General features: G+C 61.3%; 42 protein-coding genes and 1 tRNA gene. 17 read left to right on the top strand and 26 right to left on the bottom strand.

Features of this window, described 5'->3' with window-relative positions; translation table 11 throughout:
• The coding region (locus BP869_RS06645; protein WP_342678071.1) for an AIR synthase-related protein at positions 1-939 on the top strand (939 nt) is incomplete at its 5' end.
• A gap of 213 nt (positions 940-1,152) precedes the next feature.
• On the opposite strand, the gene BP869_RS06640 is transcribed toward BP869_RS06645, so the two are convergent.
• Both BP869_RS06640 and BP869_RS06635 read right to left on the bottom strand, forming a co-directional pair.
• Positions 1,153-2,544 (bottom strand): phthiocerol/phthiodiolone dimycocerosyl transferase family protein, encoded by a 1,392-nt coding sequence (locus BP869_RS06640; RefSeq protein WP_342678069.1) that lies wholly within the window; start codon positions 2,542-2,544, stop codon positions 1,153-1,155.
• A gap of 592 nt (positions 2,545-3,136) precedes the next feature.
• The gene (locus tag BP869_RS06635; protein WP_342678067.1) at positions 3,137-3,265 is read right to left on the bottom strand and encodes a hypothetical protein; all 129 of its coding nucleotides are present in this window, start codon (positions 3,263-3,265) and stop codon (positions 3,137-3,139) included.
• Positions 3,266-4,388: 1,123 nt separating this feature from the next.
• On the opposite strand from BP869_RS06635, the gene BP869_RS06630 reads away from it, so the two are divergent.
• Entirely contained in the window at positions 4,389-4,571 is a 183-nt protein-coding gene (locus BP869_RS06630) for a hypothetical protein (protein ID WP_342678066.1), read from the top strand.
• Between the two features lie 21 nt (positions 4,572-4,592).
• Here the strand turns inward: BP869_RS06630 and BP869_RS06625 are convergent, their stop codons facing one another.
• From BP869_RS06625 to groES, 13 genes are all read right to left on the bottom strand, one after another.
• Positions 4,593-5,300, bottom strand: a complete 708-nt coding sequence (locus BP869_RS06625; protein ID WP_342679107.1) for a class I SAM-dependent methyltransferase — start codon at positions 5,298-5,300, stop codon at positions 4,593-4,595.
• A gap of 17 nt (positions 5,301-5,317) precedes the next feature.
• Positions 5,318-6,319, bottom strand: coding sequence for a replication protein C (locus BP869_RS06620; protein WP_342678064.1), 1,002 nt, complete (start codon positions 6,317-6,319; stop codon positions 5,318-5,320).
• A complete protein-coding gene (locus BP869_RS06615) occupies positions 6,303-7,049 on the bottom strand; it encodes a 4-phosphopantoate--beta-alanine ligase (RefSeq protein ID WP_342678062.1) in 747 nt (248 codons plus the stop codon). The genes BP869_RS06620 and BP869_RS06615 overlap by 17 nt, the downstream gene beginning before the upstream one ends.
• Positions 7,046-7,906, bottom strand: a complete 861-nt coding sequence (locus tag BP869_RS06610) for a pantoate kinase (protein WP_342678060.1) — start codon at positions 7,904-7,906, stop codon at positions 7,046-7,048. The genes BP869_RS06615 and BP869_RS06610 overlap by 4 nt, the downstream gene beginning before the upstream one ends.
• Entirely contained in the window at positions 7,888-9,024 is a 1,137-nt protein-coding gene (coaBC, locus tag BP869_RS06605; protein WP_342678058.1) for a bifunctional phosphopantothenoylcysteine decarboxylase/phosphopantothenate--cysteine ligase CoaBC, read from the bottom strand. Before coaBC ends, BP869_RS06610 begins: the two co-directional genes overlap by 19 nt.
• Entirely contained in the window at positions 9,002-9,889 is an 888-nt protein-coding gene (locus BP869_RS06600) for a class I SAM-dependent methyltransferase (protein ID WP_342678056.1), read from the bottom strand. The genes coaBC and BP869_RS06600 overlap by 23 nt, the downstream gene beginning before the upstream one ends.
• Positions 9,890-9,891: 2 nt before the next feature.
• Positions 9,892-10,935 carry a 60S ribosomal export protein NMD3 gene (locus BP869_RS06595; protein ID WP_342678054.1) on the bottom strand — a complete coding sequence of 348 codons (1,044 nt, stop codon included), beginning with the start codon at positions 10,933-10,935 and terminating at the stop codon, positions 9,892-9,894.
• Between the two features lie 4 nt (positions 10,936-10,939).
• Positions 10,940-11,230, bottom strand: coding sequence for a DUF424 domain-containing protein (locus BP869_RS06590; RefSeq protein ID WP_342678052.1), 291 nt, complete (start codon positions 11,228-11,230; stop codon positions 10,940-10,942).
• Positions 11,231-11,274: 44 nt separating this feature from the next.
• Positions 11,275-12,105: a TatD family hydrolase gene (locus BP869_RS06585; protein ID WP_342678050.1), complete on the bottom strand. Its 831-nt coding sequence runs from the start codon at positions 12,103-12,105 to the stop codon at positions 11,275-11,277.
• Positions 12,092-12,430 carry a dihydroneopterin aldolase family protein gene (locus BP869_RS06580; protein WP_342678049.1) on the bottom strand — a complete coding sequence of 113 codons (339 nt, stop codon included), beginning with the start codon at positions 12,428-12,430 and terminating at the stop codon, positions 12,092-12,094. The genes BP869_RS06585 and BP869_RS06580 overlap by 14 nt, the downstream gene beginning before the upstream one ends.
• 242 nt (positions 12,431-12,672) lie before the next feature.
• Positions 12,673-13,653: a hypothetical protein gene (locus BP869_RS06575; protein ID WP_342678047.1), complete on the bottom strand. Its 981-nt coding sequence runs from the start codon at positions 13,651-13,653 to the stop codon at positions 12,673-12,675.
• A gap of 453 nt (positions 13,654-14,106) precedes the next feature.
• On the bottom strand, positions 14,107-15,723 hold the full coding sequence (groL, locus tag BP869_RS06570) for a chaperonin GroEL (protein ID WP_342678045.1): 1,617 nt from the start codon (positions 15,721-15,723) through the stop codon (positions 14,107-14,109).
• A 7-nt stretch (positions 15,724-15,730) separates the two neighbouring features.
• Entirely contained in the window at positions 15,731-16,006 is a 276-nt protein-coding gene (gene groES / locus BP869_RS06565; RefSeq protein WP_342678043.1) for a co-chaperone GroES, read from the bottom strand.
• Between the two features lie 151 nt (positions 16,007-16,157).
• On the opposite strand from groES, the gene BP869_RS06560 reads away from it, so the two are divergent.
• Complete coding sequence (locus BP869_RS06560) at positions 16,158-16,562, top strand: winged helix-turn-helix transcriptional regulator (protein ID WP_342678041.1); 405 nt, start codon at positions 16,158-16,160, stop codon at positions 16,560-16,562.
• Between the two features lie 7 nt (positions 16,563-16,569).
• Here the strand turns inward: BP869_RS06560 and BP869_RS06555 are convergent, their stop codons facing one another.
• The 6 genes from BP869_RS06555 to BP869_RS06530 form a co-directional block, all read right to left on the bottom strand.
• Positions 16,570-16,722, bottom strand: coding sequence for a DUF4367 domain-containing protein (locus tag BP869_RS06555; RefSeq protein WP_342678040.1), 153 nt, complete (start codon positions 16,720-16,722; stop codon positions 16,570-16,572).
• Between the two features lie 4 nt (positions 16,723-16,726).
• Complete coding sequence (locus BP869_RS06550) at positions 16,727-17,269, bottom strand: hypothetical protein (RefSeq protein WP_342678039.1); 543 nt, start codon at positions 17,267-17,269, stop codon at positions 16,727-16,729.
• Between the two features lie 21 nt (positions 17,270-17,290).
• The gene (locus BP869_RS06545) at positions 17,291-17,605 is read right to left on the bottom strand and encodes a hypothetical protein (RefSeq protein WP_342678038.1); all 315 of its coding nucleotides are present in this window, start codon (positions 17,603-17,605) and stop codon (positions 17,291-17,293) included.
• Entirely contained in the window at positions 17,595-18,242 is a 648-nt protein-coding gene (locus tag BP869_RS06540; RefSeq protein WP_342678036.1) for a hypothetical protein, read from the bottom strand. Before BP869_RS06540 ends, BP869_RS06545 begins: the two co-directional genes overlap by 11 nt.
• Positions 18,239-19,054 carry a hypothetical protein gene (locus BP869_RS06535; protein WP_342678034.1) on the bottom strand — a complete coding sequence of 272 codons (816 nt, stop codon included), beginning with the start codon at positions 19,052-19,054 and terminating at the stop codon, positions 18,239-18,241. Before BP869_RS06535 ends, BP869_RS06540 begins: the two co-directional genes overlap by 4 nt.
• Before the next feature lie 164 nt (positions 19,055-19,218).
• The gene (locus BP869_RS06530; RefSeq protein WP_342678032.1) at positions 19,219-19,419 is read right to left on the bottom strand and encodes a hypothetical protein; all 201 of its coding nucleotides are present in this window, start codon (positions 19,417-19,419) and stop codon (positions 19,219-19,221) included.
• Between the two features lie 111 nt (positions 19,420-19,530).
• Here BP869_RS06530 and BP869_RS06525 point away from each other — a divergent pair, with 111 nt between their 5' ends.
• From BP869_RS06525 to BP869_RS06505, 5 genes are read left to right on the top strand one after another with little or no spacing between them, the layout of a single operon-like run.
• On the top strand, positions 19,531-21,321 hold the full coding sequence (locus tag BP869_RS06525; RefSeq protein WP_342678029.1) for an SLC13 family permease: 1,791 nt from the start codon (positions 19,531-19,533) through the stop codon (positions 21,319-21,321).
• A gap of 34 nt (positions 21,322-21,355) precedes the next feature.
• Positions 21,356-22,720, top strand: coding sequence for an MBL fold metallo-hydrolase (locus BP869_RS06520; RefSeq protein WP_342678027.1), 1,365 nt, complete (start codon positions 21,356-21,358; stop codon positions 22,718-22,720).
• Positions 22,721-22,730: 10 nt separating this feature from the next.
• A complete protein-coding gene (locus BP869_RS06515; protein WP_342678025.1) occupies positions 22,731-23,231 on the top strand; it encodes a YeeE/YedE thiosulfate transporter family protein in 501 nt (166 codons plus the stop codon).
• A complete protein-coding gene (locus tag BP869_RS06510; RefSeq protein WP_342678023.1) occupies positions 23,228-23,794 on the top strand; it encodes a YeeE/YedE thiosulfate transporter family protein in 567 nt (188 codons plus the stop codon). The genes BP869_RS06515 and BP869_RS06510 overlap by 4 nt, the downstream gene beginning before the upstream one ends.
• Positions 23,795-23,799: 5 nt before the next feature.
• Positions 23,800-24,615, top strand: a complete 816-nt coding sequence (locus BP869_RS06505; RefSeq protein ID WP_342678021.1) for an ABC transporter ATP-binding protein — start codon at positions 23,800-23,802, stop codon at positions 24,613-24,615.
• 320 nt (positions 24,616-24,935) lie between these two features.
• On the opposite strand, the gene BP869_RS06500 is transcribed toward BP869_RS06505, so the two are convergent.
• The 4 genes from BP869_RS06500 to BP869_RS06485 form a co-directional block, all read right to left on the bottom strand.
• Positions 24,936-26,663 (bottom strand): M28 family metallopeptidase, encoded by a 1,728-nt coding sequence (locus tag BP869_RS06500; RefSeq protein WP_342678020.1) that lies wholly within the window; start codon positions 26,661-26,663, stop codon positions 24,936-24,938.
• Between the two features lie 199 nt (positions 26,664-26,862).
• Positions 26,863-30,030, bottom strand: coding sequence for an LAGLIDADG family homing endonuclease (locus BP869_RS06495; RefSeq protein WP_342678018.1), 3,168 nt, complete (start codon positions 30,028-30,030; stop codon positions 26,863-26,865).
• A gap of 2 nt (positions 30,031-30,032) precedes the next feature.
• Positions 30,033-33,224, bottom strand: coding sequence for an MCM family protein (locus BP869_RS06490; RefSeq protein WP_342679104.1), 3,192 nt, complete (start codon positions 33,222-33,224; stop codon positions 30,033-30,035).
• Positions 33,225-33,283: 59 nt separating this feature from the next.
• Positions 33,284-34,252: a replication factor C small subunit gene (locus BP869_RS06485; RefSeq protein ID WP_342678016.1), complete on the bottom strand. Its 969-nt coding sequence runs from the start codon at positions 34,250-34,252 to the stop codon at positions 33,284-33,286.
• Positions 34,253-34,329: 77 nt separating this feature from the next.
• On the opposite strand from BP869_RS06485, the gene BP869_RS06480 reads away from it, so the two are divergent.
• From BP869_RS06480 to BP869_RS06470, 3 genes are read left to right on the top strand one after another with little or no spacing between them, the layout of a single operon-like run.
• On the top strand, positions 34,330-35,037 hold the full coding sequence (locus BP869_RS06480; RefSeq protein WP_342678014.1) for a hypothetical protein: 708 nt from the start codon (positions 34,330-34,332) through the stop codon (positions 35,035-35,037).
• Positions 35,037-35,774: a metallophosphoesterase gene (locus BP869_RS06475; protein ID WP_342678012.1), complete on the top strand. Its 738-nt coding sequence runs from the start codon at positions 35,037-35,039 to the stop codon at positions 35,772-35,774. Before BP869_RS06480 ends, BP869_RS06475 begins: the two co-directional genes overlap by 1 nt.
• Entirely contained in the window at positions 35,701-38,463 is a 2,763-nt protein-coding gene (locus tag BP869_RS06470; protein ID WP_342678010.1) for a DEAD/DEAH box helicase, read from the top strand. The genes BP869_RS06475 and BP869_RS06470 overlap by 74 nt, the downstream gene beginning before the upstream one ends.
• A gap of 736 nt (positions 38,464-39,199) precedes the next feature.
• Here BP869_RS06470 and BP869_RS06465 read toward each other — a convergent pair.
• Positions 39,200-39,754 carry a TATA-box-binding protein gene (locus tag BP869_RS06465; RefSeq protein ID WP_067050052.1) on the bottom strand — a complete coding sequence of 185 codons (555 nt, stop codon included), beginning with the start codon at positions 39,752-39,754 and terminating at the stop codon, positions 39,200-39,202.
• Positions 39,755-39,995: 241 nt separating this feature from the next.
• Here BP869_RS06465 and BP869_RS06460 point away from each other — a divergent pair.
• From BP869_RS06460 to BP869_RS06435, 6 genes are all read left to right on the top strand, one after another.
• Positions 39,996-40,080, top strand: a tRNA-Leu gene (locus BP869_RS06460).
• Between the two features lie 139 nt (positions 40,081-40,219).
• Entirely contained in the window at positions 40,220-41,431 is a 1,212-nt protein-coding gene (locus BP869_RS06455; RefSeq protein WP_342678007.1) for a glucosyl-3-phosphoglycerate synthase, read from the top strand.
• 17 nt (positions 41,432-41,448) lie between these two features.
• The gene (mpgP, locus tag BP869_RS06450) at positions 41,449-42,246 is read left to right on the top strand and encodes a mannosyl-3-phosphoglycerate phosphatase (RefSeq protein WP_342679102.1); all 798 of its coding nucleotides are present in this window, start codon (positions 41,449-41,451) and stop codon (positions 42,244-42,246) included.
• A 42-nt stretch (positions 42,247-42,288) separates the two neighbouring features.
• Positions 42,289-42,771 (top strand): hypothetical protein, encoded by a 483-nt coding sequence (locus BP869_RS06445; RefSeq protein ID WP_067050061.1) that lies wholly within the window; start codon positions 42,289-42,291, stop codon positions 42,769-42,771.
• 9 nt (positions 42,772-42,780) lie between these two features.
• Positions 42,781-43,998, top strand: a complete 1,218-nt coding sequence (locus BP869_RS06440) for a hypothetical protein (RefSeq protein ID WP_342678004.1) — start codon at positions 42,781-42,783, stop codon at positions 43,996-43,998.
• A gap of 439 nt (positions 43,999-44,437) precedes the next feature.
• A partial coding sequence (locus tag BP869_RS06435; RefSeq protein WP_342678002.1) for a hydrophobe/amphiphile efflux-3 (HAE3) family transporter occupies positions 44,438-46,393 on the top strand: 1,956 nt, incomplete at its 3' end.

Here is a 46,393-nt window from a genome sequence, read left to right as displayed (position 1 = left end):
TCCGACTTCCCCTTCCTCGCCGGTTTCCATGTTACCAGGGCGACCCTGCGTGACGCTTATGTGATGGGGGCAAAACCCGTCGCCCTCCTCTCCGACATCCATGTCGCGGACGACGGCGACGTCGCCAAGATCTTCGACTACACCGCCGGGATCGCCGCCGTCGCCGAGGCGATGGACGTCCCGCTGGTCACCGGGTCGACCCTCCGCATCGGCGGGGACATGGTCCTCGGCGACAGGATGACCGGGTGCGTCGGGGCTGTCGGCGTCGCCGACCACCTCACCGCCCGGAAGGAGACGCGGCCGGGCGACGTCCTCCTCATGACCGCGGGTGCGGGCGGCGGCACCATCGCAACGACGGCGCTCTACTTCGGCTACCACGAGGTCGTCGAGGAGACGATCAACCTTCACTTCCTCAAGGCCTGCGAGGCCCTCCTGAAGAGCCCGGTCCTCAACCACATCCACACCATGACCGACGTCACCAACGGGGGACTGCGCGGCGATGTCTACGAGATGGCCGAAACCGCGGACTGTCGGATCGTCGTCGACGAGGAAAACCTCAGGAAACTTGTCGAGCCGAAGGTGCTCGCCATGCTCGACACTCTCCAGATCGACTACCTCGGCGTCTCCCTTGACGCCCTCCTCATCGTCGTGCCCCCCGAGCACGCGGAGGAGGTCATGGCCGTCGTCCGCTCGGCCGGCGTCCCGATCGAGCAGATGGGCCATGTCGAGGAGGGGCCTGCTGCCTCGGTCCTTGTCTCCGGCGGCGAAGAGCACGACTTCCAGCCGCGCTTCCGCGAGTCGGCCTACACCCCTGTGAAGAAGGTCGTGGACACCGAACCGCGCGACTTCGACGAGATGAAGGAAAAGGTCAGGGCCGCCGCAGATGCGGCGATAGAAAAGAAGATGCGGATCCTCGCGCGGCTCAGGAAGAGCGAGTGAGATTGGGCAGGAATACGCCAGGACCTATGAACGGCGGCAGAGAAAGGGGGCCCAGTTGGTCCGCACCGCTTATCATAGAATCGAGAGGGGTATCGACCCAAAAATGAGATTTTCTCCAGATTCCTGCATGCAGGGAGAGGAGAAATGAACGAGAGTTTTGGGATAAACTCAATGATTGCGTCCCATCTGGGAAAAATTGTGTGGGGATAAACCTCACTCCATCTCCCTGTCGCTCATTTTTTCCGGGAAGCCAAGGTACTCCAGCGCCCGGTTCCGGATCCGGATCAGTTCCGGTCCCGGTGAGGACCCAAGCATTGCCATGCAGTCCACAAACGGCATGGAAAATACCGTGCGACCCCCAGCTCCCGCCCCGCCTATTGACAGCGGACCGGATTCACAAAATCCCGGCAGGAAGATGAGCCGGTCCAGCCGGATGCCGTCCGGGGATTCGGGCACATCGATCCTTCCGACATTTGATGGAATAAAACCGGGAAAGTCCTTCTCGGAATTACGGTTGAACGATATGACAACATTTCCGGTATCCCTGATGAAACGTTGCATGATATCTGTGTGGGTATATGCTTCCGGGATTTTGTTGACATACGGGGCAAATGCGGTGAGGGCATCGATAAAGGATGGTTCAAACACCGGTATGTCAAGACAGGAGGGATCCAGGACTTCCACTCTTGAGTGGATCTCCCTGTGCAGGTCCTTCGCGTTGTCCCAGAATGGCCTTCCTGGCGAATACACAAAGGGGAACCTTGCCCCGCTATCGCAGAAACAGAATACATTCCCGATAGGGGGATCCAGTCGTCTCCTCAGGTCAAAGGGAACCATGATGGTCTGCTGTTTTTTTGAAAAACCACCGGTGATATCCGTGTGGGCTGCCAGACATGCCGCCGAGACTGCTGATCCCACAGTAATCCCATGGCTCCTGCAGATTGCGAGGAGGCGTGCTGATTCATCCTGATCGAACTCCAGGAGGACAAGCCCGGGCTTTCGTTTTGCCCAGAAACCACGGTACAGGGCAGCATACTCTTCCGCCCCGAAATAGTATGGATTCCTTCTCCACTTCCGGTTTCCAAGGCCGACAAAGAACCGGGCAATGAGTCCCTGCAGGGATACTCCGGGTTTCACGATGTCCAGAATATCCAGGGGGTCCAGCACGCGGACTTCCTTTGCGGGATTTTCATACAGAGTAAAGAGGTCGCGAATAAGGTTGGCAAGTGCCATACCATCGCAGATACTGTGGTTGCATAATATGAGTAAGTCAGATACTTCCGGTGACTGCAGCAGCACAAACCTGATGAGCGGCTCCCTGCCGATATCGAACGGTACCCGTGCCTCTTCTTTCATTTCATCTAGCCACTGGGTTTCAGACTTCCGGGGAATAATCCGGAGGGGAACCGGCGGGACACCGTCGGAAGAGAACCAGGCCTCGTGCCGCTCATCGAACACGACTTTTGCACGGAGCAGCGGGTGCATAAGAGAGGCAGCATCGATTGCCTGCCGGAATCGTATCGTATCAACAGCGCCGGTTATCCGGGCCGCCATGATGATCGTGTATACCGGCCTCATAAAGAACAACCGTTCTAACCGGGACATTTTCCGGATAGCACCCGGGATAGCCGGGTAATTATTCGTTCGTTTAGCATTGCGCGCTCTATCCCCGGATTTACAGGGGTTCACTGACGATTGCATGGTAATTCTCATGTGTTTTTTGCATTGCTCATCGGTCGATGCATGGATGTTCATGATCCGATCCTGAGATGCACCATGCCAGAAAGCGGGCATTCATCAACCCTGCCCGACAAACCAGTCCCGGAAACAAGAATGTTCCCGTTTTAATCATGGGGGGAGGTTACGGATGATTCAAAGGAAACACACCGAAACGTGCAGGGATAGAGGGGTAAATCAGTGCCGCCATGAAAGAGGACTGATCCATTGAAATAACCCCGCCGGGAGATGAAGAGCAGTGCAGATTACACCATTCTGCCATCACAGGTATGTGAAGGCATGCTGCGATCTCCGGGCATGAACATCGGGGAGAGATTCAAATCTCCCGCGGGTTCAGGGGTTTAAAAGTACATAAATAATTTTTATCGGGATCTATTTTAAAATTTTGGGATCCCGGGGCAAATCGGGACCCCGATTGCCAATGGTCCGGTTCTCCGCCACAATAAAGATATTCAGGGCCCTAAAATACGTACGTTGTCCCGACAGTGTTGATGATGCACTTCCCCGGCATTGCCGCCATGAACCGGTTGATGGCATCCCATCCCATGCAGCGCATCGGGACGAGGTAATCGGGATTGAGTTTCTTCATTGCGTTTTGATCGCTGCGCATCATCTGTCCGGTACAATACGATCAGGTGGTGGTGACACTTGAAGAAATGGTCCCTGAGCTGGACCATGGCCTTTCGATAGGGAGAAGGCAGACTTTCGATCTGTGCATTCATTTTTCCCCAAAGGATCTGGAGGTCGTAGGGAGAATTCCTCTGCCTACACCCACCTTGCAAAAATGCTTGCATCAAACCTCGTACGGCGCAAAGAAAACGAACACAAGTGGGTTTATTATGAGATATCGTATAAAGGGTATGCGCTCTCGCATCCATCGAAAATATAGCAGGTGAAGATCATCCTCACCACCGCACTCGGGATGGCGGCATGCGGGTTCGTCGCACTTAGTGCCGATATTCTCAGCAATCTTCCGTCTCCTGAGGTCGGTGTCGCTCTGGGATATCTTGCCGCTTCGTCTCTCTTTACGACAGGTCTCATGCTCCTTGCGACAGCATTGAAAATCAACTCTGGAGAGATGTTGAATGTTCGATGGCGACGGCCCCCTGATCATTCTCCTGAAATCTCCCGCAAGAGTTCGCACCTCCACCCCCTGACAGATAAACGATCTGCTCAGAGACCACAAATATATTTTTCGCCATATTTAATGGTGGGGATGCAAAATTCGGGATTTTGTCTCCATGCGATGCCGTGATAGGCCCCGGCATCCGGACGGCATCCTGCACGAAGGGAGGAGTGAAGAAAATGAAAAGAAAAGCCAGAATTCTGTCGGTCCTGCTTATCCTGACCTTGCTGACCTCGGCATTTGTGGGACTTGCCTCCGCGCAACAGAACGGCAGTGAATAGAACTACGTAGATGAACGTAGAGATCTGACACCCGAAGCACGTGCGAATGCCATTGAGGAACTGAGATCCCATGAAAAATTCTGGGCATTTATGAGAGTCTTCCGGACTTTAGAGATGCACAGACCGCGCACCCGTGGATCTCATGGTATCTTCAATTAGACAACTTTACCGACGATACCTTCGATTCTTTTGCAAAACCTCGCCTGTACCGCAGGGGACCGGTTATCAACTATGGACATGACGTCGAAGGATATATCGATGTAGGGATTCCGGAAGACTGGCCCGAAGATAACATTACGGCCACCATGGAGGAACTGTACGAGATCCTCGACAAAAAGGGGAAAGATGCAGGCTTCGAGAGTATTCGTGTCAAATTCACGAGTGTCCGTGTCCGTCCAGACAGTCTTGTCCTCCGCGGAGAGGGCGACAGAGCCCGACCATTCTTCAAAAACATATGGATTCAGGTATTTCTGAACACTCTGACCTGAACCCGGGCTGCACGAACCTTTTCATCTCTCTTTTTTCCCGCTCGCACAGACATTGAAGGCGAGGTACGAGAGTTTCTTCTCGACGAAGGGCTCTGCCTTCCTGACGACATCGAAGATGGGCTTTTTCATGTTGACGTGGGCGAAGGAACAGCGGTGGACCTTCAGATCGGTAAAGCCGGCCGCAGAAAGAAGGTCCCGCATCTGGTCTTCCGAGTAGTAATGCTCGCCGAAACTCCCGACCCCGATCCGGCTCCAGTGCGCTTTCTCGCCGAGACGGTAGATCGCGGGAAGGATCGACGTGAAGACATTGTGGCCGAGGGTGCAGATAGCGATGCGGCCGCCGGGACGGAGGACGCGGTACGCCTCGGAGAGCATCGCCTCCGGGTCGGGGACATAACTGAAGGCAAGGATGCTCGATACCGCATCGAAGGACGCGTCCTTGAAGGGGAGACGGTCGGCCGTCCCTGCCACGACATCGTCGAGGTGGTTCTGGTGACGGGCCGCCTTCACCATCTCAGGCGAGAGGTCGAGCCCTACCGCCGTTCCGCCGCCGGCGGTGAGGTAGTGCTGCATAAACAGGCCCGTCCCGCAACCGAGGTCGAGGAGGGCGCCCCCCTTCGGGAGACAGTTCATTACATGGTCCCTGATATGGCCGTGGTACCGGTTCCCGACGTCGCCGCCATAGCGGCTGTCATAGATCTCGGCCACACCATCGTAGTGTTTCTGAATCTTCTCATAATCGCGCTTCAGGAGAACACCTCCTGTGAAATTCGTGCAAGGAGTGCATTTATCTGGATAAATTCACTGCCGCCTCTCCGGATCAGGAGGTCGGCATCGGCAAGAGCGACGGCGATCCGCGGGTCATTATAGGTACGGTCGGCCGCACGCGCAAGTTCCCTGACCACTTCTTCGCCGGTCAGGCCATAGTCAATGAGCAGTGCCTCGGTGCGCGCCTTTGCCCCGACAAGGTCGCCCTTCATCAGCGCCCCGAAGGCCGAAGCCGCCACGTTCTCTGTCTCGGACGCAGCCGTATCGGCGAGGTCGACGTGTCCCTCCGACTCCGCAGAGAGCTGGAGGAGGAGGATCGCACGTCGCAGGTCGCCGGCCGCCGCCGGGACGATGAGGTCGAGGTCGTCGTCCGATACTTTTCCGGCAGGGACGCCTTCGGCCCTCAGGATCTCCTCCAGGCGCTGCCGGACCAGGGGGTCGGGGACAGGGCCGAAGGTGAGAGGGAGACATCGCGAGGCGATCGCGGGGATGATCGCGCTGCCGTTCGTCGTGAGGAAGACAAACCGGCACGTTCCCGAGTAGCGCTCCATGAGCCGACGGAGCCCCTGCTGGGCCTCCCTGGTCAGTGCGGCCGCTCCTTCAAAGACCACCAGCCTGAATGCCGCGTCGAGTGGCCTGATCCCGGCATACCACTTCACGATATGCTTGAAGTTCGAGAGGACGCTCTCATCCTTCCGGTAGAGATGCGCAAAGCGCTCTTCGGCCTCCAGGTACTTCCTCCCCTGCTCGAAGATATCGGCAGTGGGAAAGACCGTGGTGTTCTCCTGCCAGTGTGTGCCGTACAGCCTCCGTGCAAGGGCCTCGACGGCGACGCTCTTCCCCGTGCCGGGCCTGCCGACGACGAGGAGGTGAGGGACGTTCCCCTCGTCGGCAGCGGACTCAAGAGTCTGCACCACGTTCTCCTGCCCCAGGATCCCGGAGAAATCGGTCGGTCGATATTTTTCACTCCAGAGCATCATTGATCACCTCAAGGTGCCGGATCATCCCGGCAAGCGCCTCCTTCAGGAAGGGAGTGTTCTCAACAGACAAGGCGATCCTCCGGGCCTCGTCGGTCGTGAGGTCGCGGCAGTGGGCGGTGATCGCGGGGACTGCCCGCGTCACCTCGTCCACGACCGCAAGGGTGGCGGTCTGTGCTGTCCTGGAGAGGGGGTTCAGGTCGATCGCGATGACCGCCTTGCCCATCTTTCTCAGGGCCTCGCACCGGTCGCCATCTTCAAGGGGGACGAGGACAAGATCCGCGACCCCGATGCCGTCTCGGAGGCAGAGCGCCCGGTCGTGGGCGAGGGGGATGAGACGTTCGGACTCGCCAGTGAGGACGTCCACGCCGTTGGCGCGGAGAAGGGCCGTGATCTTTTCCATCCTCTCCTCTGTCCTGTGGAAGAGGTTCACCTCGACGGCCGCACCGCTCGCCTCCTGGAGGGCGGCGATCTGGTGGGCACAGAGCGCGGCCGTGTTCCCGTTCACCGAGATGACCGGGCGCCGGGCGGAGAGGAGCATCGCCGCGGCAGCCCTCTCGGCACGGGCGGCGCTTTCCGTCGTCGCTTCGCCGAGGAGATAGTCGAAGGCCTCGCCGCGGCCCTGAGCGATCAGCCCTTCGGGGGCAAGGACGCCCTCGCGCATCGCTGCGGCAAGGCGGTCGCGGACGACAAGGGCGGCGTACCTGGGGTGGTCCTTCGGTATGGTCGTCATGGCCGCACCTCCAGGAGGCGGAAGCCCTCCCGCGCCACCCTGAGGGGGATCGGGTCGCCGAAAAGGGCGAGCACCCCGCCTGCCCCCTCCCCGGCGGCAAAAACGCCAAGACCAAGCATCGTCATGCTCGCAGGCACCCCCGCTGTGTCGCACGCTGCAAGGGCCGCCCTCACTTCAGGCCTGACAAGACCGCTTTTCTCGGCAAAAGAACGCGAAAGACGGAAAAAGTCGTCAAGGTCGGTCGGGCAGGTGTCAGGGCAGGCCGCGGCGACCTGCGCCAGCCTTTCGGCCGAGCCAAGCACCTCGGGCGTCGGCAGGGGGCCGAAGGAGAGGGCCCTGACCTCCGTATCGACCGGGATCCTGGTGATCGCACCGATCGTACCCGGCGTCTGCCTGCAGACAAGCCCACCCCCCTGACACGCGGCGACGTCGCCAAGGCCGGTGTTGTGAACGACCTCGGTGCGGTGGGCAAGGGCGGCGATCCCGGCACGGTCCATGCCGAGGTCGAAGAGGGCGTTGAGGGCGGTGATCGAGGAGAGGAGAGCGGCTGCGGAGAGGCCGAAGCCGGCGCCGATAGGGAGACGGCAGGTCGTCTCCACTCTCGCCGTCACCCCGAGTTCGTGCATCACATATTCAAGCGGGGTCGACCCCGCGGATTCGGATATGACCTCCCCGTGGGCGCCGAGGCACCTGACCACCACCGCCGACGTACCGGCGGCCGAGGCCTCGGCTCTCACGCCCTCGTCGATGACGAGACCAGCGCCAAGGCTGCCTGTCGTCTCCGGCGTCTTCCCGGCAACCTTTTTGAAATATCCCGAGATGTGTCCGGGCGAGAAGGCTACAGCAGTGCGGACCATATCGCCTCTGCCACCTCTTCCTTCGTTCCTGTAACAGTTCTCCTCGAATCCGATTTCATAAGCACAAACTCCCCGCCCGCGGCCCCCATCGCCGGCGGTGTATTCAGAACGACCATGGCGACGCCGGCGTCGAGCATTGCCGCGGCCCTGGCCTCCTCGTCCCACCCGAGTTTGAAGGCGACGACCGTCCCGGAAAAAATCCTCTGGACGGCGTCGAGCACCTTGGGGAGGGGACGGAGGCCGATCTCCACAGGCGCACCACTTGGTATCTTTCCTGCCGCCCTCGCAGGGGCGAAGTCGGAGATCGCCGCCGCCGAGAGATAGTAGTCGGCACCCTTCCCGACCCCGGCGAGCACCGCCTCCATCATCTCGCCTGCCGTCTCCACATGCACATTCTCGACGCAGGGGACGTGTCCCGCATGGACGACCGTCACCGAGGCCCCGAGGCGGTAGGCCTCCAGGGCCAGGGCCCGGCCCATCTGCCCGGTGGAGCGGGTGGTGAGCACCCGCACATCGTCCACGGGTTCAGCGCAGGCCCCGCTCGTGATCACCACGCGTTTTCCCGCAAGGGGACGGTCGAGGAGGGCGCGCTCCACGTGGAGGGCGATCTCCTCGATCCCGGCGATCTTCGCCTTCTCCTCTTCGATCCGCGGCGGGACAACGTCGATTCCCCAGGACTCCAGTTTTGCCAGGTTCTCGACGACGCCGGGATGGCGGTACATCGACTCGTGCATGGCGGGCACGACGACCACCGGCATGCCGCGGCCGAGGGCGGTCGTCGCAAAGGTGGTGACAGGGGTATCGTCGATGCCGTGGGCAATCTTCCCGATCGTATTTGCGGTACACGGGGCGACGAGGAGGAGGTCGGCGCACCCCCCTTCCCCGCAGTAGAGGACGTGCTCGACCATGCCGGTGCACCGGGTGATCGCTTCCCGGCCTGTGGCATAGGTGAGGGCGTCGGGGTGGATGATCCCGCAGGCCGCCGCGCTCATGACGGCCTGCACGACGGCACCCCGCCGCCGGAGTTCGTGGGCGAGCCGCACCGTCTCGACAACCGCGATGCTGCCTGTTACCGCCAGAACAACCGTTTTTCCTTCAAGCCTTTGTCCGCTGCTCATCGAGCACCACGTCATGTACGACATGCCATATATGCGGCCCATATTTCTTTACTTTGCGGGTGGCGACCGATGCGGAGAATCCTGCCGCAGCAGTTGCCGTGTCGATCGCGGCCCCGGCGTCACCGAGGGCGTGGAGGTGGAGGACAGTGCCCGGCCCGGCATGGGCCAGAGCGTCGGGGAGGAAGGACGGGGCCTCAAAATGACCCATCACGATCCGATCATAGGTGCCGAAGAGGAGGTCGCGGCAGTCGCCGCACTCGGGCCTGACCCTCCTATCCAGACCATTTTCCTCCACGTTTCGCCTCAGGTAGCCGAAAGAGACCGGGTTGATCTCCAGTGCATGCACCGACGCACCGGCCGCGGCCATCGGGAGGGTGAAGTAGCCGATCCCCGCGAACATGTCTGCCACCCTCTCGCCGGGACGCACCGCCCTCCCCATGCGGGCGCGTTCCTCCAGGTTTCCCTGCGCGAACATCACCTCCGCAGGGTTGAGCCAGTACCGCAGGCCGTTCTCGTGGTGGCAGACAGGATGCGGATCACCATGGAGCACCTCGACGCCGGGGAGCCGTTTCACTCCGTCGATCGTTCGCAGGTACAGGACGCAGGCAGGGCGACGCCAGGCGAGGATCTCCTCCACCTCTGCCGGCGTCGGGCGGGCACCATGGAGGACGGCGGTGTCGCCGATCATCTGGAAGGGGCGGCCGCGGTATGGCTGTCGCTCAGTGAGGTCGAGGTCGGCGGGCCAGCCGTCACGCACCGGCACATACGCGACGCCTCCCTCGACATAGGGGCGGTGGCAGGGGTCGGCCCATGCTTCCCGCACTGCCGTGGCGAGTTCACCGGGGGAGACCTTCCGCACCCGCATACTCATCCGACAAGGACGAAAAGTCTGGTCTCGGGGTCGCGGACAACCAGAATCGTCCCGCCTTCCTCGGGGTGCAGCCATGGGACGACCCGGCACTCCACCGCGCCCTGCGTCTTCGGGTCCAGAATGCCGACGATGTCGTCGTACAGGTACGCGACAAGAGCGCTTTCGGCCTCGCCGACATTGCCGACAAGCCTTTCCGCTTCATCTTCGGCGATGAACCTGTTCGTGCCGTCCAGGAGGTCGAAGACCTGGAGCTGACCGTGCCCGGTCTGGCGCACCTCGACATACCGGCCCCGCTGGACGACCACGTCTCCTTTCTGGTACCGCGGCAGGCGGACAAGGAAGGTGATCCGAAAGAGCCTCTTCCCCTCCTTCTCGCCGACGAGTTTCGGGTGGGTGGTGAGCCGACCGCCGAGGGCCGCGGTGATGTCGCTCGCAATTGCCTGCCCCATCTGGTTGGAGCCGACGACGATGTCGAGGCCGTCCTTTGTCTCTTCAATCTTCGAGACAAAGGAGAGGCGGGCCCCGCCTTCCTGGAGGACGTCCTCGGTCTGCTCGGCGATCCGTGTCGCGGTCTCCATTTCACGGCCGCTCAACTTCCGGTCGGTCGCCCGCACCTGGATAATCCCCTCGTAGTACCCGCCGCTGATCCGATTGCACCGGTCGCACTGCTCCTTGCGCCAGACGATCTTCGTCGTGCACTCTCCCGAGACCGGGACGCCGTACAGGGTGCCTGAGACCTCCATACGGGCGATCGTCCTGTTGGGGCTCGGGTCATAGGAGGAGATGACAATCTCCGATCCCCGCACGTCGGCGTGGAGGTGGAGGGCCGAGGCCGCGAGTTCCCGGATGAGGGTCTCGCGGTCGACCATTGTGTCGCTCCAGGTCTTCCCATGTTTCTGCGAGTCGCAGACCGGGCAGTAGATGCTCTCCACCCGGGGGTCGCAGATGAGCCACGCGGTTTCCGCGGCACGGCACTCCCTGCAGAGCCCGACAGAGGGCTTTCCGCAGCGGGGGCAGACACTTGGCAGTATGTCGACCATTGTTCTAGACCGCAATGATAAGGGCGTGCGGGACGCCGCAGATGGTCATACAGGTGTTCTCGGAAACCAGTCCCATCGCGACGGCGATGCCGACCGATTCCTTTCCGATCAGGTTTGCGTTGGCGGTGTGGCTGAGGGCGGCACGCACATCATCCCCGGTGGCGTGCGTCGTTCCGTAGAAATCCCCGTTGATGCAGATGCAGAGATCACCGTCGCGGAGGGTGGTGTTGAGCAGGTCGTCGTCGCAGACCGCCACCACCTCGCCACTGGGTGTCCGGTGGATCTTGAGGTACATTGTGTACTGTATTGGCGGGGTCGGATAAAAAAGGGAGGCTGGAGTCAGAGGGTGATCTCGACGCCATACACGGCGGCGGGTGTTTCGGCGTGGATCCGCCAGGCGTCGTCTTCGGTGATCGCACCGGTTTCAAGGAGGTGGCGTGTGACCCTCGGCACGGATTTCGGGCCGAGGACGGCGCCGGGCCTGCTGTTCTCGTCCATATAGTCTGTCTCCATGGTGAAGCGCCGGCCTGCCCTTGCCATCGCGGCGAGCCCTTCCTGCTTCGCAAGGAAGGAGGGCATGAGAGGTGTGTCGGGGGTGGCATAGTGCTTGACGACCCGGCCGGGGTTCATGCCTGCCTTCTTCGCGAGGTCGACGATGTCGGCGCACGGCCCGCTTTCGGCATGGACCTGAAGGGCGCACCCGAGGTCGGCCGCGAGTTCGAGGGCATGGACGAGCACCCGCTCCGAGGCGGCGGCGACCTCCTCGGTGACAGGGAAGTGGGGGCGGCCGCTCTTCAGGCCGACGGCCCTGCCCCCGGCAACGAGGCGTGCGGCGACGTCGAGGCCGGCGCAGGCGAGCGCCTCTGCGGCCGGAAGGCCGAGGCGGTCGGCGTACTTCAGCACCTCGATCGGGTGGACGCCGAGGACGGGAAAGACAGTGATGCCGGCGCCGGTTCTGACGAGGTCGGCGATCCGCAGGGTCTCCTCGAAGGAGGCTGCAAAGTCGTCTGCAGTCGTCGGGCAGATGCCGAGGGAGTAGGCAGGGAGGGAGACGTAGAAGACGTGCGTCCCGCCGGCCCGCCGAAAGTCCTTCGCCGCCTCCACGCCCCGCCCTCTATGGGGGTTGAAGTGGATGTGGTCGTCTGTGATCGGGGTCTCAGGGAGTTTCATCAATGGACCTGATGGACATGAGGGGGTACTCGCCGGTGTAGTCGAGGGCGGCGACGCACCGGGCCTTCCCGTAGACGGTGGTGATCTCCACGGAGAACATCGCACCGGTGAGTTCTGAGTAGCCGAAGGGGTTCTGGGTCATGAGGTCGCGGTTCAACCGCACCCTGATTGCAGTCACATACGGCTGGAGGCCGACAGCCCCTTCGATCGCCGTCTCCACGCTCTCGGCCGTCGCCCGCGAGATCGGGGTGCCGACCCACTGGTGGTACAGGGCGCCGAGTTTGATCCCGGCCTCGAAGACCGCCTGTTCACGATCCGAAATCATGGAAGATCATGGGTCCCGATGGGATTTATAAGATGGTGGGAGGTTTCATGGGAGAGGGCCATATTTTCCCGCACACGAATGATCAGGTGAACATAAAACAGACGTGAGGAGAGAATGAGCGGATACCTTACGAAATACAAACTGTTTTGAGGCGGTGCCAATTACAATCTGTTCCGCAAAAAGTACGGGATCCTCCGTCTCCTTCAGGACGCCGGACATTTTCAAGAAAAAAGAGAGATTTTTCAGGGCACATACAGGTAGATATCCCAGTTTCCACTGCGCTGATCCATCCAGACGACTTTACCATTGTCGACCTGCGGGACCTGCTTATTTCCCGGCACCGTACAGATCGCCGTCTCGACACCGCTTGAGATATCATAACTGTAGATGTCATAGTCACTGTCACGCGAGTCGAACCATACGATCTGGTTTCCATCGATCTTCGGGGCGTGCTGGTCGCCGCGTGCGGTGCAGATCGCTGATCTGGTCCCGGTGGAGAGATCATACAGGAAAATATCACTACGGCTGCCTTCTTCACTGACGATGTAGTTTCCTGAGATATCAGCGGATACATAGTATCCAGAACCTGCGGCGATCAGAGTCTCAGTACCGGTCGAGAGGTCGTACATATACAGATCATAGTTCCCGTTCCGCAGATCAGTCCAGACGATACGGTCACCATCTATCTCCACCCATGACTGGATACCCGGCGCAGTACAGATCGGGACCTGATACCCATAATTGAGGTCTGTCATGTAGATATCGGAATTGCCGTTCCGCATATCAGTCCAGACGATCCGGTCACCATCGATCCTGGGAGATGTCTGGTCATAACCATTGGAACAGACCCGCGTCTCGGTGCCTGTGGAGAGGTCGTACATGTAGATATCGGCATCACCATTCCTCTCATCCTGCCAGACAATCCGGTTGCCGTCGATCCGCGGCGAATATTGACCACCAGAAGCGGTGCAGATCGCCCTTTCGGTGCCAGTTGAGAGGTCGTACATGTAGATATCCCAGTTTCCATTCCTATAATCCTGCCAGACTACCCGGTTTCCCGACACATCAGAGTACATCTGATCCGCCGGATTTCCACAGACCGGGAATATAGCCCTGTAAGGCACGATTTCATCACCATCGGTCGCCATTGCAGGCACAACACATACAAAACCCACCGCAATGAACGCGATGAGTACTGCATAAATACTTAAGTCCTTTCTCATTTTTCATCCTCCTGCTCAATTTCTTCGGAAGCAGAGCGAAAGGCTTACCTCTGATGAACGAGAATCCTGAACTGTCTCCGAAGGTTCCGGGGGTTCGGAGGGGTTTCAATCGATCTCCAGCCCCCTTCGGGGCGCTCTATGAACGTCCCTTGATTTTAATTGCAATATTTGTATATTTATGAGTTATGATCAATTCATTTAACAATTAAAGGATTCTCGGTCACTTTCACAATACAGAAGAGAAGAGAAAGAGAATACAAATGCTCTTACTGATGGCCACACTCCAATCACCATGCAGATTTCATGGTCTCAGACACTTCCCACCCCATGCGCGCTCCGATCGATCCAGGCAGTTAAAATGTTTCCCCTGGTGCGGATAGTCCCAATCACCAGGTCCGGGCCAGAACTTATCAGAATAAGAAGATGGACTAAAAAGAGGATGGATCAGGAAGATCAGATGATGATGGCCCGGGTCTTCTCGTCCTTTTCGTCGTCGAAGTCGGTGACGGCCGCCTCGGTGGTGAGGAGCATCCCCGCGATGGATGCGGCGTTCTGGAGACCGCTCCGCACGACCTTTGTCGGGTCGAGGACGCCGGCGGCGACGAGGTCTTCGATGCAGTCCTTCTTTGCGTTGTAGCCGACATTCGGATTTGCCTCGGCCCTGACCCGGGCGACGACCTCGGCGCCCTCGACACCGGCGTTCGCCGCGATCTGCCTGAGGGGTTCTTCCAGGGCACGCCTGACGATGCTGACACCGATCGTCTGGTCGCCTTCGAGTTTCAGGCCGTCGAGTGCGTTCTGGGCCCTGAAGAGGGTGACGCCACCGCCTGCAACGACGCCTTCCTCGACCGCCGCCTTGGTGGCATTGAGAGCATCGTCGATCCGCATCTTCTTCTCCTTCTGCTCGGTCTCGGTCGCGGCCCCGACTCTGATCACGGCCACGCCGCCGCCGAGTTTGGCGAGACGCTTCTGGAGGTTCTTCGTGCGGTACTCGGTGTCGGCAATCTTGATCCTGGACTCAAGGAGCGCCTTCCTCTCCTCGATCGCGGACTTCGCACCCTTCCCGCCGACGATCACAGTCTTGTCGTGGTCTATCCTGACGTTCCTGGCATGGCCAAGCATATCGTCGGTGAAGTCCTCGAGCTTCAGCCCCTTTGCCTCGGAGATGACCGTTGCACCGGTGAGGACGGCGATATCGTCGAGGATGGCGTTCTTATCTTCGCCGAATCCCGGGGCCTTCACGGCGCAGACCTTGAGGGCGCCGCGGATGACGTTGAGGACAAGGGCTGCCTGGGCGTCGCCGTCCACATCGTCGGCGATGATCAGGAGGGGTTTGCCCTCGGACGCCGCCATCTCCAGGGCCGGGACGATCTGCTTGACAGTCGAGATTTTCTTATCAGTGATGAGGACGGCCGGGTCTTCGAACTCGCAGACCATCTGCTCCTGGTCGGTGACCATGTACGGCGAGATGTAGCCGCGGGCGAACTGCATGCCTTCCTCGACAGTGAGGGTGGTCTCCAGGGTCTTCGAGTTCTCGACCGAGATGACGCCATTGTAGCCGACCTTCTCCATGGCGGCGGCGATGAGGGTGCCGATCTCCTCGTCGTTGTTGGCGGAGACGGTGGCGACCTGGACGATCTTCTCCTTATCGTTCACCGGGATGCTCTGTTTCCTGAGGCCGTCGACGACAGAGGAAACCGCACGGTCGATGCCGCGCTTCACATCGACCGGGTTCGCGCCGGCGGCGATGTTCTTCATCCCCTCAACGAGCATCGCCTGCGCGAGGATCGTCGCGGTCGTGGTGCCGTCGCCGGTGGTGTCCTGTGTCTTCGAGGCGACTTCCTTCACGAGTTTCGCCCCCATATTCTCGAAGCGGTCGCGGAGGGTGATCTCTTTTGCGATGGTCACGCCGTCGTTGGTGACAAGGGGCCTGCTGCCCCGGTCGAGGACGACATTGCGGCCTTTCGGGCCGAGTGTGATCTTGACGGTGTCAGCGACCTTGTTGACGCCGGCGAGGAGGGCCTTCCTCGCATCTTCCCTGAACATGATCTGCTTGCTTGATGATGCCATAGATTATTCACTCCACCTTCGCAAGGATGTCCTTCCACTCGACAAAGAGGTGCTTCTCGCCGTCGATCTCGATCTCTTCGGCCGAGTAACCTCCATAGATGACATGGTCCCCGGCAGCGACGGGGAGAGGGCGTCCGTCTTCAAAGGTGCCGATGGCAATGACTGTCCCTTCTTTCCGCTTCTCCTGTGCAGAGTCAGGGAGATAAATCCCGGTTATTGTCTTTTCCTCGGATCTCTCCTGCTTTATGAGAACTCTTTCACCGATAGGCTGAATTTTTGTCATTTCATCACGTCTGGTATCCGTGTTGCAGGATCTACTATTACTGTGGTTTGCAGTTCTATATATATGTGTCGTATTTACGTTGAGATGATATCAATTTACTATATATGATATCGGTTCAAACGGGATGGTACATGTTCTTCAGGGTGTTACCATGATCGACCAGCGCATCTCCCTCAGGGTCGTCGAAAGGCCGCAGGCACCGGGGACAGAAGAGAAATTTTCGTGGTTCTGCGAGAGTCTCGGCCTCACCCACGGGCGCGACCTCGACACGACGGCAGAGAGGGTCGTCCTCCAGATCCTGGAGGAGGTCGCGGAGGAACCCGGCGTCTCGTCGGCGAGGATCGCGGAGAGACTTGCGATCACGCCGGCGCGGGTGAACCACCACGTGCGAAACCTCGTCGCCACCGGCCTCCTCTACCGCAGAAAAAAACTTATCTACCTGCGGGGCGGGAGTCTTGCGGCCGCGGTCGTGGAGATGCGGAAGGACGCCGACCGGATCTTCGATGAACTCGTTGCGGTTGCGGAGGTCCTTGACAGGGAAATAGTTCGGCACTGATAGGGGGTCAGGAGAGGGTTTCGATCGACGCCGCGACCCGCACCATCTCCTCCTCTTCGACCACGCCGGTGAGTTTGAAAAGGGTTTCACCCTCCGTCCAGACGAGGACGTCGGGGCCGTCGCCGCGGTACAGTTTTCCGGAAACATCCCCGACTGCCACCTCTTCAGGCGTGCCGCGGGGCGGGGCGGGGCGGGGTCGGGGAGGTCGGCGGGACGGGCGACCAGCCTGAGGGTGTCCCCGGCGGTGTTCGTGAAGGTGAGCGACGAGTACCAGTCGGGCAGGAGAACACCTTCCCGGAAGGCGTAGCCGGGAGGGAGGCACGAGGGGACCGCACCTCTTCGGGGACCTCGGCACGCTCGAAGAAGACCATCGGTGTGACGGCAACGGTCCGCGCCCGCGTCACTTCCGTCCCTGGCGGCGGGACGAAGGAGAAGGTGCCGGGCGGGACCTCCGGGTCGGCGACCATGTCCTTGAAGGTGAACCGCACCAGTTCCCGCCCGTCCCGGCCATAGAAGGTTGCCCCGGCAAGGACGCCGGTCTCTGCATCGGCCGACGCCCTGATCCGGTACACCGGATCCCTGAAGCGGCCCGGGGCCTCGCCGAGGGACTCGTTCCCCGCAATCTCGACGACCCTGACGGTGCGGCCGTCTTCTGTTTCCATGCCCTCGTACGTGAGGTCCCTCTTTTCATAGGCATCCTCCAGCATCTCCCGCGCGTTGAAGACATTCTAGATCAGCCAGGTACGCTCGTCCAGGACGGTGCCCCTGTATTCTGATGGGACCACCGAGATCTCTCCCGCGACCGGGTCGGAAGTCCAGAGGCGACGACCGTCGTCGGTGAAAAGGGTACCGTCGGGAAAGGCGGCACGAAAGCGTTCGTCCCCCTCGGCGACCATGCCGATGGTGACGGCGGGAGCGTCTCCGTCTTTGACCGTGACGTTTGCAGACCAGTTCTCCGGGACGACCGGGGGCGAGGCGTCCCCGGTGCACCCTGCGGCAAGGATTGCCAACAGCAGGATGAGGAGGAGATATTCAGGCCGCATGGCCGTTACCGTCCGTGAACGCGTACGTCTTCGCCTTCAGGAGGTCGTCGCGGAGGAAGGCGGTGAGGAAGGGGCGTGCGTCGCCCTGTCTCAGGAACGTGACCGGACAGACAGTCGTCTCCGCAGGAAAGGCGACAGAATCAAAAGCCCGAAAAGACCCATTCTCCAGCAGGGCGACCTCGCTGTCATAGGTCTTCTCTTTCCGCTCCGGTCCGGCCCGGATCAGGAGTGAGTCATCGACAGCGTCGAGTTTGTCCAGGGCGCTGAGGAGAAGGAGAGGATGGAGACCGGGGCCTGCGGGAGCGGCAGGAAAGAGAGACGTCTCCATGCCGGGGTTCTGTTGCCATGCGACCGCATAGGCCAGTGGCGTCCCTTCCCTGTCCCGCCCCTGGAACCTGAGGGTGACCGTCTCGTGAACGCCACGGTCCGTCCTGATCTCCAGGCTGGAGAGAACGGCCGTCTCGTTCACGCAGTCGAGGCGGCCCATCGCCTCCTCCCAGAGGGAGGAGAGGGAGACGCCGGGCGATGCAGCCTCCTCCGAGGGCCCGATCCCCGATGCAATGGCAAAGAGAAGGAGGAGAGCGCCATAGACCAGCACGACGACCACCGCAACCGCGAATGCCGCGGGCCTCATCATACAGGCACCCACTCCCCGCTCTCGCCCGGATCTCCGGGTTGGTATCTGCTGACAGTCGTCGTCACCGTTACTGGCCCGGCCCCTGCCGGCACGGTCTCACCGGCTTCGGTCAGATATCGGTCCGCTGGCATGCCATGGTAGAGGCCTCCGCCGGTGGAGAGTCTGAGGTCGAAGGAGACCTGCGCCGGCGCCGCAAGGCCGTCGACCGCCACCACCGTCAGGTAACCGCTGTCGACCGCCCCAACGACCGGCGAGAGGTGTTCCCGCAGCGGGCGGTGCGTCCCGTTGATCTCCGTCTCGAAACGGTAAAACCCGGCGTCGATGTCTGTGAGGTTCTCCTCGTTCGTGGTGAAGGCGAGCATGTCGCCGCGGTCTGTCCCGGCGATCGCCGTCGTCCAGGCGCCGAAGGTCTGGTTTTCAAGAGAGGACGCGGGGTAGAGGAGTTCCTCGTCGGTCACCGGCAGGGGGACGAGGACCGTCGTGGCCCCGGTGCCGGTGTGGCCTGCAAGCCCGGTGATGGCGACGGTGTAGGCGAGAGAACCGGGGTGCACCTCGGGCCATGCGGCGAGGAGGAGGACGCCTGAGTATGCGGCGACGCAGAGAACGACACCGACGAGAAAGGAGGCGGCGATCAGCCGCCTCGATCGTCCCTGCCTGTATGCGAGCACGGCGAGGACCGCCGCCGCACCGGCGCCGCAGAGGAGGGCGAGATCGGCGGCGGCAGGGAGAGCGACCACGAACAAGACCACGTACGCAAGAGAGGCGATGATGATGGCGGCCCCGGCGGCCCATGCAGGAACCATTCTCTCCATTCAGCACCGCCTCCCGAATGTGGCCTCGCCCGCATATCTGTCGTGCACATAGCTGGAAAACAGATATGCAATTGCGGGTATAACGCCCATACAAGAGACATCCGCAACATATTATATATTTTTTCTGTGAAAATCGTCTTTCTATCGGCGCTATGGGACTCATCTCACCTGAGTTCGAACCTCTGGAAGTGGATATAGGCATAATTGAGGATGATTGACGGGACGAGGAGGAGAGCGACGACTACATGACAGATGGGTGTACCTGCCCTTTCCTTCTCCAACTCATTTGGAATCCCGCCGGGTGAATGTACCTGCGGGGCGTCGGAGAGGGTGTCGAAGGAACCGAGGACTTCGCAATGCAGCACACACTCTCATGAACAGCAGGCAGGTGATCCTCTCCCCCCCATCACCGAATGTTTTAATGGCGTGCCGGGCCACCACCGGAAAGAGGGGGCGCCGGACCGGAGGGCCGTGGAATGGAGACGGAGATCATCCTGATGTTCCTTGTTATCGGGACCGCGTTCGTGCTCTTCGTCACCGAAATCCTCCGGGTCGACCTTGTCGCGCTCCTCGTCCTCCTCCTGCTCTTCTGGTTAGGGCTTGTAACCCCTCAGGAGGCGATCTCGGGGTTCGCCAGCAACGCCGTGATCGCCATCATCTCGGTGATGATCCTGGGGGGCGGGATCGAACGCACAGGCGTCATGAGCCACCTCAGTCGGTTCATCGTCGGCATTGCGGGGAAAGGGGAGAGAAGGCTTCGCGCCCTCTTCTCCGTTGCCGTCGGCCTCGTCTCCGCATTCATCCCCGCCATCGGATCGGTCGCCCTCTTCCAGCCCGCGCTGATGAGGGCCGCAAAAATGACCGCGGTCCCGCCCTCCCGTCTTGTCATGCCGATGGGTTTTGCGGCGCTCAGTGGCGGCACCATCACCATGATCGGGTCCGGTGCCCTGATCCTCCTGAACGACCTCATGGTCGCCAGCGGTGCCGAGGCGTTCGGGTTCTTTACCGCGACGCCGGCGGGTCTCCTCCTCCTCTGCACAGAGGTCATCTACTTCCTCCTGCTGGGGGCATACGTCCTCCCTGTCGGCCGCGCCGGAACCCGCCGACCGGGGAGTCAGGAAGACCTCGTGGACACCTGGCACCTTCCCGCAGCGATGCACCACTACGTCATCCCGGCCTCCAGTCCTCTCGCCGGCAGGGAGCGGGAAGAGGTGCGCCTGAAAACCGATTATTCCCTCCACCTCCTCGCCGTCACGGAAGAAGAAGAGGTCTCCTATGCACCCTGGCGGCACGCCACCCTGCGTGCCGGGCAGTACATCACCCTCCTCGGAAAAGCGGAGGACGCAGAACGCTTCGCAGCCGACTACTCGCTCCAGACCGTCCCCGACCGGGAGCGCCTCTCCGCGAAGGTGGGAGGGGCGTATGCCGGTTTTGCAGAGGTCATGGTCAGGCCGCACGCACCGGTCGTCGGCCGGACCTTCCGGGAGATTGCATTCAGAAAGACCTACGGCGTCGAACCCCTCATGCTCTCCTCACGGGGCGTCGAGATGCGCATGGACTTCTCCGACACCCCCCTCACCGCCGGCGACATCATCGTCGTCTTCGGGCCATGGAACAACATCCACGCCCTTGCCGCCGACCCGAACTTCGTGCTCTCCACGCGGGTCGAGGAACCCGTGATACGCCGGGAGAAAGCGCCCGTCGCCCTTCTCTGTTTTGCCGGGGGGATCGCCCTCACCCTCACCGGCGTCCCGATCTCCATGGGCCTCCTCACCGGGGCGCTCGTCATGGTCCTTACGGGCGTGCTCACCATCGACGAGGCATACCGCACCATCGACTGGAAGACGGTCTTCCTGCTCGCGGGCCTCATCCCGCTCGGGACCGCCATGATCTCCACCGGGACGGCGGCACTGATCGCCGGCACCGTGATCCCGCTCGTCGGGGACGCCCACCCCCTCCTCCTCTTCATCGGCATCGGCGCACTCGCGACTCTCTTCACCCTGCTGATGTCCAATCTCGGTGCCGTCGTCATCCTGGTCCCGATCGCCTTCCTCGTCGGCGCCGAGACAGGGACCGACCCCCGCGGCCTCGCCCTCCTTGTGGGACTCTGCGCCTCCAACTCGTTCCTTCTGCCGACGCATCAGGTGAACGCCTTTCTCATGTCCTCGGGCGGTTACCACACGGTTGATTATCTGAAAGCGGGAGGTGTCCTGACAGTTCTCTTCCTCCTCATCGTCTCGGGATGGATTTATATGGTTTTTGGATGATCATCGCTCCAGAGATGGATGGAGTGGACGGAGAATGGTGATCCAGCAGTTCTTCATACCGGGCATCGCGCACAGTTCCTATCTTGTCGGTGCGGCCGGCGCCTGCGCCGTCATCGACCCGGCGCGGGACGTCGACCGCTACCTCGACGCCGCCGCAGACCTCGGATTCACGATCACGCATATCCTTGAGACGCACCTGCACGCCGATTTCGTCTCCGGCCACATGGACCTGGCTGAGAAGACCGGCGCCCGGATATATGCGCCGAAATCGGGTTCATGCGCCTTCCCGCATGAACCGGTCGCCGACGGGACAGAGTTCTCGGTCGGGGATATCAGGTTCGACGTCCTCGATACGCCGGGGCACACCCCGGACGGCGTCACCTACGTGGCCATCGACCTCTCCCGCGGCGACGAACCCGTCGCCGTCTTCCCCGGCGACACGCTCTTTGTCGGCGACGTGGGTCGGCCCGACCTCTTCCCCGGACAGGCGCGGGACCTTGCGGGGCGCCTCCATGAAAGTCTGCACGAGAAGATCCTCGCCCTCCCCGACCACTGCATGGTCTTTCCCGCGCACGGCGCCGGGTCGCTCTGCGGCCGGGCGATGGGTTCGATGCGGTCCACCACCATCGGCTACGAGCGCCGGTATAACGCGGCATTGAGGATCGCCGACAGGGATGAGTTCGTCCGCTCGCTTACCACGGGTATGCCCCCGGCCCCCGACCACTTCAGCCGGTGCAGCGAGATCAACCGCCGCGGCCCGCCCCTCGTCCGCACCCTGCCGGCGATCAGGCCGATGAAACCGGCCGAGTTCAGGGAGAAGGCCGGGAAAGGCGATGCGATCGTCCTCTCCGTCAACGACTACGCCGCTTTCGGGGGGCAGCATGTGCCGGGAAGTTATCACATCGACCTTGCCGGGAACTTCTCCACTTTTGCCGGGTGGGTGCTCCCGCCGGAGAAGGAGGTCCTGATCGTCGCCGGGAGTCAGGCAGAGGCGGAGGAGGCGGTGGTCATGCTCCGCCGCGTGGGCCTGGACCACGCCGTCGGCTACCTCGACGGCGGTGTCCACGCGTGGGTGACGGCCGGGTATCCCACCGCCCATGTCCCTCAACTCTCGCCTGCGGAGACGCATGCGATGATCACGGGAGGAAAGGCCGTGCTGCTGGACGTGCGGGCGCCTGATGAGTACGAGGAGGACCATGTGGAGAGTGCAGTCAACATCATGGTGACCGACCTGCGGGAGCGCTCCGCGACGCTCGACCCCGCCCGGCCCCTCGTCGTCATGTGCAGGACTGGCCACCGTTCTAGTCTCGGGTGCAGCATCCTCAGGCAGAAAGGTTTTGTCGAGGTCTACAATGCCTCCGGCGGGATCACCGGCTACCGTGCGGCAGGATATACCTGAGGGGGCGGCAATGGACTGGACACCCTATATCGCAGGCGCGGGGATCGGCGTGCTCAGCTGGCTTGCGTTCCTCCTCTCCGACCGCCCCCTCGGGTGCTCGACGGCCTATGCCCGGGCGAGCGGCATGATCGAGCGTGCCGTCCGCGGGAAGGCGGTGCTGGACAGGGCCTACTACAAACAGTTTGTCCCGCAGATCGACTGGGAGGTGATGCTGGTTCTCGGCATCGTGATCGGCGCCTTCGCAACGGCCCTCCTCACCGGGGAATTTGCCCTGGCCTGGGTCCCTCCGACTTTTGAAGCGGCATTCGGGCCGTCTGTCCCCCTGAGGATCGCCGTCGCCCTCGCCGGCGGCGTCCTGATGGGGCTAGGTGCGCGCTGGGCCGGCGGGTGCACGAGCGGGCACGGGATCTCCGGCACCCTCCAGATGGCCCTATCGAGCTGGGTGGCGGTCGCCGTCTTCTTTGCAAGCGGCATACTCTCTGCCTTTCTCCTCTACGGGGTGTGGCCATGAAGGACGCCCTGAACCGCCTGCGCAGGAATGCGCCGGTGCAACTCTCCCTTGGACTTGCGATGGGGGTCGCCTTCGGCGCCTGCCTCCAGGTCGCCGGGGTCACGCGCTACGATGTGATCATCGGACAGCTCCTGCTCACCGATTTCACGGTGGTGAAGGTGATGCTCAGTGCGGTGGCCGTCGGCACGCTCGGCGTCCACCTGATGCGGGCGGCGGGTCTTGCCGACCTTCACATCAAGCCGGGGTCGGTCGGCGCAACCGTCGTCGGCGGGGCGATCTTCGGCGCAGGTTTTGCGGTCCTCGGCTACTGTCCGGGGACGGTGGCCGGCGCCGTCGGGTCGGGCGCCCTCGACGCCCTCGTCGGCGGAGTGACCGGCATCCTCATCGGGGCCGGCATCTTCGCGGCTCTCTACCCCCGCCTTGAGGTGTCGGTGCTCGGGCTGGGGAGGTTCCCGACCGCCACCATCCCCGAGATCCTGCATGTCAACCCCCGGGTGGTGGTGGTGCCGCTCGTGCTCCTGATCGCGGCCGTCCTCTACGGCCTTGAATACCTGGGGCTCTGATCAGGATGGCGCACAGAGAGACGTTCCAGACCTCTGCCCCGCCCCCGCTGTTGCTGGACTTCGCGCATATCACCGTCATGAGAGAGGACAGAAAAGTCCTCGACTCCCTCTCCCTCACCGTCGGTGCCGGCGAGCACCTCGCCATCCTCGGACCGAACGGGTCGGGGAAGTCGTCCCTGATCAAGACGATAACGCGGGAGTATTACCCGCTGACGCACCCGGACCGCAGGTTTTCGGTCCTCGGCGAGGAGGTGTGGCAGGTGGGCGCCCTCCGCTCCCTCCTCGGCATCGTCTCCGCGGACCTGCAGTTCACCTTCACCCGCGATATCACCGGGCGTGACGTCGTCCTCTCCGGTTTCTTCTCCAGTGTCGGCCTCTTCAGGCACGAGGTCACCCCGGCGATGGAGGACAGGACCGACGAGATTCTCAGTTTCCTGGAGATAGAACGCCTCGCCGACCGCCCCATGACGCGGATGTCCACCGGCGAGGCGAGGCGTTTCCTCATCGGCCGCGCCCTCGTCCACGACCCCGTAGCGCTCATCCTGGACGAACCCACGAACAGCCTCGACCTCCACGCCCTCCACCACCTCCGCTCCATGCTGCGGAAGATCGCACGCTCGGGCACCGGCGTGATCATGGTCACCCACAACCTCCACGACATCATCCCCGAGATCTCGCGGGTGGTGCTGATGAAGGACGGCCGCATCCGCGGCGACGGCCCGAAGGAGAAGATCCTGACCGATGAGGCGATCGGCGGCCTCTTCGACGTTCCCGTGCATATCAGGGAAGAGGGAGGGTGGTATTATGCGAGCGGGTATTAGAGGTCTTCATGAGGTTCTGAGGAGAAGTCTCTTTTTTGGCTCTGGAAAAACTCTCCTGTTCAGATCGATGTCTCCCTTCTTTTCATGAAGATCGGTGCGGATCCCCTGCCTTCCCCATGCAGGTAACCGGGGGACTGACGCCCCCGGAAAAGGCACGCCAGAATAGGAATTACCATGAAAAACTTTTCATACGGTATGCCGAGGCGTGCTCCCGGTTCATACCTGATTCTCTAGAGCCGGTTACTGCTCAACGTAATTCAGTCAGATTCCATAAAATTGATTTTCAGTTATTCCGGGGCACTACCCAGAATAGGATGTGTCTATCTGAGGCTGAGGTCTCCGATGGCAGAGGCGTTCTCGCCTCCTTCGTTGCACCTGATGGTCCAGTGATAGTCCCCCGCACCCGGCGGTTGGAACCATATGGAGAGATTGCCATCCTGGCTGTTGTCAATGAACGGTATGTCAAAGACTTTTTCACTGTCCTGATTACCTTCCGGCCCGACAAGACGGAAGTGTGCGATCTCTGCGGTTGCATCGGTAGCGTCCCCATAGTCCCAGGTAACCACGATAGTATACCGTTCTCCAGGGACATAATCGCGGATATAAGTTCTGGTAAAGGCCGAACAATGAATCCCCCCATTTTCATCGATGTGCAGTGCCCCTCCGTCAATCTCTGTATCGCAGAACCTTCGCAGAGAGAAATGTTTCTGGTCAGACCCGATGATCGAGCCATCGGCACCGTACGCCACGACTCCGAAGGTGTGGTTTCCAGGGGTAGGAATAATAGTATGGCCGTTTTTCATGCCTGATATCTGTACTCCGTCGATGTAACCGTCAACGCGGTCGATTTTTTCCGGATGCTCGAGGTTGTAGGGGAGGGGAATAGCCGTGTAGGTGAAGTCCGCTTTGTTGTTCCAGGGTATGATGACGCCCTCTCCGGATACGGTCGGCTCCAGGGTTGCCCTTCCCTCACGGGTGACTGTTGCAAAGGTGCGGGTACCTCCGGGGTCGTACCCGGCCACCCGGACTTCATGCGTACCTCCGGGGAGGGTGACTGATCCGGAAGGGAGCACTCCGAGGCTCTGTCCGTCCACGAACACCTCGAATGGTTGGCCTCCCGGGGAGTTGAAGAAGACAGTTCCATTCTCGATCCAGACCTCCGGATCAGGAGAGAAGTGGTTGCCCCTGGTGTCGATCCCCCTGATCCCTCCGGCCACGAGTCGTGCGCATTCTCCGGCAAGGGTGTAGTTGAGTCGGTCTGGGTGGTCCTCAGGGGTATGAATGAAGGTGTGGCTTCCTGTGTCCCCGAAACGGACGATCGGGATCAGATCCCCATAAAAACTGAACTCCTCTCCCCGTGATGTCAGCACCGGGGCCTCCGCCTGGTCAAGGCAGGCCGACGGTGGTATGGCCCCGAGGAACCACCTGTGCTGGGGGAGGGCCGATACCCACAGTCTCTCCCCTGAGGCGATGCAGTCGAGGTTCACCGCGACGACGATCAGGTCATGGAGGTCGCGGTGATCTCCCACCCACCTCTGACTCCCCTGCATTCCATCCTCCTCACCGGAGAAGGCGATGAAGTAGAGAGTACGGTTCAGTGTGGTGTCCTGAAGGAGCCGTGCGACTTCGAGCATCACGGCAACGCCTGCTGCGTTGTCATCAGCGCCCGGAGTTTCATCGGCCGCATCGTAATGCGCGCAGACGATAACGATCTGATCGGTAGCCCCTTTTTTCACCCCGATGATGTTGGATGCCGGGCCAAAGGATGTCTCCGGGTCGGTTTTCCCCACCCTGAACCTTTCGACGGCGACCTGAAGGCCGTACTCCTCCATGGCCCCGGCGACGTATGCCGCCGCTTCCTCCTCCGAACCGACGACTCTCGGGAGGTCGCAGAGGTCTCGGGTGATCCTCTCGATGTTTCCGGGATCGACCGGGACGGCCGAAGAGGGAGTAATGATACATGCGAGGAGGCAGAGGACGATTGTCGCGGAAAGGAGGGGATGGTGACATCTTCTGTGTATGGGTTTATCTGGCGATGGACAGGTCATTGTGATACTCTCATGGAATTTTATTATTGCAGGCTCGTCGTAGATCTACGAAATCGCCTTTTGCCGACTCCCGGTACGACGAACGACCTGCTGAACGCTCTGAGCGATCCCGATCCGTTGATTTAAAAATGATTTTTATTATATTTGTGTGCTCTGTGTCGATTGTCTACGCTTCCGAAAAAAGATAAGGCCCCTCTTCTCAGATCAACCGCACGATCCCGCGCCGCGGCTGCATCGCCTCGCCGAAGCGGATCATCTTGTCGAGGTTCTCCTGCACCTCGTCGCGGTCAAAGCCCTGCTGCACCAGGGTCTCGACGACCTCTTCGGTCTTTGCGGTGCCGTCGTCTCCGCCGAGCGTCTTTATCGTCTCTCTGATGGTGCGGATGATATCCCTCTTCTTCTTCGTGATCCCGGTCGTCCATTTGTCGATGTCCAGGGTGCCGGTCTCGGCGTCGTAGGCGACCTGCCGCAGGCAGGCGTCCACGATCATGATCACACGCTCCGCGTCCTCGGGCTCGACCGTCCGTGAGAGGCGCATCCTGGCGCTCGCCTCGCCAAGACGGATCAGCGCCTCAAGTTGCCGGGCCGTCACCGGCACCGGCTTGTTCTCGTCGGCGAGGTCGCGGAGCCTGAGGTAATACGTGATGAGCATCTCCTTCGCGCCGTCGGTGATGAGGGGCGTCACGTGCCTCTTCGCATACGCGATATATTTCCGCAGGAGTTCGGGCGCGATCGGCGGCTCCACCACCGTGCTCTCGCTCGCCAGGAGGTCGATATGCGCCGGGGTGAGGGGACCCTCCTGCTTCTGCATGATCAGTTCCCCGACCCGGTGGGCCGAGATGATGTGCCGTGCGATCGCCGTGTCCCGCGTATGATCGGGCTTGTCTGTCAGCACGAAGATGAGGTCGAAACGGGAGAGGAGGGAAGGAGGCATGTTGATCTGCTCGGCGATCGGGACGAAGGCGTCGAACCGCCCGAGTTTCGGGTTTGCCGCGCCGAGGAGGGCGCACCGGGAACGGAGGGTCGCCGTGATCCCGGCCTTCGCCACCGAAATACTGTTGCCGCACCATACCGGAACGCCATTCCTACGGACGTAGAGGAGGTGGTTTGGCACCTCAACACAATAGATCCTGCCTGTGTAGTGGCCTATTTCGATCTGCTGGTGTCCGTTCGTGTTGATGTTCGGCTCATTCTGGGATTCCCGAATGAAGGAGACCGTATAGATGTCATGCGATATGACCGATGTCCCTCCACGCGGATTCGAGGTTATCGATCCGGCTTCCCTGACTCTATACTGGTTTCCAGACAGCCCTACCTTCAGCAGCAATTCCGTCACATCGTCTGCAAGCCTTTTTGATGATGTGATATAGGATGTTGCGCCTGTTTTCCGATCGATCGATCCGTCCCCGAGGACCAGGGCATCTAGAAGGATCTGGATCTGTTCTGGAGGAAGACGTTTGGCATAATCAGGAACGTGCCTGCCAGGACTTGTACCAAACTGTTCCATATGACAGGCCAACTGTTTTGAGTTTATCACAAAGTTGGCCCCATCATATGTGAACCGGAACGGTAACCGTTCCAAACATCTTCGGATTGTCTCGGTCGATTCTGGTTTCTTCTGGCCGATAGCGATCCGATACGGCACACCGGTCTGCCAGTGTTTACTAACACATCCTTCAGAGAGGAAGTAGCCGAGGAACTCCAGCCAGTCGTCCATCGGAATCTCGATTCCACCTGTCTGTATCCCGGTGCAGTTCTGGTTTCCGTATTTGACGACCCCAGGAATTGTATGGACTTCCTGCCGTTCTCCAACCCATTTGGCGTTCTTCTTGAACCGCATCCGTCTCCGAATCGGCAGTTCATCCGCCCGTATGCGCGCAAACCCCGCCCATTCGTTGGCACGGTGGTTCAGGTTGACATACATGGTGTGGTTTGGAGTCACTGCGAGATCGACCTGCCGCGACGTGAAGAAATACATCTCGCCATCGTACTCGGCATCCACGAACGTCATCGGTCGCTGATACTCCAGGTAGCCTTCTGGAGAGAGGGTCGCAACCCGATCCATATCGGTTACGTCACGGAAGTATTTCCACCCGGCTTCCGTCAGAACCTCGGTCTGATCGTCGTAGCATTGTTGTTCCATCGCCTCGTGGAGGGCCGACCGATCCTCCTTCTGCATCTTGTCCATCTCGTCCACCGCGGCGAGCCCCATATCCGCGAGGACAAGGGCCCCGGCCTCCAGGGTCCAGCTCCCGTCGCCGAAGTCGTCCTTCACCGCTGTCGCCGTGAGACCCGCGGAGGTCGAGGACTTGCCTGAGGTGTACACGCCCCTGGGGGAGATCTGCACGACGTACCTGAGGATCTGGGACTTCGCGATTCCCGGGTCGCCGACCAGGAGGACGTGGATGTCGCCGCGGAGACGGGAGCCGTCAGGGAGGTCCTTCGCCACCCCGCCGAAGAGCTGGAGGGCGATCGCCTCCTTCACCTCGGTGTTCCCGTAGATCGAAGGGGCGATCGAGCCGGTGATCTTCCCGTACAGTCCGGTGTCCCGGGAGAGTTCGTGGATCTCGGCCTCGTCCTCCTCGGAGATGTTCACCTCCTCGAACTCCCTCTCCGGCGCCTCGATCGAGGAGCACTCCAGGGATATGTCGAAGAGGGTGGACTTGGTCCCGTAGTTCACCCGCTGCCTGGAGCGGGGGATGCCGTTGAGGACCACCCTGTCGCCGGGTGCGATCGCCCCGGTGAGGTCGTCGGTCACCTCGACGTCGAGAGTCTGGGGCCTTGCGCCGCCCCGCAGGCCCTCGGGCGACTCCTGGATCCGCACCTTCTGCGAGTCCACGTACCGGGACTTTGCCTGGAGGAGTTTCAGTTTGCGCCGGTTGCACTCCGGGTTCGGACACTCCTCGGGCTCCTCGAAGTTCCCGTAACCCTGCCGCACCGTCGTCGTTGAGCCGCAGCCCGGGCACTGGAAGACAGCCTCGACGATCCTCGGCCGCACCTCGGTCGTCTTCCTGATGATCCCCTTCAGCGAGACAAAGCGGTTGATGTGGTAGGCCCTGATGTCCCTGATGCCGGTGACACGCTCGATATGGTGGAAGCGGACATTGACCTTCCCGGCCTTCTCCTCGCCTATGGCGGTGAGCTGGCGGAGGGCGTCCCTGATGTCGCCTGTCGCCTTGCCGGGGCGTTCGATCACCTCGTCCGCGAGGCGCAGGCCGGATTTGCCCGAGGCCTGCAGGGTCCGGTAGTCGATGTACAGGGAACGCTTGAAGGGGAATTCCCTCTCGATCTCGGCGAGTTCGCGCCGGCAGTACCGGGAAAGGAAGTTTACCCACTCCCCGACCACGTCGGTGACGCTGTCCTCCATCGTCAGTACTCCCGCGCGAAGAGTTTGATGATGCCGGGCCGCAGTTCGACCACCTCGCCCTCGTTCTTGAGCATCCGGATCGTCGCTTCGACCTTGTCCTTTGCAAAGCCCTGCCTGGTCATCTCCTCGATCACCTGCTCGACGTTTGCGGAGCCTTCGTCGCCGCCGACGTCCTTGATGACCTCCTTCACTGTCCTGATGATGTCCCGCTGCCTCTTCGAGATCCCGGTCGTCCACTTGTCGATGTCGAAGGTGCCCGACTCGGCGTCATAGGCCACCTGACGGAGACAGGTATCCACGATCTTGATCACCCTCTGGGCGTCCTCGATATCCACGGTCGGCGAGAGCCTGATCCTGGCGCTCGCCTCGCCGAGGCGGACCAGTGCCTCAAGCTGCCGCGCCGTCACCGGCACAGGCTTGTTGTTGTCGGCGAGTTTACGGAGCTGGAGATAGTAGTCCCGTAGCGCCTCTCGCGCCTCGGGGACGATCGTCGGGAAGCAGGTCCGCTTTGCGTACGCGATGTACTTGCGGAAGAGGAGGGGCTCGATATCGGGCGTCACCGGCTTGAGTTGCTGCTGGATATAGGCGTCGTCCACTCCTTCGACCGGCATCCGCCTCTTCTTCTCGATCAGTTCGCCGACCGCGTGGGACTTGAGGATGTGCTCTGCGATCGCCAGGTCGCGGGCACCGTCCGGCTTGTCTGTCATGATGAAGATGAGGTCGAAGCGGGAGAGGAGGGAGGGCGGCATGTTGATCTGTTCTGAGATGGGGGCGTACTCGTCGAAGCGGCCCATCTTCGGGTTTGCGGCACCGAGGAGGGCGCATCTTGACCGCAGGGTCGCCGTGATGCCGGCTTTCGCAATCGACACCGTGTTCCCGCACCAGACCGGCTTCCCCTTCCGCCGCACATAGATGACGTGGTCGGGCACCTCCACGCAGTAGATCATGCCGGCATAATGGCCCTTCGTGATATGCCTGAGGCCATTGGTGTTGATGCTCGGCCTGTTCTGCCCCTCCCTGATGAAGGAGACCTGATAGATGTCATGGGACAGGACCGCACGCCGGCCCTCGGGAACGCGCACCTCCTCGCCCTGCCTGTGGACCACGGTAGTGTTGCCCGAGATCCCTGCCTTGAGGAGGAGTTCGGTCATGTCGTCTGCCAGCTGCCGCGAGGAGGTGACATACGCGGTCTGGCCTGTCCCCTTCCTGACCCAGTCGTCGCCGAGGACGAGGGCGTCGAGGAGGATCCGGATCTGTTCGGGGCACACCTCCTTCGCGTACTGCGGGACATATTTTTCATGGCACTTCCCGAACACTGCCAGATGGGTCGCCAGCTGTTTCGAGGAGATGGCGATGTTCTGGCCGTTATAACTCCACCTGAATCCCAGACGGTTGGTACACGCCGTCATCTTCGCGGCACGTACTCCGTCTCTCTGGGATATGTGGACGCGATACGGGACGCCGTTTGTGTACTGGACAGAGCCCTCGGAGAGATAATAGCCGAGGAACTCCAGCCAGTCGTCCATCTTCAGGGCGATGGCGCCCGACTCCTCTCCGCTATGGTTCTGGTTCTTGTAGACCGTCACCGACGGCAGTTCATAGGTCTCGACATACATCCCCTCCCAGATGGCGTTCTTCTTGAAACGCATCCTCCTCTGGAGGGGCAGGGTCTCCATCCGCCTGAGGCCGAAGCCCTCCCACTCATCGGCACGCCTGTTCAGGTCCACGTACATGTTGTGGTTGGGCGTGACCGCGAGGTCGACCTGCCTGGAGGAGATGAAGTACATGTCGCCGTCGTATTCGGCAGCCACATAGGCCGTCGGCACGGCGTACGTGAGCCTGCCGTCCGGCGTGAGCGTCGCCACGCGCTCGCCCTCTTCAACGTCCCTGAAGAGCCGCCAGCCGTGCTCGGTGAGGACCTCGGTCTGGTCGTCATAGCACTGCTGCTCCATCGCCTCGTGGAGGGCCGACCGATCCTCCTTGTCCATCTTGTCCAGCTCATCGACCGCGGCCATGCCCATATCCGCGAGCACGAGGGCCCCGGCCTCCAGGGTCCAGCGGCCGTCGCCGAACTCGTCCTTCACCGCGGTTGCGGTCAGGCCCGCCGAGGTCGAGGACTTGCCCGAGGTGTAGATGCCGCGGGGGGAGAGCTGCACGATATACCTGAGGAGCTGAGACTTTGCGATACCCGGGTCGCCGACCAGAAGGACGTGGATGTCGCCGCGGAGACGGGAACTGTCAGGCATCTCCTTCGGGATCCCGCCGAAGAGCTGGAGGGCGACCGCCTCCTTCACGTCCGTGTTCCCGTAGATCGTCGGGGCGATGGACCGGGCGATCTTCGAGTAGATCTTCGGGTCCTTTGAGAGTTCGTGGATCTCGGCCTCGTCCTCCTCGGAGATGTTCACCTCCTCGAATTCCTTCTCGGCCACCTCGATCGCATTGCACTCCAGGTAGATGTCGAAGAGGGTGGACTTCGTGCCCGCGTTGATCCGCTGGAAAGACCTGAGGATGCCGGTGATCACCACCCTGTCGCCGGGCGCGGAGCTGCCTGTCAGGTCGTCGGTCACGTCCACGTCGATGGTCTGCGGCTGCTCGCCGCCCCGCAGGCCCTCGGGCGACTCCTGGATCCGCAGTTTCTGGGCGTCCAGAAACTCGGACTTCTCGGGCACGAGTTCGAGGGGGGTCTTCTTCTGGCAGGTGGCGCAGACCCGGAAGGGGTCCTGGAACCGGCCGTAGGTCTGGGAGTACGGCGGGGTGAGCTGCCCGCACTCCAGGCACTTGAAGACCGCCGCGACGATCCTCGGCCTGACCTCTGTCGTCTTCCTGAGGATCCCTTCCACGGCGACGAAGGTGTTGATCTGGTTTGCCCTGATGTCCCGGATCTTCGTCTTCCTGGTGAGGTTCATGAACCTGACATGGACGAGGCGCCTGTCCTTCTCCTCGATGATGCCGAGGCGGACGAGGGCGTCCTTGACGTCGTTCATCACCTTTTCGGGCCGTTCGATGAGTTCGTCGGCGAGAGCGAGACCGCGCTTCCCGAATGCTTCGAGGTTCCGGTAGTCGATGTAAAAGGACCGCTTGTGGGGGAACTCCTTCGAGAGTTCGACCCGCTCTTTCCGGTTGTACTGCCGCTTGAGGAATGTCTCCCAGTCGCTGACGACATCGGTCACTTCAGTGTTCTGGCGGGGTGACATTGATACCATATATGAGGGGGCTCCTCCATCAAGGTGGTTGTCCGGGGGGTGAAAATATTTTATTCGTTTTTCCGGGCGGCAAGGACAAAGAGGGCGATCAGTGCCTCCATCTGGATGGCGGAGTCTGCTCCTTCCGAAATCCTGAAGTCGGCCTCGCCGAGGTGGTCGATGAAGGCGACCTTGAGGCCGGTTTCCATATCAGAACGGACGACTTCCCTGAAGCACTGGTTGATCAGTTCGTTCGGGGCGATCCCCCGGTCGCGCATCAGGTGGCGGAGCGCTCCTTCGGCCGCGGGGAAGTCGCCCTGCATCGAGAGGTCGAGGAGGTTCCTGATCTCGTCGGGCCGCGCCGTCGAGGTCGTCTCATACACCATGCCCGCGTCGATCTCCCGCGAGATGATCGCCGCACCCTGCAGGGCGTTGAGCGCTTTTCTCATGTCGCCTTCGGCGATATAGACGATCGCCTGTACGGCGTCGTCGGTGAGGGTCACGCCCTCGGTCACGGCGACACGCCGCACCTGCTCCGCGACCGCCGCGTCGTCGAGGGGTCTGAAGCGGTAGATGGCGCACCGGCTCTGGATGGGGTCGATAATCTTCGAGGAGTAGTTGCAGGAGAGGATGAACCGGCAGTTCTGGGCATAGTTCTCCATGGTTCGGCGGAGTGCGGCCTGGGCATCGGTCGTGAGGGCATCGGCTTCGTCCAGAAAGAGGATCTTGAAACTTGCGCCGCCGAGCGGGGATGTCCGGGCGAAACCCTTGATCTGGTTCCGGACCACGTCGATCCCGCGCTCGTCGGAGGCGTTCATCTCCCTGAAATTTATCTGCCAGGTATCGCCGAAGAACTCCTTTGCAAGCGCGACTGCTGCGGTGGTCTTGCCAACGCCGGCCGGACCGGTGAAGAGGAGATGGGGGAGAGTGCCACTCTTCACGTATGACCGGAGACGCTCGACGATCTCCGGGTGTCCGACCATGTCCGCAAGTTTTTGCGGCCGGTATTTCTCGATCCAGATGGTGTTGTTGCCCTCCATCACAGACTGATTGTTTCTCCAGACATGAATATGCTGTCATCCTGATCTTTATGTGGCCGGGGAGTACACGCTACGGTATGGATGCGCCGAATGGTCGGGCTGTCTCTCTCGCGGCGGCGGTCAGGCTGTTTGCCGGGGAAATGGCGCGGACGACCGAATTTGACGGCGAAACCTTCCTTTCACCGACCGGTGCGCGCGGGCGGCGGGTCTTTTTCACGGGCGCCCTGACGGCGGTCAGGGCCGCGGGGGGACGGGTCACCGCCCGTGTCGCCGACCCGACCGGCACGATCACGGTCGCCGCGGGGTGGCGCGGGGAGGCGGCCGATTCCTTACGTTCGATCGAGCCGCCGGCATTTGTCGCGGTGAGCGGGACCCTCGCCGTCTCGGGCGGGGAGGTCACGCTGGTACCCGAGGCGGTGGCGCGGGTGGAAAAGCCGGTGCGTGACCTCTGGGTGCTGCGGACGGCAGACCTCACCCTCGGCCGGATCGAGGCGCTCGCCGCCGCCGACGGCGACGCCGGAGAGATCGCCGGGATGGCCCTGATGGTCCGGGCGGCGCTTTCGAGCGTGCCCGAGGGGCCGGCAGGTGGCGCGACACAGGACGCCCGCTCCCTCCTCCTCTCCCTTCTCGAAGAGTGCCCTGGCCGGCGTGGCAGTGAAGAGGACCTCTTTGCCCGCGCCGGGGAAAGGGGCGTCGGGCGGGCGGCGGCCGAAGCGGCCCTTTATGCCCTGCTGGAGGAGGGGGAGTGCTATACCCCCTCGACCGGGCAGGTGAGGCTGATCTGATGCACCCGGAATTCCTCCCGGACGTCCCGGCCCTCCTGATGGAGAACACGGAAAGGGTGCTCGTCGTCGCGGACCTCCATTTCGGGATCGAGTCAGGCCTTGCCCGCGCGGGCGTGCATGTGCAGAGCAGGAGCAGGGCGAGGGCGTTGCGGGTCCTTGCCGCCGTCAGGGAGACAGGCCCCGACCTCCTCCTCCTCCTCGGCGACGTGAAGCATGCGGTGCCCATAACGAGCAGGCAGGAATACGACGAACTCCCGGCTCTCCTCGACTCCTTCAGGGACCTGACCGAGGTGAAGGTGCTGCCCGGCAACCATGACGGCGGGATCGCACGTTTTCTTAAGGACGGCGAACTCCTCCCTGCGGCGGGCGCACGCATCGACGGGGCCGGCTATCTCCACGGCCATACCCATCCCGACCCAGACCTAGCGGGTGGCCTCCTCGTGATCGGCCACCTCCACCCGGTCGTCTCCCTCTCCGACGAGGTGGGGTGCTCCCTGCGGGCAGAACCCGCCTACCTGTACTCATCCCTCACCGGCGAGGGGTGGGGGGACGGGACACGCGTCCTCGCCGTGCCCGCGGCCTGCGAGTTTTCCGGCGGGGTGGACGTGCTCGAACTGAAAGAGAGCGGTCTCGGGCCGCTCGTGCGGTGTATCGACGACGACAATGCCGAGGTGTGGCTGCGTGACGGGACCTACATCGGGACCCTTGCAGAGATCAGGGAACAGCGCGGCGCGTGACCTCCTTGACCCGCGGGTGCGGGCGCTCATTGACGAGCGGGGCTTCGAGGAACTCTCCGAGGCGCAGGAGCGGGCGATCCCTCACCTCCTCGCCGGCGACAACCTGGTCCTGATCGCCCCGACGGGCACGGGCAAGACGGAGAGCGCCATGTTCCCGGTCTTCAACGCCCTGCTCAAAGAGGACGGACCCGGCATCAGGGCGCTGTACATCACGCCCCTGCGCGCCCTCAACCGCGACATCCTCGAACGCCTCCAGTGGTGGTGCGAGAGGCTCGGCCTCACCGTCGGGGTGCGGCACGGCGACACCCCCCAGACGGTCCGCCGCAAGCAGGCCCTCTCGCCGCCAGACCTCCTGATCACGACCCCCGAGACCGTGCAGGCTCTCTTCATGGGTAAGAGGCTGCGGCAGCACCTCGCGCATGTCGGTCACGTGATCGTCGACGAGGTCCACGAACTCGCCGGGAGCAAGCGCGGCGCTCAACTCGCCGTCGCCCTTGAGCGGATACAGGAGTACGCGGGTGAGTTCCAGAGGATCGGCCTCTCGGCGACGGTCGGCAACCCCGACGATATCGGCCGGTACCTCTGCGGCGCACGCCCCTTCACCCTTGTCGAGGTGCCGGTCGCGAAGCAACTCGACCTCGGGGTCCGCTTCTGCGGCGGTGAGTTCTCGAAGCAGGCGGCCTGTGTCGGGGAGATGATCGACGCCGAACCCTCCTCCCTCGTCTTCGTGAACACCCGCGTCACCGCGGAGGCCCTCGGCCACGCTCTCATGGAGAGGGGCGACGTCGAGGTCCACCACGGTTCTCTCTCGAAGGAGGTGCGGGTCGATGCCGAGGACAGGTTCAGGGCCGGCGCGGTGCGGAGTCTCATCTGCACCTCCTCGATGGAACTGGGCATCGATATCGGACATATCGGCCATGTGGTCCAGTTCGGCAGCCCCCGTGAGGTGGCCCGCCTGGTCCAGAGGGTCGGGAGGGCAGGCCACCAGTTGTACGCCGTCTCGCGGGGGACGGTGCTCGCGACAGGCTTCGACGACCTCCTCGAATCTCTCGTGATCATGCGCCGGGCGCGGGCCGGCGAGATCGAGGCGGTCGCCCCGTACCTGAATGCCGCCGACGTCTGTGCCAATGCCGTCGCCGCCCTTGCGGTGGAGTACGGCGAGATCGGGGTGGTAAAGGTCCGCACCATCCTTGAACGCTCGGGGTGCTTTGCGGACGCCGGCACCCTCCTTGACGCTGTCTGCACGCAGCTCGAAGGGCACCGGCTGATCAGGCTGGATGGGGAGGGCGCGGCCCGTCATATCGTCACCACCTCCCGCGCCCGGCGGTATCTCTCTGCAAACCTCTCGATGATCCATGACGAGAGGAAGGTGCCTGTCTACGACCTGGTCGCCAGGCGGACGGTCGGGACATTGGACGAGTCCTTTGTCGTCGGTTTCGTCCACACCGGCGCTGTCTTCATCACGCGGGGGAAACTGTGGCGGGTGCTCGACTTCGAGGACGGCCGCCTCACCGTCGAGCCGGCGCGGGAGGCGAAGGGCGAACTCCCGTCCTGGGAGGGGGAGCAGATCCCTGTCCCCTTTGCCGTGGCCGACGAGGTCGGCCGCCTGCGCCGGACGCGCGACCTCGCTGCCTATACCGACGACGAGACGGCGCTCGCCTTCGCCACCTCTTATCTCAGGGAGATGGACAGGAACAGGACGCCGGTGCCGACCGACCGCCTGATCACCCTGGAGAACTCGGACGAGGGCGTGGTCTGCAACATCTGCGCCGGCCACCGGGCGAACGAGGCGATTGCACGCGTGCTCTCCGTCCTGATCTCGGCACGCTACGGCACGACGGTCGGGATCGAGAGCGGTGCCTACCGCGCGATGCTCCGTCTCCCGAAGGCCGTCCGTGCGGCAGAGGTGCGGGAGTTCCTCCTCACCACCGACCCGACGCATGTCGGCGGCATCCTCCGCCTCGCCCTCCGCCACACATCCCTCTTCAAGTGGAAACTCGTGCAGGTCGCGAAGAAGTTCGGGGCGATCGACGCCGACGCCGACTACGAGAAGATCAGTCTCCACCGCCTTATCGAGGCCTTCGAGGGGACGGTGGTGGCCGACGAGGCGTACACCGAACTCTTCCGCGCCACCATGGACGTGGAAGGGGCGCAGAAGGTCTTCGCCGCGGTGCAGGCCGGCGAGGTCGCCCTCCATGTCGGTCCCCTCTCCATCCTCGGCGCCGACGGCCTTTCCTCGTCCCGCGACATGGTCCCGCCGCCGACCGCCGACCAGGCGGTGATCTCGACCCTGAAACGCCGCCTTGCCGGGGATAAGGTCGTGCTCTTCTGCATGCACTGCAAGAAGTGGACGAGTCGGACCCATGTTGAGAGGGTGCCAGACCGCCCGCAGTGCCCTCTCTGCTCGGCACGCCTGATCGCCGCGCTCAAACCCTGGGAGGAGGAGCAGATCGGCGTGATCAAGAAAGCGAAGAAGAGTGCCGAAGACCGGGCCGTCGAGGCGCGTGTCCTGCGGAATGCCAATCTTGTCCTCAGTTACGGGAGGCCCGCGGTGATCGCCCTCGCCGCACGGGGCGTCGGCCCCGAAACCGCCGCGCGGGTCCTTGGAAAAAGCAGGGATGAAGATGCGATGTACAGGGAGATCTTGAAGGCGGAGAGGAACTACGTACTCACCCGCCGGTTCTGGTGAGGGGTTTCGGGAGAGATTCTCGTACGCCGGTCGTGGGATCCCCTGCGGTTCAATGGGGTGAGCGCTGGTCCGCCGCCTTCCCCGCACTCTCGGCCGGGGGACTACGCCGAAAATCAAGATTCACGGAAGATCGAAGATCTTCCTTCACTGGGAATCTTCAATTCCCTGTGTTCTCGAACTCGCTATCGTTCGTTGCCCCCGGAACCCCGATGTCAGGATAGGATCCGGGAAGTGCGAATGGGATTACTGAGGGGGAGAGATTGCCACCTACCCCTATCTTAATGGTGGGGGGACCGGGGGGTGAACCCCCCGGAAGAATGCAATAAGTCCACCCCCTTCCCCGTACTTTCGACCACGGGACTCCCTCGAAAGCCTCTGGCTCATGGCACATCATAGATGTGCCTGCTCAGGAAATCTCCGATTTCCTGTGTTCTCGAACTCGCTTGCGCTCGTTTCCCCCGGACCCCCCACGGATGAAGATAGCCGAGGGGCGGCAATTGAACAGTATCCTTCAGGTGCCCTGTTGCAAGGAGAGGAATCAAGTATCCCTCCGCACTCAGGAGAACTGCAACGAGAAATTTTCATCACGTATGCGTGAGCCCGCGGTTCATGCCCGATTCTAAAGAATCGATAAAACCGTACATTTTCACGTTGCGAGCGCCGGCGAGTCTGACAGAATGAAAATCGCCGTCGCCGGCGCCACTCAAAAAATTGTAATTTTACAGATCCTGTAAAATCACATTATGCTTTCGAGCTTCTGCTCGAGGAAGTCGAGGCCGCGCTTGATGTCCTCGAGGTTCTTCCCACCGGTGAGGATGATCTTGCCTGAGGAGAAGAGGAGAGCCACAATCTTCGGGTCCTTGATCCTGTAGACGAGGCCGGGGAACTGCTCGGGTTCGTACTCGATGTTCTCCAGGTTAAGGGTGATCACGACCTTGTTGAGGTTGATGTACCGTCCGATGTCGTACGAGCAGACGATATTGGTGATCCCGACCCTCGGTTCGTCGTAGGTGTCGACCCCCGCCTCCTTGAGGGACTGGACGATGATATTGAGGCCATCGTAGAGATCCTGCTTGTTCCGGATCCCGGTAAGGACGACCTTGCCTGAGGAGAAGATCAGGGAGGCGATCTTCGGTTTTTCGATCCGGTAGACTGCGCCGGGGAAGCGCTTCGTGTTCAGCTCGCAGTTCGGAACCTTTTTCGAGACCTCCCCGAGATCGATGGAATCAGCTATGACACCGGATGCGACGATATTTTCGATCTTCAGTGACTCGTACCTTGAATCATCCATTAATATATGTGTGCATCCGCCGGCACTATAATACTAACGGGAAATATTTATGATACAAAGCACCCTCCCGGCATTGGAGAAGAATTTGGCGGTTTTTTCGGCTGACAGGAGTCCGTCTCCATACCCTCATGTCCCTTCCTGCGAGGCCCCGCCTATCACCCCTCATCTTGCCTTTGTGAGGCGGCCGGGAGGCAGGGGCAAGGCATATCTTTATTTCAGTTGAGTGAGAACAGTTATTAGCGCGAGGGTAGCCAAGCCAGGTCAAAGGCGTTAGGTTCAGGGCCTAATTGCGCAGGCATTCGAGGGTTCGAATCCCTTCCCTCGCATTCGTTTTTATCGCCTTTCATGGTGTTTGATTGCCTTATCCTGTTCTGTCTTTTCAATTCAGTCGTCCATGTCCTGCCACAGGGGGTGGGTATAAATATAAAAGTCGTGATATATGCGCCTGCTCGGAGGGGGTTTTCGATGGATTTCGATCAGGGGCCGATCACGACGATCCATGATTTTGGGTATGAAAAGTCGAGAACCCTGAGGTTTCTCGAGGATCTCAAGGAGGAGAGGCCGATCAACCTGGTTTTGCCACTGGCCTACGGCGACCTCAGTCATGGCGCGTTGCCCGGCATCGTCGCCGAACTGAACAAGGCGACATTCCTGAATAATGTCCTGGTAGCACTTTATGCCCGGTCAGAGGAGGAGTTCAGGTCGGCGGCACACTTCTTCAACTCGCTGGAGCGCCCTCACCGGGTCATGTGGTGCAACAGTCCGGGCATCGAAGCGATCATCGGTGACCTCGGGAAAGAAGGGATAGACCTCGGTCTTCAGGGCAAGGGACGGGACACCTGGCTGGCCCTCGGCGCCGCGTCGGTGGACGCCTATGCCGTCGTCATGCACGACGCCGACATCCTGAACTATTCCTGCGAGATCCCGATGAAACTCGCCTTCCCCCTGGTGGACCCGGACCTTGACTACTTCTTCAACAAGGGGTATTATGCCCGCCTGGGCGACGGCCGCGCCACCTTCTACGGGAGGGTAACGCGCCTCTTCCTCCACCCCCTGATCGATTCCCTCCAGACGAAAACATGCCATCAGTCTGACATCCTGCGATACCTGCGCAGTTTCCGGTACCCTCTTGCCGGGGAGATCGCCCTCACTTCAGACCTGGCCCTGAACATCAGGATCCCCATGGACTGGGGGCTTGAGATCGGCACCCTCTACGAGGTGTACAGGTCGGTGGTGAAGAAACGGATCTGCCAGACCGACCTCGGCTATTACGACCACAAACACAAACTGATCGGCGCCGGCAGGACCGAAGGGCTGCTGAAGATGGCCGGGGATATCCTGGTCACTCTCCTGCGGGCGATGACCGAGGTCGACGGCTGCGAGATCTCGCCGGCTTTTCTCACCAGTCTCAGGGTGCTGTACCGGAGGACGGCGCAGGACCGCCTGCGGCAGTACCACACCGATGCGATCTGCAACCAGATCCGGTACAACCGGCACGATGAGGAGCATTACATCGATCGTTTCGAGAGGGTCATCGTGGAGGCCGGGAACGAATACCTGATCTCACCTGCACATGCGCAGATCCCTGACTGGCTCAGGGCCAGTTCGGCCATACCGCGGCTCAGGCACAAACTGATCAGGACGATCATTGAGGATGAGCATATCATCAGGGAGTAGGGGTCGGGGGGGAGAGCATCCACGTCATATTCACCGATCTGGACGGGACACTCCTGGACCACGACACGTATTCTTTTGCCGCCGCGGCCCCGGCACTCCGCCTCCTCTCCCTGAAGAGGTGCCCTCTTGTCATCTGCACGAGCAAGACGAGGGCCGAGATCGAGGTCGTCAGGGATAAACTGGGTTTCACGGACCCGTTCATCAGCGAGAACGGGGGAGCAATCTTCATCCCCCGCGGCTACTTCACCGTGCCTGTCGATCACACCCGCGAGACCGGGGGCTATCTAGTGATAGAACTCGGCGCGCCCTACGATAATCTGCGATCGGCCCTCCGGGGGATCGGGTCGAAGACCGGGTGTAAAGTCGTCGGGTTCGGGGACATGTCCGTCGAGGAGGTCGCCCATGACGTGGGGCTGGACCGTGCATCGGCACGTCTGGCCAGGATGAGGGAGTACGACGAACCCTTTGTCGTCCCTGATCTTGCCTGTGTCGAGGCAGTCCTCGGGGAGATCGAGGCCCGGGGTCTCAGGCACACGCGGGGAGGCCGGTACTTCCATCTGACCGGGGACAATGACAAGGGCAGGGCCGTCTCTCTCCTTGCCGCTCTCTTCGAGCAGGAGTACGGGACGGTGACGACCGTCGGCCTTGGCGACAGCACGAACGATCTTCCCATGCTTGCGGCGACAGACATCCCCATTCTGGTCCAGAAGCCTGACGGGTCGTACGAAAAAGCAGATCCGGAGGTAATGCATGCCGACGGCGTCGGCCCTGAGGGTTGGAACCAGGCGGTCAATCAAATACTTGAAAAAATATAAAACCAATGCAATATGTGATGGGATGCACCCCGGGGTATCGTGATGGATGTGAAACAGGTTCTGGTGACGTCGTTTCTTCTGGCAATTGTCGAGAGTGTCAGGTCGCAGGGGCCTGAAAAGACGATCGCCTGGATAGAAGCCATCGCCTCAGCACTCGGTGAACGGGAGGGGGCAGGCCTTGAAGGGGACCCGATGGGTGGGGTGAACGTCCTCCATATCTGCCCGTTTTTCAGTGTTGTCCAGGAGTTCGTCGAGGAGTTCGGGGAAGAACCCGAGGAGTTTGGAATGCTCATCGAGATGCGGAGGAGCCTTGCGGTTTCCAACATCTTCTGTCTCTTTCACCACTGCCTGCGAGCGAAGCGTGCCGAGATGGCCGGCAAGAAGACCTCGCTCCACCTTGCAAGCGATGCCAATCCCGCGGGGGCGACCGTCTACAACGACGATGCTATCGTCAATGCCGGCCTCGAAAGGGCTGAAGTGGACGAGATGATGAAGAAGGTGGCCTGTATTTTCAAGTTCCAGTGATGGTGGCGTATGAATTTGCAGGAAGCCGGGAAGTTGTGCCAGTCGAGCATCGAGGTTATAAAGAAGAACCAGCATGCGAATGGCGGCTTTTATGCCAGCCCGCCTGGCACGCGCTATCCCTTCATCTACGTGCGGGACCACTCGATCGTCACGCTTGGGGCGTTGCGGGCCGGCCTTGTCGAGGAGAGCAGGAGGGCCCTGCGATTCATTCTCTCGACCCAGAAGCCGACAGGTGAGTTCCCCCAGCGGTGCAATGTGGACGGCATGGACACCAGTTACAAGGAACTCCAGATCGACTGCAACGGCGTCGCCCTCTATACTCTCGGCAAATACTCCGAACTCCACGGCTACGATATCGCCGAAGAGTTCTGGAAGAACGTAACCGACGCGGTCACCTTCATCCTGCGAAACAAGAACGACGAGATCCACCTGGTCCACACGATCAACAGCATCCACGAGTACCCTGCCTACGAGCACGGGTTTGAGATCTATGCGAACTCGGCCTGCTGCGCGGGCATCCTCGAAGCGGTGAAGATGGGCCAGCACCTCGGGAAGGAGGTGGGTGACTGGGCGCGGCAGGCCGAGCTGATCAAGCAGAGCATCCTCCGGTGCCTGTACAGCGCGAGGAGGCGCACCTTTGTCAAGGCGATCCGGATCAAGGAGAAGGGGAGCAAGCCCCTCGGCTACGACCCCTTTGCCTCGGTGATCTTTGAGCCCGATGTGGCCGAGTACGCACCGGCCTATTTCGGGCTGCTGAAGGACCGTGACCTGCGGGTGATCAACACGGTCAGGAGGCTGGACGCCGCCCTCTGGGACCGCGAACTGGGCGGCCTCAACCGTTACCCTGAGTCATGGGACCGCAACAACGGTGGTTATGGCCCCTGGCCGCACTTCACCTGCCAGCTGGCGCGCCACTTCATCCATATCGGCGACTATGACAGGGCCGAGGTGTACCTCGGCTGGGTCCTGGACATCGCCCACGAGTACATGTTTCCCGAGCATATCTCCACCATCGCACGCTTCGAGGAATGGGTCGACCTCTTCCGTTCCTCAGGCATCCTGCGGGAGGACAAGATGGTGATGATCGACGGGATCAAGGACCACCCGAAGTGGGCCGAGGGTTTCGCCTATGTGGTCTACCCCCTCATCTGGCCCCATGCCGAATATATCATGGCCTACAAGGACTACGAGGAACTTTTCCTGAAACGTGGGATGCAGTGGAGTTGAGGGATGCTTGCATCGGCTTTGGAGAATCGCTCTTGATCGGGTCGATGTATTCCTCTGATCTTATGGGGAACGCGCGAATCCTCCGCCTTCCCCACACTCTCTGCCGGGGGACTACTCGAAGGCCTTCGGTCCATGACAAATCTCTGATTTTCCGTTGACCGTAGGTTTTCGAGCGATGCCCCCCGGAGGAGGACGGCGACCACCTGCCGGGGAAAGAAGAGTGGACCGGGGGCAAGCCCCCGGACTATTCTGGTGACCGGGTATCTCCCGGCACAGGCACCAGAACAGGAATTCTCCCTGACCTTCCCATCCTCTCTTCCTGTACGTATTAGAGGGTGAAGGAGGTTCCTGTGTTCTCCGCCATACTTTGTTGTCTTGATCGCAACAAATGATATATCTGCACTCCATGCCTACGTATAGGCATGACGGAGGTCGCGGTGTGAAATCTCCCTACCAGATTATTGCAGATATGATTGTCAGGCACCCCGCGGTGGTTGCCGGCCTCTTCGTCGCGGTCATGCTCGTCGCCTTCTACGGCACGGGCCTCATCTCGATGGAGACGGGGTCGGATACCTATATGGACAAGACCACCCCCCGCGGGATGCTCTTTGACAAATATGCCGACTCCTTCATGTCGGACAGCATCATGCTCCTTGTCGAGACCGACGATGTCCTCAACCCCGAAGTGCTCGCCTATATGGACAGAGTCCAGGCAGACATCGCCGACGAACGGTACGTCGCCTCGACGCAGAGCATCGCCGACCTGGTCAGGCAGGTGAACGGCGGCACCCTGCCGGCGTCTGCCGCGGAGGTGCAGACAGCGAAGGCGCTTGTCCCGCCTGAGATCCTGGGGCGCTACGTCCCATCGAATATGATGACCATCGGGATCGTCACCCTCGAACCGGGCGTCTCCTCCGAGGTCCGGGAGAACGTGCTCACTTCCATCGCCTCTGTTGTGGCGATCTCCAATCCTCCTCCCGGCGTCCAGGTGACGGTCAGCGGAGACCCTGCCTTTGCCCAGCAGATGAAACAGGAGATGGGCGCCTCGATGGGCGTCCTCATCGGGGCCGCGATGCTCCTCATGATCCTTGCCGTCGGTCTCCTCTTCTCCCATGTCAGGTACCGCCTCCTCCCGGTGGCGGTCGTGGCCACCGGCCTCATTCTCACCTTCGGGCTGATGGGGATTGCCGGGATCCACATCAACATGGCGACCATCGGCGCCTTCCCGGTGCTCATCGGCATCGGGATCGACTACGCGATCCAGTTCCACTCCCGTTTTGAAGAGGAGAGACGCCTCGCCCCGATCGACGAGTCGGTGATCACGACGATCACGAAGACCGGCCCCTCTGTCCTGTATGCGATGCTCTCCACCTCCATGGGCTTTATCGCCATGGGGATCTCGCCTGTCCCCATGGTGCGGAGCTTCGGGATGGTCTGCGTCATCGGCGTGGTGATGTGCTATCTTGCCGCCCTCATCGCCGTCCCGACCTTCGGCGTCCTGGTGAAATACCGGCCGAAGAAGGAGGAGAGTGCCACCAGTGGCGGTGCGATCGAGGCATACAACCAGTTCCTCGGCAACCTTGCGGTGAAGATCGCAAAGAACCCCATCCCCATCCTCCTCATCCTCGGCCTCGTCGCCTTCATCGGCGTCGAGATGGACAACGAGATCAGGATCAGCACCGACGAGCAGACCTTCGTCCCCTCCGACATGCCGGCGGTCGTGGACCTGAAAAAGATCGTCCGGACCATGGGCTCGACCCAGACACTGCCCGTCTATATCAGGGGCGACGGTGTCACCTCCCTCGAAAGTTTGCGGTGGATGCAGGGGTTCTCGGCCTATGAGGTGGAGGAAAACGCCCAGATCACCGGAGCGACCAGCATCATCACCGAGATCCTGCGGTACAACAACGGCGTGATGCCACAGACCGATGCCGAGGTGCGGGCCGTTCTCGACCGGATCCCCGACGATACCAAGAGAAAATATCTTGCCGGCAACATGGAGGCGGTCGTCCAGTTCTCCCTTACCGACATGGAGATGGAACAGGCCAAAGACCTGATCACGAAGGTGCGACAGGACATTGCCTGGGAGAAGCCCCCTGCCGGGATTGTCGCCGACCCGACCGGCAAACTGGAACTGTTCACGACCCTGATAGACGACATCGAGAAAGGGAAGACGCAGATGACCCTCCTCGGCTTCGGGCTGATCCTGGCCTTCCTCTTCCTCGTGTACAGGAAGATCGGGAAGGCGGCGTCGCCGCTGGTCCCGATCATCATGATCATCGGCTGGAACGGGCTGATCATGTACGCTCTCGGGATCGACTACACTCCGCTGACGGCTTGCCTGGGCTCGATGACCATCGGCGTGGCCTCGGAGTACACCATCCTGATCATGGAG

This window comes from Methanofollis sp. UBA420 (assembly GCF_002498315.1).
Taxonomy (GTDB): Archaea; Halobacteriota; Methanomicrobia; order Methanomicrobiales; family Methanofollaceae; genus Methanofollis.
This window is presented reverse-complemented; position numbering and strand designations above follow the sequence as displayed.

What these genes read in the sequence shown, in the direction of transcription:
- BP869_RS06575 (WP_342678047.1), bottom strand. Translation starts at nt 13,653, where the DNA reads ATGAGAAAGGACTTAAGTATTTATGCAGTACTCATCGCGTTCATTGCG.
- BP869_RS06500 (WP_342678020.1), bottom strand. Translation starts at nt 26,663, where the DNA reads ATGACCTGTCCATCGCCAGATAAACCCATACACAGAAGATGTCACCAT.
- BP869_RS06495 (WP_342678018.1), bottom strand. Translation starts at nt 30,030, where the DNA reads ATGGAGGACAGCGTCACCGACGTGGTCGGGGAGTGGGTAAACTTCCTT.
- BP869_RS06505 (WP_342678021.1), top strand. Translation starts at nt 23,800, where the DNA reads ATGGCGCACAGAGAGACGTTCCAGACCTCTGCCCCGCCCCCGCTGTTG.
- BP869_RS06470 (WP_342678010.1), top strand. Translation starts at nt 35,701, where the DNA reads ATGCCGAGGTGTGGCTGCGTGACGGGACCTACATCGGGACCCTTGCAG.
- BP869_RS06510 (WP_342678023.1), top strand. Translation starts at nt 23,228, where the DNA reads ATGAAGGACGCCCTGAACCGCCTGCGCAGGAATGCGCCGGTGCAACTC.
- BP869_RS06455 (WP_342678007.1), top strand. Translation starts at nt 40,220, where the DNA reads ATGGATTTCGATCAGGGGCCGATCACGACGATCCATGATTTTGGGTAT.
- BP869_RS06580 (WP_342678049.1), bottom strand. Translation starts at nt 12,430, where the DNA reads ATGATTTCGGATCGTGAACAGGCGGTCTTCGAGGCCGGGATCAAACTC.
- BP869_RS06540 (WP_342678036.1), bottom strand. Translation starts at nt 18,242, where the DNA reads ATGATGAGGCCCGCGGCATTCGCGGTTGCGGTGGTCGTCGTGCTGGTC.
- BP869_RS06590 (WP_342678052.1), bottom strand. Translation starts at nt 11,230, where the DNA reads ATGTACCTCAAGATCCACCGGACACCCAGTGGCGAGGTGGTGGCGGTC.
- BP869_RS06515 (WP_342678025.1), top strand. Translation starts at nt 22,731, where the DNA reads ATGGACTGGACACCCTATATCGCAGGCGCGGGGATCGGCGTGCTCAGC.
- BP869_RS06615 (WP_342678062.1), bottom strand. Translation starts at nt 7,049, where the DNA reads ATGACGACCATACCGAAGGACCACCCCAGGTACGCCGCCCTTGTCGTC.
- BP869_RS06535 (WP_342678034.1), bottom strand. Translation starts at nt 19,054, where the DNA reads ATGGAGAGAATGGTTCCTGCATGGGCCGCCGGGGCCGCCATCATCATC.
- BP869_RS06620 (WP_342678064.1), bottom strand. Translation starts at nt 6,319, where the DNA reads ATGATGCTCTGGAGTGAAAAATATCGACCGACCGATTTCTCCGGGATC.
- BP869_RS06635 (WP_342678067.1), bottom strand. Translation starts at nt 3,265, where the DNA reads ATGAAGAAACTCAATCCCGATTACCTCGTCCCGATGCGCTGCATGGGA.
- BP869_RS06485 (WP_342678016.1), bottom strand. Translation starts at nt 34,252, where the DNA reads ATGGAGGGCAACAACACCATCTGGATCGAGAAATACCGGCCGCAAAAA.
- BP869_RS06595 (WP_342678054.1), bottom strand. Translation starts at nt 10,935, where the DNA reads ATGGTCGACATACTGCCAAGTGTCTGCCCCCGCTGCGGAAAGCCCTCT.
- BP869_RS06480 (WP_342678014.1), top strand. Translation starts at nt 34,330, where the DNA reads ATGGATGCGCCGAATGGTCGGGCTGTCTCTCTCGCGGCGGCGGTCAGG.
- BP869_RS06520 (WP_342678027.1), top strand. Translation starts at nt 21,356, where the DNA reads ATGGTGATCCAGCAGTTCTTCATACCGGGCATCGCGCACAGTTCCTAT.
- BP869_RS06550 (WP_342678039.1), bottom strand. Translation starts at nt 17,269, where the DNA reads ATGCTGGAGGATGCCTATGAAAAGAGGGACCTCACGTACGAGGGCATG.
- BP869_RS06490 (WP_342679104.1), bottom strand. Translation starts at nt 33,224, where the DNA reads ATGTCACCCCGCCAGAACACTGAAGTGACCGATGTCGTCAGCGACTGG.
- BP869_RS06440 (WP_342678004.1), top strand. Translation starts at nt 42,781, where the DNA reads ATGAATTTGCAGGAAGCCGGGAAGTTGTGCCAGTCGAGCATCGAGGTT.
- BP869_RS06585 (WP_342678050.1), bottom strand. Translation starts at nt 12,105, where the DNA reads ATGAAACTCCCTGAGACCCCGATCACAGACGACCACATCCACTTCAAC.
- BP869_RS06560 (WP_342678041.1), top strand. Translation starts at nt 16,158, where the DNA reads ATGATCGACCAGCGCATCTCCCTCAGGGTCGTCGAAAGGCCGCAGGCA.
- BP869_RS06630 (WP_342678066.1), top strand. Translation starts at nt 4,389, where the DNA reads ATGGAGGAACTGTACGAGATCCTCGACAAAAAGGGGAAAGATGCAGGC.
- BP869_RS06475 (WP_342678012.1), top strand. Translation starts at nt 35,037, where the DNA reads ATGCACCCGGAATTCCTCCCGGACGTCCCGGCCCTCCTGATGGAGAAC.
- BP869_RS06600 (WP_342678056.1), bottom strand. Translation starts at nt 9,889, where the DNA reads ATGCGGGTGCGGAAGGTCTCCCCCGGTGAACTCGCCACGGCAGTGCGG.
- coaBC (WP_342678058.1), bottom strand. Translation starts at nt 9,024, where the DNA reads ATGAGCAGCGGACAAAGGCTTGAAGGAAAAACGGTTGTTCTGGCGGTA.
- BP869_RS06545 (WP_342678038.1), bottom strand. Translation starts at nt 17,605, where the DNA reads ATGCGGCCTGAATATCTCCTCCTCATCCTGCTGTTGGCAATCCTTGCC.
- groES (WP_342678043.1), bottom strand. Translation starts at nt 16,006, where the DNA reads ATGACAAAAATTCAGCCTATCGGTGAAAGAGTTCTCATAAAGCAGGAG.
- BP869_RS06465 (WP_067050052.1), bottom strand. Translation starts at nt 39,754, where the DNA reads ATGGATGATTCAAGGTACGAGTCACTGAAGATCGAAAATATCGTCGCA.
- BP869_RS06445 (WP_067050061.1), top strand. Translation starts at nt 42,289, where the DNA reads ATGGATGTGAAACAGGTTCTGGTGACGTCGTTTCTTCTGGCAATTGTC.
- groL (WP_342678045.1), bottom strand. Translation starts at nt 15,723, where the DNA reads ATGGCATCATCAAGCAAGCAGATCATGTTCAGGGAAGATGCGAGGAAG.
- BP869_RS06610 (WP_342678060.1), bottom strand. Translation starts at nt 7,906, where the DNA reads ATGGTCCGCACTGCTGTAGCCTTCTCGCCCGGACACATCTCGGGATAT.
- BP869_RS06640 (WP_342678069.1), bottom strand. Translation starts at nt 2,544, where the DNA reads ATGTCCCGGTTAGAACGGTTGTTCTTTATGAGGCCGGTATACACGATC.
- BP869_RS06525 (WP_342678029.1), top strand. Translation starts at nt 19,531, where the DNA reads ATGGAGACGGAGATCATCCTGATGTTCCTTGTTATCGGGACCGCGTTC.